This is a genomic window from Ruegeria marisflavi (assembly GCF_025673445.1).
Taxonomy (GTDB): Bacteria; Pseudomonadota; Alphaproteobacteria; order Rhodobacterales; family Rhodobacteraceae; genus Ruegeria_B; species Ruegeria_B marisflavi.
In genome coordinates, this window is sequence record NZ_JAOVQN010000024.1 from 1 (window position 1) to 57,671 (window position 57,671).

Below are 57,671 nucleotides of genomic sequence, written 5' to 3' on the forward strand. Positions count from 1 at the left end.
CATCGCCGTACTCAACGGCTATACCGCGCTCGGCATACCCATCACGAAACCCGTGGGATGACTCTGTCCGGGGAAAGCGGAGCCTCGACTATCAGCCGATTTGTGCAACAGAGCCCGAAACAACAGCTGATGCGGGTGTTCGGAGCGCCCATGCAATTGAAAATAAGTGACTGAACATGATCTCAGCGAAGTAGGGGAGGATAAAGTGAGAGGCTGGACATCGACCCAAGCGGGACTCGTTGTGGCTGCTTCCTTCCGGACCTGACCAGGTTGGCGAGGCGCTCGCCCGCGCCAACCTCTCGGGGGACGATATAGGCGCGGGGCCTGAAAATAGCAAGACGCTACAGACCCAAAAGCAGGCAGAGGTATCCCGCCTCGTCCAGCCCCAGATCGATGATGTTGCGGCTTGCCAACTCGGCCAGGTGCACGCGAGCCTGCGGGCCGGTGCGCAGAATGGCTTTCCCGCCTGGTAGGGGCGCAAACCGCCAAGGTGCTGTTTCGTCTTCGATCGGGTCGCGGGGCAGCTTGCCGGACAGATAGTCGCGCAAGATGGTATGAATGGGGAGGGTCGGGAGGTTGATCCGGGGCGCGGCGTCCAGCATGTGAAACCCGCCGCCGCCGTTGGCCCTGTAGTTGTTCAGCGCCACGATGAACCGCTGATCGGCCACCACTGGCACGCCGTTGCAGGTGAGGTCACGGATTCTGTGGGCTTTGGCATTGATCACCTTGCCATAGGTGTCAAACCGGGGTGGTACCGACAGGTCGATGGCGTAGCTGAGCCCGTAGAGTACATCGAAATTGTGGCCGGGGATGGTGGGGTCCATCAGGTGTCCGGCGGGGCCCGAAGCAGTGATCGTACAGAAGAGGCCCACCGCCATTTCGAGCCAGTCGCGCAGGATTTCGCCGTTTGCCACAATCGCCCGGAGTTCGTTTGGAAACATGTGCAGATCGGCAATGTGCCGCATCAGAAGCTTGCCTGAGGGAACGTCGGTATAGTGCTGTGGGCCTGCGCGTCCGCCTGCCTTCAGCGGCGATGCCGCCGAGAGCAGGGGAAGGGCGCTTTCGGGGCTGCCATGCAGGAACGGACGCAGAGCGGCCGCCTGAGCGGCGGCGACCTTTGCCAGCGCCAGATCGGGGGCGACGAAGGAAAAGTAACTGTGCAGGGCCTGGGCCGAGAACCCGGCCGGTGTGTTTGCCGCCGCGCGCGTCTCCGCGTGAACAGTCGAAAGCCGTTTTGCAAGACCACGGGATACTGGGACATCGGCATCCGCCGCTCTGAGGGCAGCGCACGCGCCAAGCACGTGCCAATGCCCGTCCACTTCCAGATGCATGTCAAGGTCCAGCACGCCCAGATGGGTGCCGTATCGTCCGGGCATGACGACGGGTTTGCCATGGATCAGGCCGCGCGCCGCATCCACCTGTGGCCTGGGGTCCGGTGTCGGGCAGGGCAGGTGCAGATGGGTGTGACCGGCGACGATGGCGTCGATGGCCTCGATCTCGGCCAGCGGGATGACGGCATTCTCTTGTCCCGGCGCCGAATGGATCTCTCCCAGCCCGGAATGGGCCAGGACCAGGATCACGTGACACCCTCTTGCCTTGAGGTGCCGGGCGCGGGTGCGGGCAGTTCCGCGATATCCGCGATTTCGACCCGGCCGAGCAGGTGATGGGCGTCCCATTGCACCGATTGGGGTGGCAAGACCGAGATGATCCCGATGTCCAGCGGCACGTTTGTGCCGGAAACCTTCAGATGCCGCCGGAGCAGCAGGTCGTTGACCCAAGACGCGGGGCCATCCAGCCGGTGCGCGTTGCTGCATACCACCGGGCAGGACGCCTGACGGAGCGTATGGTCGAGAACCTCTAGCCCATAGTTGAAATCGTGGTTTCCAAGGCCGATGGCGTCATATCCGAGATAGTCGAAAGCCTGCATCAGTGGGTGTGGTTGGCCGGGGTGTTCGACGCACAGATCGGCCATGGGTGTACCTTGGAGGCTGTCGCCGTTGTCGACCAGAAGGGTCAGATCCAGGCCGGGTTCGGCTCGAGCCGCGTCGATGAGGGTGGCGAGCCGGGTTAGTCCTCCGGCCGGTTCGGGCCGGTCGGCGTAGTAATCGAACCCGGTCAGTTGCATATGCAGGTCCGACGTCGCGAGGATGCGAAGCTTTCGGAACGGCCTTTCCCGGCCTTGTGAGCCTGTCGTCGTGACCTGGGCGCTGCGTGTCATCGGGTCTCCGGGGGTTGTGCCAGGCAAGATGCTCTCTCTTGGGTTGAGTTGGCCAACTAGGGCACAGAAAAACTGACGAAATACAAGGGTTTGGTTGGGGCGGTTTTGTGTCAGACCTGTATCGCAATCGCGTCATACGAAGAGTTCGCGATTGAAATGGTCCGCCGCCCATGGCAGCAGTCGGCGGTGAGGGCAAAGGGAGAGCGTGACGTGAAACGGGCGGAACAGGTGACTTTTGGCGGCAGCGGGCTGAACAGGGCCGCTCATCTTAGAGGCGACGCAGCAGTAATGGCGCAGGCGACGGCCCATCCCTCGGCCCGGTGTCTGTTGGTCTGGCGCGGCAAGCTGTTGTTGCATGCGGATGGTCTGGACCGTTTGGCCTGGGTGCCCATTGACCATCCGCTGGTCACGGACGGGCCGGGCGGGGAGTCTGACATACCGATTTTTCTGGGGCTGGACGATACGGGCGCAGCGCTGTTCGCGCATGACATTTCGGGCTGGACCGCCAAGGGCCTGGATACCAGCACCGTTGGCGCCTTTGTCGACAAGTCCGAGCAACAGCATCCAGACCTGCCGGAAGGTCAGGTGTTTGCCGAGCTGCGCCGGGTGATGACGCGGCTGAGCCCGCGCGACGCCGAACTGGCCGCCACCGCCAAGGCGGTCATCGGCTGGCATTCGACGCACAAGTTTTGTGCCCGCTGCGGCGCGGCCAGCGACATGGTCCAGAGCGGCTGGCAACGTAGTTGCCCGGCCTGCGGCGGACAGCATTTCCCGCGCACCGATCCGGTCGTTATCATGCTGATCACCCATGGCAACGACGTCCTGATGGGGCGGTCGCCGGGTTGGCCCGAAGGGATGTACTCGCTGCTGGCTGGTTTCGTCGAACCCGGCGAGACGCTGGAGGCGGCGGTGCGCCGCGAGGTTCTGGAGGAGGCGGGCATACCGGTCGGGCGGGTAGGTTATCTTGCCAGTCAACCCTGGCCGTTTCCCGCATCCCTGATGTTCGGCTGCGAAGGCGAGGCGCTGGCGCGCGACATCAAGATCGATCCTGTCGAACTGGCGGATGCGATCTGGGTGGGGCGCAGCGAGATGATGCAGGTGTTTGCCGGCGATCATCCCACCATCCTGCCAGCCCGCAAGGGCGCCATCGCGCATTTCCTGTTGCAGAACTGGCTTGCGGATACGCTGGATTAAGGGGACATTCGGGCAAGAGCAGAACAAGTCAAGGTTGTCATGCAATTCGTCAGCAAAGAAGATATCGAAGCGCCGGTCGCGAACGTGTTCGCCATTCTGTCGGAGTTCGAGAGTTACGAGCGTTCTGCCATTCGAAGGGGAATCGAGGTTCAGCGCGTTGACCCGGGGGCTGCTATTGGCGCTGGCATGGCCTGGGACGCACGGTTCAACCTGCGGGGCAGGCCGCGCGAAATGCATGTTGTACTGAAGCAGTTCGAACCGCCGCAACTGATGCGGTTCGGGGGGCACAGCAAGGGGATCACCTCGATTGTGAATATCGAGTTACTAGCGCTTTCGCCGCGCCGGACGCGGGTGAGCTTTGACATCGAACTGAGTGCCAAGACTCTGTCGGCGCGCCTGTTCCTGCAATCTCTGAAACTGGCCCGCAAGAATCTGGCGCGCCGGTTCAAGCTGCGGATGGCGGAATTCGCCAAGGACGTCGAAGACCGCTGCGCCCGCTGACGTGCGCGGGGCCGGTCACGACCGTGGGCGCGCCGCCGGATAGACGCCCAGGATTTCCACATTCGTCGTGAAGTGGTTGAGCTCGTCCATCGCCAACGCCACGTTGGGATCCTCGGGATGGCCGACGATATCGGCATAGAACTGGGTGGCCGAGAACGAACCGTCCAGCATGTAGCTTTCCAGTTTGGTCATGTTGACGCCATTTGTCGCGAATCCGCCGAGTGCCTTGTAGAGCGCGGCCGGGATGCTGCGCACTTCGAAGACGAAACTGGTGATCATGCCGAAATCGCCGCGCCGCGATTCGTCGGCCTCGCGCGACATAACCAGGAACCGGGTGGTGTTGTTGTCGGTATCCTCGACATGGCGGGCGAGCACGTTCAGCCCATAGATTTCTCCGGCCAGCTCGCTGGCCAGCGCGGCATGGCTCTTGTCGCCGCGCTCGGCCACTTCGCGGGCGGCGCGGGCGTTGTCGGGGCTGACCCGGCCGGTGATTGCGTGTTTTTTCAGAAAGCCCGCGCATTGTGGCAGCAGTACCAGATGCGAATGCGCCTCGCGGATATCTTGGAGTTTCGCGCCCGGCACCCCCAAGAGGTTGATGTGAACCCGCACGAAAGCCTCGTCGATGATATGCAGGCCGCTGTGCGGCAGCAGGCGGTGGATATCGGCGACCCGGCCGTATGTCGTGTTCTCGACCGGCAGCATCGCAAGCTCGGCCTCGCCCGAACGGACCGCCTGGATCACGTCCTCGAAGGTGCGGCAGGGCAGGGCCTCCATCTCGGGGCGGGCGTTGCGGCAGGCCTCGTGGCTGTAGGCGCCGGGCTCTCCCTGGAAGGCGATGCGATGGGTCATAGGGTCGTTTCCGTGCAACAAGTTACATTTTGGGCGTTTGGTCGCGGTGTCTATACCTTGCCTCTTGCGAGGGGAAGCCTTAGACAGCCGCCCAGACAGCTGAAATGGACTCGCGATCAATGTTCGACACGATGACAGTTACCAAGGCCGCTGCCGGCCTGTTCGGCGCTTTCCTGGCGCTTCTTCTCGCCAAGTGGGCGGCCGAAACGGTCTATCATGTTGGTGGCCACGGCGACGAGCCGGCCTATGCAATCGAAGCCGCCGAAGCCGAAGAGTCGGCCGGTGAGGCAGAAACCGTGAGCTTCGAAGAACTGCTGGCCACGGCTGATGCCGAAAAAGGCGAGAAGGTCTTCAAGAAATGTGCCGCCTGCCACAAGGTGAACGGCGAGGATGCCACTGGCCCGCACCTGAACGGTGTGGTTGGCCGCGCGGTCGCCTCGGTTGCCGGTTTCGGCTACTCGGGCGCCATGCAGAGCCATGGCGGCGACTGGACCCCGGAAGCGCTGGACGCCTTCCTGACCAAGCCGTCGGCGGCCGTTCCCGGGACTTCGATGAGCTTCTCGGGCCTGGGCAAGATCGGCGACCGGGTCAACCTGATCGCCTATCTGCAAAGCACCGGCGGCTGAGCCGGACGCATAACCCTGACAGATCAAGGGCCGCTGCCGGAGCGCAGCGGCCTTTTTCGTTTGGCGGGGCTGACTTCACGAACGGTTCACCTAATCTAAACTTGCAAGTCCCCTTGCGGGGCCATTAGCTATCGGAAACAAGATTGGCAGCCGTGCCAACCCAACCCGAAGGAAGAGCCCGATGAAATCCCCCCGCGCCGCGACGCGTGCCCGAGCATTGGATATCCGGCCAGGCGTGATGATGCTGATTGCAGGGATCGTCCTGTTGGCGCTGGCCGGTCTGGCCCGCGCCGAAGAGACGATCATCAAGAGCTATGGGTTTTCAGAGTTCGGCGATCTCAAGTATCCCGAGGGATTTGCGCATTTCGATTACGTCAATCCCGATGCGCCCAAGGGTGGCGAGCTGAGCTATGCCGCGATCGGGACATTCGATAACCTGAACCCGTTCACCCGTAAGGGGCGCGCGGCGGCGCGCTCGGCGGATCAGTACGAATCCCTGCTGACGCCGTCTTATGATGAACCGGCGTCGTATTATGGGCTGGTGGCCGAAAGCCTAGAATACCCCGAAAGTCAGGATTGGGTGATCTTCAACATCCGGCCCGAGGCGCGGTTCTCCGATGGCACACCGATCACCGCCGAGGATGTGGTGTTCAGCCACGAGATCCTGCTGGAACAGGGACTGAAATCTTATGCCGAGGCAGTCAGGAAACGCATTCCCAAGGCCGAGGCGTTGGACACGTATCGGGTGAAATTCTATTTCGCCCCCGACATCCCGCGCCGGGCGCTGATCACCCAGGTCGGCGGAACGCCGATCTTTTCCAAGGCCTGGTTCATGGCCGATCCCGAGAAACGCCGCCTGGACGAGCCGCGGCTTGAACAGGGGATCGGCTCGGCGCCCTATGTGCTGGAGAGCTTCGACATTAACAGGCGCGTCATCTATCGCCGCAATCCCGATTACTGGGGCGCGCATCTGAACGTGAATGTCGGGCGCAACAATTACGACAGTATCCGCGTCGAGTATTACACCGACACCATCGCCGCGATGGAGGGGTTCAAGGCCGGGAACTATACGCTGCGGCAAGAGAACAACTCGAAAAGCTGGGCCACCGCCTATGACTTCCCGGCCATCGAAAAGGGCCATGTGGTCAAGGCAGAGCTGTTTGATGGCGACGTGCCCAGTGCCAGCGGATTTGTGATCAACATGGACCGGCCGCAGTTTCAGGATATCCGCGTGCGAGCGGCGGTGCAGTTGGCGTTCAACTTTGAATGGACCAACGAAAGCCTGCAATATGGCCTGTTCCAGCAGCGGCATTCCTTCTGGCAGGGCACGCCGCTGGAAGCGACCGGGCTGCCCGAGGGCCGCGAGCGCGAGGTGCTGGAGGCGCTGGGGGATGCGCTGGATCCCGCGGTGTTGACCGAAGAGCCGGTAAGCGCCCACAGTTCCAGCCCAGACCGCCAGAACGACCGCAAGAACCTGCGCCGTGCAATGAAGCTGTTGGACGGGGCGGGGTGGGCCGTCGGCGGTGATGGCATCCGGCGCAATGCGGCGGGTGAAACGCTGAAGATCGAGTTCCTGTCCGACGAGCCGACGCTGGACCGGATCATTCAGCCGTTTGTCGATAACCTCAAGGTCATGGGCATCGACGCCCGTTACAACCGCGTCGATGACGCGCAATTCACGCTGCGCCGGCGCGACAGGGACTTCGACATGATCATGGGTGGCTACCCGATGTCGCTGCAACCTTCGACCGGGCTTTACCAGCAGTTCGGCGCCGAGGCGGCGGCCTATTCCGTGTTCAACCCCTCGGGCGTGCACGGGCCGGATATCGAGCCGCTGATCGACGGGATTGTCGCGGCCAAGACCACCGAAGAGTTGCAGGCCAACGTTCGGGCGCTGGACCGGGTTCTGCGGGCCAAGCGGATCATGGTGCCGACCTGGTACCTGGGCAAATACTGGGTAGCCTATTGGGACATGTATTCCTACCCCGAGAATCTGCCACCCTATGCGCTGGGCATCGAGGACCTGTGGTGGGTCGACGCCGACCGTGCGGCAGCGCTGAAATCCTCGGGCGCGTTGAGGTAAGCAGGCTTTATGGGCGCCTATATCCTCAGACGATTGCTGCTGGTGATCCCGACATTGCTTGGGATCATGCTGGTGAACTTCGTGCTGGTGCAGTTTGTGCCGGGTGGTCCGGTGGATCAGGCCATTGCGCAATTGCAGGGCGGCGGCGACGTGTTCGAAAGCTTTGCCGGGCAGGGCAACGATGCGCAGCTGAACACCCAGACCAACGCGGTCAACGACCGCTATATCGGTGCACGGGGCCTACCGCCCGAGTTCATCAAGGAGTTGGAAGAGCTATACGGTCTCGACAAGCCGGCGCATGAACGGTTCCTGCTGATGCTTTGGAACTATCTGAACCTCGATTTCGGCGAGAGTTATTTCCGCAAGATCGACGTTGTCGATCTGGTGCTGGAGAAGATGCCGGTGTCGATCACGCTGGGCCTGTGGTCGACGCTCATTGCCTATGCCATCTCGATCCCGTTGGGCATCCGCAAGGCGGTGCGCGACGGGTCACGGTTTGATACCTGGACCAGCGGGCTGATCATCGCGGCCTATGCGATCCCGGGGTTCCTGTTCGCCATTCTGCTTTTGGTGCTGTTCGCCGGGGGTAGCTATTGGCAGATCTTCCCGCTGCGCGGCCTGACATCGGACGATTTTGCCGATCTGTCGCTGATCGGCAAGGTGCTGGACTACCTCTGGCACATCGCGTTGCCGCTGACCGCCTATACCATCGGCGCCTTTACTACGCTGACGCTGCTGACCAAGAACAGCTTTCTCGACGAGATCAAGAAGCAATACGTGATCACCGCCCGCGCCAAGGGGCTGAGCGAAAGCCGGGTGCTGTATGGCCACGTATTCCGCAACGCGATGCTGATCGTGATCTCGGGCTTTCCGGCGGTGTTCCTTTCGGTGTTCCTGGGTGGTTCGCTGATCATCGAGACGATCTTTTCGCTCGACGGTCTGGGGCGGCTGGGGTTCGAGGCGACGGTGGCACGCGATTATCCGGTGATGTTCGGCACGCTCTTTGTCTTTGGCCTGATTGGCCTGTTGATTGGCATCCTTTCGGACCTGACCTATGTGCTGGTCGATCCCCGGATCGACTTTGAGCGGCGGGAGGGCTGAGCCATGCGCCTGTCGCCCCTGAACCAGCGCCGCTGGAACAACTTTTGCCGGAACCGCCGCGCCTTCTGGTCGCTGATCCTATTTTCGATCCTGTTCGGGGTCTCACTGTTTGCCGAGTTCCTGGCCAATGACAAACCGATCCTCGTCAGCTATCGCGGCGAGTTGCGGATGCCGATCTTTTCCTTCTATCCCGAAACGGCCTTTGGCGGCGATTTCGAGACCGAGGCGATCTATCGCGATCCAGAGGTGCAGTGCCTGATTGTCAGCGGCGGTACGGATGCGTGTTTCGACGATCCCGAAGGTATCATCGAAGAGATCGAGGCGGGTACCTATCAGGCCGAGGATTTCCACCAGGGCTGGGCGATATGGCCGCCGATCCCCTATTCCTATCGCACCACGGTGGACCGGCCCGGCGCGGCACCGCTGCCGCCCAACGGGCAGAACTGGCTGGGCACCGATGACACCAAGCGGGACGTGGTGGCGCGGGTGATCTACGGATTCCGCCTGTCGATCCTGTTCGCACTGATCGTTACCGCCGCCTCCAGCATCATCGGGGTGATTGCGGGGGCGATGCAGGGGTTCTTTGGCGGCAAGCTGGATCTGGTGATGCAGCGGGTGATCGAGATCTGGGGGGCCACGCCGGGACTATACGTGATCATCATCATGTTCTCGATATTCCAGCGCAGTTTCTGGATGCTGGTGATCATCTCGATCATTTTCGGCTGGACCGCGCTGGTGGGGGTTGTACGGGCCGAGTTCCTGCGCGCGCGCAACCTGGAATACGTGCGCGCGGCACGGGCCCTGGGCGTCAGTGACTGGACCATCATGTTCCGCCACATGCTGCCCAACGCGATGGTGGCCACGGTCACCATCCTGCCGTTCCTGGTCACTGGGTCGATCGGCGGGCTGGCCTCGCTCGACTTTCTGGGCTTTGGCCTTCCGTCCTCGGCCCCGTCGCTCGGTGAGTTGACTTTGCAGGCGAAACAGAACCTGCAAGCGCCCTGGCTGGCCTTTACCGCATTTTTCACCTTTGCCATCATGCTGTCGCTCTTGGTCTTCATCTTCGAAGGCGTGCGCGATGCCTTTGACCCCAGAAAGACCTTTTCATGAGCGCGCTTCTAGAGGTCAAAGGGCTGAAAGTGTCGTTCCGGCAGGATGGCCGGATCAGCCAGGCGGTGCGCGGAGTTTCGTTCTCGGTCAACCGGGGCGAGACGGTGGCGCTGGTGGGAGAAAGCGGCTCGGGCAAGTCGGTGTCGGCGCTCTCGACCGTGTCGCTGTTGGGTGACAGCGCGATTGTCGAAGGTTCCGTCACTTATGACGGGAAGGAGATGATCGGCGCCAACGAACAGCAGTTGATGGATGTGCGCGGCAACGACATCAGCTTTATCTTTCAGGAGCCGATGACCTCGCTCAACCCGCTGCACACGATCCAGAAGCAGATGGCGGAATCGCTGGCGCTGCATCAGGGGTTGGCGGGCGAGGCGGCGCGGGCGCGTATTCTGGAACTGCTGGTCAAGGTTGGTATCCGCGACCCCGAAACCCGGCTCGATGCCTATCCGCATCAGTTGAGCGGCGGTCAGCGGCAGCGGGTGATGATCGCGATGGCGCTGGCCAACAAGCCCGACATCCTTATCGCGGACGAACCGACCACGGCGCTGGATGTCACCATCCAGGCGCAGATCCTGGAACTGCTGGCGGATTTGCAGAAATCCGAGAACATGGGGATGCTGTTCATCACCCATGATCTGGGCATCGTGCGGCGGATCGCCGACCGGGTCTGTGTGATGAAAGCGGGCGAAATCGTGGAAACCGGCCCGACCGCCGAGATATTTGCGAACCCCCGGCACCCCTATACCCGCAAGCTCCTGGCGGCGGAGCCTTCGGGCAGGCCGGACCCTGTTTCGGACCGGGCCGAAGAGATCGTGCAGACCCGGAACCTGCGTGTCTGGTTCCCGATCCAGCGCGGGTTCCTGAAACGGACCGTGGGCCATGTAAAGGCGGTGAACGACGCCTCGATCTCTGTCCGTGCCGGTGAGACGCTGGGGATCGTGGGCGAAAGCGGGTCGGGCAAGACCACGCTGGCGCTGGCCATCATGCGGCTGATCGGGTCCGAGGGCGGCATCACCTTTCGCGGTGAGGATGTGCGCGGCTGGTCCACGCGCGAACTGCGCCGTCTGCGCAAGGATATGCAGATTGTTTTCCAGGATCCGTTCGGCAGCCTGAGCCCGCGCATGACCTGCGCCCAGATCATTTCCGAGGGATTGGGCATTCACAAGGTGGACCCGCAGCGCGCGCCGCGCGAACTGGTGACCGAGGTGATGCAGGAGGTAGGGCTGGATCCGGCGTCGATGGACCGCTATCCGCACGAGTTTTCCGGCGGCCAGCGCCAGCGGATCGCCATCGCGCGGGCAATGGTGCTGCGGCCCAAGCTCTTGGTGCTGGACGAACCGACCAGCGCGCTGGACATGACGGTGCAGGTGCAGATCGTGGAATTGCTGCGCGCGTTGCAGCGCAAGTACGGGCTGGCCTATCTGTTCATTAGCCATGACCTGAAAGTCGTGCGGGCGATGTCTCACAAGGTTGTCGTCATGCGACAGGGCGATGTGATCGAAACCGGCGAGACCGAGGCTTTGTTCGAGAACGCCCAGACCGAGTACACCCGCACCTTGATCGCGGCGGCGGGCTGACGGCCGAAAGGCCCGGAGGGTTTCCGGGCCTTTGCAACTGTTTCACGTCATCCGGCGGCGGCGCGTTCCTTTGCCGATTTCGGCACCGGGCCCCGCAATTCCTCATAATGGTCAAAGCCCAGTTTCACCCAGGCGGTGCCACGGGTTGAACTGGCCAGCGAGCGATGCAGCTCGTCCTCGGCCACTGCTGGCAGCAGCGCGTTGAAGACCTCCCATCCGGCGGCGCTGGGATGCGCTTCGAACCCGAGAACCTGGCCCTGAAGCGAACTGATCGTTGGCACCAGATCACCGACAAAGGTGGACGGCAGGTGGATCTCAGCGCGCAGGACAGGTTGCAGCACCACCGGTTTCGCCATCGGCAGCGCCTCGCGCACGGCCGCCTTGCCCGCCGTGCGGAAGGCATAGTCGGAACTGTCCACCGCGTGGTGCTTGCCGTCTTTCAGCGTCACCTTCACATCGACAACCTTGAACCCTTCGGGACCTTGGGCCAGCGCATCCTCGGCCCCTTGCGCCACGGAAGGGATGTAGTTCTTGGGCACCGCGCCGCCCTTGACCACCTCGTCGAACTGGAACCCGCTGCCGCGCGGCAGCGGTTCGAGCGAGATCTGGACATCGGCAAACTGGCCCGCCCCGCCCGATTGCTTGCGGTGCCGGTGATGGTGATCCACCGGTTTCTGGATGGTTTCGCGATAGGCGGTCTCGACTGGTTCGGCGATGACCTCGACCCCGAAATCCTCGGCCAGCTTGGCCGATACGCGGCGCAGATGCTGCGGCCCCTGGCAGCCCAGAATGGAATGTCCGGTCGCCTCGTCGATGCTGAGGTGCAGGCCGGGGTCGATCTCGTCCATCCGGGCCAGCGCCGATGACAGCCGGGCATCGTCGCGTTCGTGTGCGGGGGTGATGAGTTGCCGGTGGCTGGGCGGGTGGCTGCGCGCCCAATGCGGCAGCTCGGTCGCCCCGCTGCTGTCATAGATATTGCCCGGTGACAGGTGATCGGACTTCACGGCAAGACCGATCTGCCCGGCCTCCAGCGCGCCAATTTGGGTGCGCGCGTCCAGATCGGTGAGGCTGCCGACGGTTTCGCCCCCCAGGAGTTCGTGGGCCTTGACGCCGTCTCCGAGGCCGCGCAGCACCACGATCTTGCCGATATGTTTCTTGACATCGGCAAAGCCCGCGATGGCGCGGGCCTTTTCGCCGGCCTCGTCCCGCCCGGCGGCGATGTCGAACTGCGGTGCTTCATGGCGGAGCGCCTTCATCACCCGGGTCAGCCCGTTGCCGTGACTGGCCGCCCCAAGGTAGGCGGGGATCAGCTGGTGATTTTGCAGGACCTTGGCGGCCAGATCGTAGATTTCGGCGCTGGGCGGCTGCTTGTCCTCGATCAGTTGTTCGAGCAGGTGATCATCGTAGTCCGACAGCGCCTCGAGCAGTTCGGCGCGCGCCTCCTGTTCCCGTTCGACGGCCGAGCCGGGCATTTCGATCAGGGCGGAGGGCTGGCCCTCGCGGTATTGCCAGGCGCGTTCCGAGATCAGATCCACCGCGCCCACGATCTGGTCGCCCTCGCGGATGGGCACCTGGCGCAGGGTGATGTGATGGCTGCAATAGCCTTGCAAAGCGGCCACGATATCGCGAATCCGTCCATTGGGATTGTCCATCCGGTTGATGAACAGGATTGCGGGAATGCCGGCCTCTTCGACCAGTCGCAGATAGGGTGCGCAGAGCACAGCGGCATCCGGATCGGGCGGCACCACGATCACCGCAGCATCGGAAATTGCCATGGCGGGGCCGACAAAGGCCAGCGCATCGCCGCCCCCGTCCACTTCAATCGCGCACCAGGGCTCATCCAGGTAAGAAAAACCGTGCAAGTGCACGGTCCCGGATACATCGAATGTTGTGGGGCGGCTGTCGAGGCGACTGATGGCCTCGACCAGGGTGGACTTGCCCGATTGGGTGGGTCCGAGAACGGTGAAAACGCGCATTGGGGCTGTCCCTTTTCTTGCTGCAATACTGTCTGCTGCGGAATCAAGGCTATGGCGAACGATGCTACGTCCGCTTGCCTGTATCGGGTGTCGCCTGCCTCACGGCGAGATCCCTTAAGCGCATCTGCGTGACTGCATCGCCAGGGTTTCCCGCCTTGGTACGAGTGTGGGAAATCAGGGCTTTGTACGTCAAGTCCCTTGGTGAAAATGAAGGCGGGATCTTGCAAGACCCCGCCCGCTCTGACCCGGCTCCCCCTCCGGGGTCAGAGCAGTTTTCGTATAAACCGGATCGTACCGAAAACGCTTTAGATGGCCGAACTGTGTCCGGCTTTGCTGAGGTCGTAGTCGTCGAAACAGCGGGCCACCATCCGGGTGAGTGGCCTGGCTTCCGGCGGAATGAACAGACCGTCGTCAGTGACGCGCAGCAGACCTTCGAAGCTCTCATTGGCCTGATGGTACATGCGCTGCAACTCGCTGGCCGAGATATCGTGATCGCGCAGAATCTCGGCCGTATTGATGCGGAAATCGCACATCAGCGCCTCGATCAGTCTGGCGCGCAATAAGTCTTGGCCCTTGAACTGGTGGCCCCGCGAGGTCGAGAAGTTTCCGGCGCGGATGGCGCCTGTGTGGGCCGAGGTCGCCGGGGCGTTCTGGGCAAAACCTTGCGGGAACTTGGAAATCGCGCTGGCGCCGACCCCGATCAGAACGTCGGCCTGATCGTCGGTATAACCCTGGAAGTTTCGTTTCAGCTTGCCGGCATCCAGTGCCTGCGTCAGCCCGTCTTCGCGCGTGGCGAAATGGTCGATTCCGATTTCGGCATAGTTGTCCCACAGGAACAACCGGCGGGCGGTGTCGAACAGGTCGAGCCGTTCCTCGGGTGTCGGCAGCGCATCCGAGGGGATCAGTTGCTGGCGCTTGGCCATCCATGGAACATGCGCATAACCGTAGAGCGCGACCCGGTCGGGGTTGAGCGACAACAGCTTTTGCACGCTTTCGGTCATGCGGGCGCGGGTCTGGTGCGGCAGGCCGTAGAGGATATCGGCGTTCAGGCTGTAAATTCCGCGGGCGCGGATCATATCCACCGCTTTGCGGGTGATGTCATACCCCTGAATGCGCCCGATCGTCTTCTGGATCTCGCTGTCGAAATCCTGAATGCCGATGGAGGCGCGGTTCATGCCAGCCGAAGCCAGGGCATCCAGACGGGCGTCGTCGATCTCGTTGGGGTCGATTTCCACCGAGAACTCGGCGTTGGGGCCGAGCGGCACCACGTCGAAGATCGACTTTGCCAGGTCGCGCATCAGATCGGGGTTCAGCAGGGTCGGCGTGCCGCCGCCCCAATGCAGCCGGGAAAGGCGCACACCTTCGGGCAGACGGCTGGCCAGCAGGGCGAGTTCGGCCTTGAGCGTTTCCACATAGGCGATGACCGGATTGTCGGTCTGGGTACCCTGGGTCCGGCAGGCGCAGAACCAGCACAGCCTGCGGCAGAATGGCACATGCACATACAGCGAAACCTCGCTGTGCGGCGGAATTGCCCCGATCCAGTTGCCAAAATCACTTGCGCCCACGTCATTGCTGAAGTGGGGCGCGGTCGGGTAGCTCGTATATCTCGGTACTTTCGCGTCAAAAAGTCCGAGTCGGGCCAATTGAGGTTTCGCTTTCATGCAAGTACGCTTACGTGAGCCTTTCGACATGGACCTTGACCCAGATCAAGTAGGACCGGGAACACATGAGCAGCCACCCCCAGCTTTGCCATTCCGATTGCCAAGATTGTCCGATCAGGCACCGCGCAGTCTGCGCCCATTGCGACTCGTGTGAGTTGGAGGAGCTGGAAGAGATCAAGTACTACCGCAGCTTTGAGGCGGGGCAGACCGTGATCTGGTCAGGCGACCAGATGAGTTTTGTGGGTTCGGTTGTGTCTGGTATCGCCTCGCTGACCCAGACGATGGAGGACGGGCGGACCCAGATGGTGGGTCTATTGCTGCCGTCGGATTTCGTCGGGCGCCCGGGGCGCGACGGTGCCCCTTATGATGTGGTGGCGACAACCGATCTGGTCATGTGTTGTTTCCGTAAGAAACCGTTCGAAGAGTTGATGGCGCGCACCCCGCATATTGCGCATCGGCTGCTGGAAATGACGCTGGATGAGCTGGATGCGGCGCGCGAATGGATGCTGGTGCTGGGCCGCAAGACCGCGCGCGAGAAGATCGCCAGCCTGCTCTCGATCATTGCACGTCGCGATGCCTCGCTGACCAAGCGTGGCATGAGCGGGCCGATGGTGTTCGACCTGCCGCTGACCCGCGAGGCGATGGCCGATTACCTGGGCCTGACGCTGGAAACGGTAAGCCGCCAGATCTCGGCCCTGAAAAAGGACGGGGTCATCCACCTGGAAGGCAAGCGCCACGTCACCATCCCGGATATGGGCCGGTTGATGGAGGAAGCGGGCGACGATACCGATGGCGGTTTCCTGGTCTGAGGCCGGGTGTTTGCGAGGCTCTGCCTCGCGCTCCGGAGTATTTGTGGCGAAATGAAGAGGCGGGTGCAGGGGTTCAACTCTGGCGCCGCAGCCAATCGGCCACGCGGCGGGCGGCAGAGCCAGGCAGCAGCGGTCGTGGGGCCCAGAGTCGCAAGGCACGCGCCAAGGTGACCCGGGTGGCAAAAGGTGCCACCAGCTGGCCGCGCGCCAGATGTGGGGCGATCAGTACCTCGTGCCCCATCAGCACCCCGGCACCATTCACCGTTTCCTCGACCGCCAAAGCATAGAGCGAGAATTCGGGTCCGCACGGCACGAAGGTCTGGCCGGGCAGGGCGGTCGCCATCCAGTGCGACCAGTCGGCGTGCCATGTGGTGTCGATCAGACAGGGCAGTTGGCGCAGATCTTCGGGCCGGTGCAACCGATCCGCCAGTGCGGGTGCGCAGACGGGTGTGATCGTATCTGCGGCCAGTGCCTCGCCCGGCCCGTCGCCGAAGAACAAGCACAGATCGAAGGGCGTGCGTTTGAGGTCGGGCGGCTGCTCCATCGCGGTAACAGAGATCTCGATCTCGGGTGCTTCGGCCCGCAGGCCGGGCAGACGGGGCGATAGCCAGAGCTGTGCGACCGAGGGCAGGGCCGCCACATGTACCACCTGCGGTTTGGCGCCGGTGCGCAGGCCATGGCTGACCATGGCCAGCAGGTCGAAGGCGCCGGTCAGGTCTGGCAGGACATCGGCCGCGAGGGAGGTAAGGGTAACGCCCCGGGCGCTGCGCTCGAACAAAGGTGCGCCCAGCATGTCCTCGAGCTGCTTGATCTGAGCCGAGACCGCGCCGGGGCTGACGCCCAATTCCTCGGCGGCGGCGGCGAAACCACCCAGTCGCGCGGCGGCCTCGAACGCGCGCAGGGCGTTCAGCGGCAAGGGCCGGGGGCGGGGTGGGGCGACGGGCATCAGAAAGCCTCAGATTTTCTCACCCTAATTTTCCCGGAAACTGATTTGCGCGCAAGAGGGGGTTTGCAGAACCTGTCGGCAGAGATACGGAGGATGCCATGCCACAGCTTGCCGCCCGCCCCTGGGTGCCCGCCCATTGCGAAACCCGCGTTCAGCAGATCGCCGAGGCCACAGCCCGGGCCGAGAGCGCCGCCATCGACGCCCGTCTAGAGGCACTAATCGAAGAGAACTGCGCCATCCATGACGCGGAATGTTTCAACCTGAACCCGGCAACCAACGTGATGAACCCGCGTGCCGAGGCGGCGCTGGCGCGGGGATTGGGCAGCCGTCCCTCGCTGGGCTATCCCGGTGACAAATACGAGATGGGTCTGGAGGCGATCGAAGAGATCGAGGTGATCGCGGCAGAGCTGGCGGCACGGGTGTTCAACGCGCGCTATGCCGAGATCCGGGTGGGATCGGGCGCTTTGGCCAATCTTTATGGCTTCATGGCGCTGACCCGACCCGGTGACACGATCATCGCACCACCGGCCAGTATTGGCGGCCATGTCACTCATCACAATGCAGGTTGCGCGGGGCTATTTGGTCTTAAAACCATCGAGGCGCCGGTGGATGTGGATGGTTACAGCCTGGACCTGAGCGCACTGGCCGAGCAGACCGAGCGGCACCGGCCCAAGCTGATTACCGTGGGCGGCTCGCTGAACCTGTTTCCGCATCCGGTGGCGGCCGTGCGCGAGATTGCCGACCGGGTCGGTGCCAAGGTTCTGTTCGACGCGGCGCATCAATGCGGCATCATCGCAGGCGGCGTCTGGGCCAACCCGCTGGACGAGGGCGCGCATCTGATGACGATGAGCACCTACAAGAGCCTGGGCGGCCCTGCGGGCGGGCTGATCGTGACCAACGAGGCCGAGATCGCCGAACGGCTGGACGCCATCGCCTTTCCCGGCATGACCGCCAATTTCGATGCGGCGAAATCGGCGGCGCTGGCGATCTCGCTGTTGGACTGGGTCGATCACGGCGCGGCCTATGGTCAGGCGATGGTCGATCTGGCGCAGGCGCTGGCCGCCGAGTTGCAGGCGCTGGGCCTGCCGGTATTTCATGGCGCGGGCGGGGCCACCGCCTCGCACCAGTTCGCGGTTGAGGCGGCGCGGTTCGGCGGCGGTCAGGCTGCGTCGAAGGTGCTGCGCCGGGCCGGGTTCCTGGCCTGCGGCATCGGCCTGCCCGTGGCCCCGGTTGCGGGGGATATGAACGGCCTCCGGATCGGCACGCCGGAGCTGGTGCGGCGCGGGGTAACGCCCGACCACGCGGCGGAACTGGCCTGGCTGATCACGCAAGGTCTCACCGGCAACGACCCCGAGGCGGTGGCGCTGCGCACCCGCGAAATGCGAGCGCGGTTTCAGGGGATGCAATACATCAGGTCGTGACCGGTCCGGCGATCCGTGATCTACTTCCCCAAAGAAATCAGATTTTGGGAGACGCGGATCATGCAGTTCGAAAGCCTGTTCGTGATGCTTATCGTTGGTATTCTGGCCGGGTGGTTGTTCGGCCGTATCATGGCCGGGCGCGGGTTCGGCCTGATCGGCAACATCATCGTCGGTATTGTTGGTGCATTCCTTGCCGGGTTGATCTTTCCCGCCCTTGGCTTTGCTGTCGGCGGCGGCTTTATCACATCGGTAATCCATGCCACCATCGGTGCTGTGATCCTGCTGTTCCTGATCGGATTGGTCCGCAAGGCATGATGCGTCTGCCTTGAAGCGGGGAAACCGCCTTATGGAGAGACGTTTGGCGGCCGTGCTGGTCGCGGATTTTGCAGGCTACAGCTCCCATGTCGGCCGCAACGAGGAACTCGCGGTCCGCGCGGCGCGTGGGCATCTGGATGCCATCGAACTGGTCATCGGCCTGCACCGGGGGCGTGTGGTAAAAACCATGGGGGACGGATTGCTGGCCGAGTTCGCCTCGTCCCGGGACGCGGTGGGCTGCGCGGCTGCCATCCAGCACAGGATGATGGAACGCAATGCGCCTCTGGAGGCCTCTGAGCATATGCTCTTGCGGGTTGGCGTTCACTCCGGCGAGATCCTGTCGGAGAGTGGTGATATCTTTGGCGATGATGTGAACATCGCAGCCCGCATCGAGGCCCATGCGCCGACAGGCGGTGTTGCCGTCTCAGAGCGTGTCCGTGACGAAGTGGCGGGCCGGTTGGACATTACTTTTCTGGATGCCGGTTCGCCTGTGTTGAAAAACATATCGCGCAGCATCCGTCTGTTCGATTGGATGCCGTTGCGACAGGCGGATGCGCCCGCAACGCGCCCAAAAGCGGTTGCCGATAAACCCTCGCTGGCGGTTCTTCCCTTGACGAACTGGTCGGCAAGTCCCCAAACCGAGTACATCGCCGATGGATTGACCGAAGATATCATTTCCGCCCTTGCGCGGGTTCCGTGGCTTTTCGTGATCGCCCGGAACTCTTCCTTTGCCTACAAAGGTACCCCGATGGACGTGCGGCAGATCGGCAGGGACCTGGGTGTCAGATATATTCTGGAAGGCAGCATGCGCATCCAGGGCAACCGGATTCGAGTCAGTGGCCAACTTGCCGATACGGCATCCGGCGCGCAGGTCTGGTCAGAGAGGTTCGATGGAACCGACGAGGACATATTCGATTTGCAGGACAAGGTAACCGCCGCAGTGGTTGCCGCCGTGGCGCCCACCGTGCAGATGGCAGAGATGGAGCGCGCGGCGCAGAGCGCGCCGGGTAACGCCAGTGCCTATGATTACTATCTGCAAGGGCTGGCGGCGCTGAACCGGGCGCAGGTCGCAAAAGCTGCTGATCTTCTGGACGCCGCCATCGACGAGTCTCCGGGCTATGCCAAGGCCATGGCGCTTAGGGCCTGGTGCCACACGCTCAACGTGGCGTGGCGGGTCGGCTATGCGCAGGATACGGATCGCGCGCGGGGAGGAGACCTTGCCAACGCGGCGCTTGATCTTGCCCCTGGCGATCTCGAAGTGGCGGCCTATGCCGGGTACACTCTGGCTTTCTTCGGTCTTGAAATAGAGCGGGGAATGGGGCTGGTCCGGCAGGCTTGCGAAGGTTGTCCAAGCTTTGCCTGGGCCTGGACATCGATGGCGATGCTTGAAGCGTTGCAGGGTGACAGCAACAAGGTGCTGGACCTTGCGGATCGGGCGCGACAACTGAACCCCAAGGATCCCTTGTGGTTTCGTGCGCTGGTCGCCATTGCCGCCGTTCACCGCGACGCTGGGCGGTTTGACGAGGCGCTTCAGGCCGCACAAGAGGGGTTGCAGCTCAATCCCAATGTCGTGGTTCTGTATGTCCATTCGATCTGCGCGCTCTGCGAACTGGACAGGATGGACGAGGCGCGGACAATGGCGAGCAGGCTTCTGGACCTGTCCCCGGAATTCTCGGTGTCCGGGTTTCAGGACCACCACAAGTATTTCCGCGCGGCACTGCATACCGCGCAGAACACACGCTGGCTTACGGCTGTGGGGCTACCGGAGTAGCCCCTTGCCTGTTCAATGCGCCATGAAGATGGGAACGGTTGCCTTCTCCAGCATGTTGCGTGTCGCGCCGCCAAGGATCGCTTCGCGGAAACGGGAGTGGCCATAGGCCCCCATCACGATCATGTCGGCATCGGTATCCGAGGCATGCCGGTTGAGGATGTCCGACACCCGGGTCATCGTCTTGCTCAGAACGTCGATTTCGACCTTTACACCATGGCGGGACAGCATCTGGCTAAGCAATCCGCCGGGATCCGACCGGTCCGGGCCGTGTTGCGGCGGGTCGATCACCACGATGCGAACCAGTTCCGCCGCCCTCAGGAACGGCATCGCGAGACGGATCGCCCGCATGGCTTCGACGCTTTCGTTCCAGCCGATCAGGACCGTGCGCGGTTGCTTGATCGGTGCCCGATCATCGGGAACCACCAGAACCGGGGCATGGCCTTCGAACATGGCGGCTTCGATGATCGGTTCTGCTTCTGCCCCCCGGTTTTCCCCATAGGGACGCGGTAGCACGACTAGGTCAGAGAAACGGGCGCGGTGAGCGACATGCCGTCCCAGATCGGCGATCTGGGCAACACCGCTTTCCGCCGACCAGCGCACGCCGGCCTTGGACAAGTGATCCTTGGCCAAAGTCAGCACTTCCTCGGCTTCCGCATTCGCCCGGCTCAGGGTTTCTTGCAGGATCAAGGCATTCGCCCCGGCGTAATAATACCCGGTCTGGCTGCGATCGACGCCAAGGCACAGAGCCTCTGCATGGGCATCCTGAGCATCCGCCAGAGCAACCAGCTGATCCAGCGTCGTTTTCGACTGTTTGGGATCCGTCAGGACCGTCAACAAGGATTTGTAGGTCATCTCAACCTCGTGTGAGCATCAAGCCCCGACCAGCGGGGGCGTTACTATTGGCTAATGCCTGTCACACATTTCACGTGTATGTCTTGATGCAGATCAAAGCAGATTTATGCGCAATTCTCCAATTAAGCGCCCAGTCTAATCCGTCTGGCGTGACATTAGAATCGCGCGGGACAAGGCAAAGGGACGCAAAATGTCGAATTATATCAAGCTCATCGCGCTTGGTCTCATCGCGCTGTTCGCCGCGATGGGGATAAATTATGCGCGCGACGTGGCTTACATGATGCATGCAGTCATCGTATTGCTTGTATCGGGTGGGCTTTTCATCTGGACTCTTCGCAACACCGGCGAGCCCGACATCCTGACCGACCGTTCGGGCGAGTACATGGATGACGTGGTCCGTTATGGTGTCATCGCAACCGCATTCTGGGGCGTTGTCGGCTTTCTGGCCGGGACGTTCATTGCCTTTCAGCTTGCCTTTCCGGAGCTGAACTTTGAATGGGCCCAGGGTTACGCAAATTTCGGTCGTCTGCGTCCGCTGCACACCTCGGCGGTGATTTTCGCCTTTGGTGGTAACGCCCTGATCGCAACCTCGTTCTATGTGGTTCAACGCACCAGCGCCGCGCGGCTCTGGGGCGGTAACCTGGCCTGGTTCGTGTTCTGGGGCTATCAGCTGTTCATCGTGCTGGCAGCTACCGGCTATCTGCTGGGCGGCACCCAGTCCAAGGAATACGCTGAACCCGAATGGTACGTTGACCTGTGGCTGACGGTTGTCTGGGTCGCCTATCTGGCCGTGTTCCTGGGCACGATCGTCAAGCGCAAGGAACCCCATATCTATGTGGCCAACTGGTTCTATCTGAGCTTTATCGTCACCGTCGCCATGTTGCATGTGGTCAATAACCTGACCATCCCCGTCAGCATCTGGGGCAGCAAATCGGTTATCGTCTGGCCGGGCGTTCAGGACGCCATGGTACAGTGGTGGTACGGCCACAACGCCGTGGGCTTCTTCCTGACGGCCGGTTTCCTGGGCATGATGTACTACTTCATCCCGAAGCAGGCCGAACGTCCGGTATTCAGCTACAAGCTGTCGATCATCCACTTCTGGGCGCTGATCTTCATCTATATCTGGGCTGGTCCGCACCACCTGCACTATACCGCGCTGCCTGACTGGGCCTCGACGCTGGGCATGGTGTTTTCGGTCGTGCTGTGGATGCCGTCCTGGGGTGGCATGATCAACGGTTTGATGACACTCTCGGGCGCCTGGGACAAGCTGCGTACCGATCCGATCATCCGGATGATGGTAATCTCTGTCGGCTTCTACGGCATGTCTACCTTCGAAGGCCCGATGATGTCGATCCGCGCGGTCAACTCGCTGAGCCACTACACTGACTGGACTATCGGCCACGTGCACTCGGGTGCGCTGGGCTGGAACGGTATGATCACCTTCGGTGCCCTCTACTTCCTAGTGCCGGTGCTGTGGAAGCGGGATCGTCTGTACTCGCTGAAACTGGTCAACTCGCACTTCTGGCTCGCGACCATCGGCATCGTGCTCTACGCCGCCTCGATGTGGGTGACCGGGATCATGGAAGGCTTGATGTGGCGCGAAGTGGATGCCAACGGCTTCCTGGTGAACTCGTTCGCCGATACCGTGGCCGCCAAGTTCCCGATGTATGTGGTGCGTGGCCTGGGCGGGGTTCTGTACCTCACCGGTGCAATTATCATGTGCTACAACCTGTGGATGACCGTTCGGAAAGCGCCGGCCAAAGAGGCCAGCCTTTCCGTCGCGGTCCCGGCTGAATAAGGAGGGCCGGTGCAATGGCTATTCTCGAAAAACACAAGATCCTCGAGACCAACGCGACCCTCCTGCTGATCTTCAGCTTTCTGGTCGTGACTATTGGTGGCATCGTGCAGATCGCACCGCTGTTCTATCTGGAGAACACAATCGAGAAGGTGGAGGGCATGCGGCCCTACACCCCTCTCGAAATGGCGGGGCGTGAAATCTACATTCGTGAAGGCTGCTATGTTTGCCACAGCCAGATGATCCGCCCGATGCGGGACGAGGTCGAACGCTATGGCCACTACTCGCTGGCGGCGGAGTCGATGTACGACCACCCGTTCCAGTGGGGGTCCAAGCGGACCGGGCCCGACCTCGCCCGCGTGGGCGGCCGTTATTCGGATGACTGGCACGTGGATCACATGCGGAACCCGCAGTCGGTTGTACCGGAATCGGTGATGCCCAAATATGGTTACCTCGAACGCACCATGATCGACGGTAGATATATCGGTGACATCATGGCCACCAACGCTATCGTCGGCGTGCCTTACACGGAAGAGATGATCGAGGCCGCGCAAGCCGACTTTGCCGCTCAGGCCGATCCCGACAGCGACTATGATGGGCTGCTGGAGCGCTATGGCGACAAGGTCAATGTACGCAACTTCGACGGTCAACCGGGTGTCTCCGAAGCCGATGCGCTGATCGCCTACCTGCAAATGCTGGGCACGTTGGTCGATTTCTCGACCTTCACGCCGGACGCGAGCCGCTGAGGAGGGGGATATGGAAGAATATACCCTTCTACGGCAATTCGCAGACAGCTGGATGCTGTTGGCCCTGTTCGCCTTCTTTATCGGAGTGGTCATCTGGGTGTTCCGCCCCGGGTCGGGCAAGACCTATGGCGACACGGCAAACATCCCCTTCCGGCACCAGGATAAACCCGCCACACACAAGGAGGCGCGGCAATGAGCAAGAAACCCGAAATGAAAAAGGGCGATCCGGAAACCACTGGCCACAGCTGGGACGGGATCGAAGAGTTCAACAACCCACTGCCGCGCTGGTGGTTGTGGACCTTCTATCTCTGCATCGTGTGGGCCGTCGGCTATACCATCGCCTATCCCGCCTGGCCCATGATCAATTCGGCCACGGCCGGGGTAATGGGCTGGTCTACCCGGGCCAATGTTGCGGCGGCAATCACCGAGGTCGAAGAGGCGAACGCGCCGATCAATGCAAAGCTGGAAGCGACCGAGCTGACTGCTATCTCCTCGGACGCTGAGCTGAACTCCTATGCCGTTTCGGCAGGGAGCGCCGTGTTTAAGACCTGGTGCGCCCAGTGCCACGGTTCAGGTGCCGCCGGTGCGGTGGGCTATCCCAACCTGTTGGACGACGACTGGCTCTGGGGGGGCTCGATCGAGGATATCCACCAGACCGTTACCGCAGGTATTCGCAACACGGAAAACGACGATGCGCGGTACTCCGAGATGCCCGCCTTTGGCCGCGACGAGTTGCTGGAAGCCGCCGAGATCGACCAGGTGGTCAACTATGTGATGTCGCTGTCGGGTGAGCCGCAGGATGCATCGCAGGTGGCCGCCGGCGCGTTGGTCTTTGCGGACAACTGCTCGTCCTGCCATGCCGAGGACGCCACTGGCGACCGCACGCAAGGTGCGCCCAATCTGTCGGATGCCATATGGCTCTTTGGTGGCGACTATGCCGCGATTTCCGAGTCGGTGAACAACGCCCGGTTTGGCGTGATGCCTGCCTGGAGCACCCGCCTCACCGAAGCGCAGATCCGCGCGGTCTCGGCCTATGTCCATCAGTTGGGCGGCGGCGAGTGATCGCCTGAGTGAGGAAAAGAGCGGCGAGTACGAAGTTTGGCTCGCCGCTCTTAAAAACCTTCGGCCGCATCGTCGGCTCGAAGGCTAGGTGCCGGCCCTCCGATCTGTTCGCGCGTTTCCTGGAGGGCCGGTGCCGGTGTTGTGGCAGACCCTTATGCCGAATGGATCTTGGGGCCGCCAATACGGTCAACCTAGCAAATCAAAGATCCCATCGCCAATCCGAAGGTTGATTTCATCTTGCCCTGCGCCGTCGACAAGCGCCCAGATGATTTGACCTGTCGGGCGATAGACAACAAATAACTCTTCGATGGTATCGTCGCCGGCCCTTTCCCCAGTTGTGGATTCGGTGTGCGCGAACTGCACCTGTAATTGATTTGCCAGCGCAGATCCGATCCCGAAGATCAGGACATCTCCCTCAGTCGAGTTGAAATCCTGCACCCAGTCCGACCCATGGCCTTCGACCCCGGAATGAAAGAACTTGTCTGCGCCGCGGCCGCCGTTGATCCGGTCATGGCCAAAGCCGCCGTTGACAAAATCGTTACCAGCACCGCCAAAAATCAAGTCGGAAAAAGCCGAGCCGGTAATAACGTCGTCGCCCGACTGGCCATGCAACTCGTCGGCGCCAAAACCGCCGATGATCGTGTCATTTCCGTCCATCCCGTAAATCTGGTCGTTGCCGTAGCCACCCTGGGCCTGATCGTTGCCCGCACCGGCAAAGATGATGTCACGAAGGTCTGTGGCCGATCCGCCTCCGATCAGAATATCGTCCCCCTCGCCGCCGTGCAGTGTGTCGGATCCGTCGCCACTGTTCAGCGTGTCATTTCCGCCGAACCCTTGAAGGAGATCATTGCCGGCAAGCGACAGGTAGTCGTTCGGCGCCACTTGATCGATTCCACTCGATCCTTCGAGTGTCCAGTCATTCAGCCCCAAGGCAGTGGAAAGCTCGATTTCGTTCAGATCGCCGCGCGAGCCAGCCGATGTTCGTTCGGCCAGATCGTAGATCGGCAGTGCATCAAATAACAGGCCGGTCAGTGTCATCACGGATTCGATTTGTATAGGTTTGGTCAGATCCGGGATCGACCCACGCGTAAGCTCGATACCCGTGATTGTTCCAGTCAGGAAATTGGAGCCGCTCGTCGGTGTTCTCAGGCCGATGCCGGAGATGTTTGCTCCCCGCAAAAATGAACTGCCGATTGTCAAAGTTCCCGACAGGGAACCAAACGAGCCGTATGTCACGCCGCTGCCTAGTACCTCAAACAGCTCGGATATTTGGTCTGTCAGTTGTCCGGTAAATCTCAAGTCTGCCATGTGGTAGTGCCTGCCTCAAAACCGTATTTGTTCCTGTGGTTCGCATGTCGGGCCTGTCTGCACGGAAAATGTGGCCGAATTTTGCGGGTGCGGGGAACTGGTCCGAGAAACCAAGCGTCGGGGCCATTTGCAGCAACCGCAAAGGCGTGGGCGGAAAGTTGTCCCCTACATGTGCTTTTTGACCCATATCAAAGTGGTGGCGTTGACGATCTGGAAGAAGTCAGCATGAAGAATGCCCAAAAAACGGAGTGAGTCCGTGAGTGATTCAAACCCAGCCCCCAGCCTTTATGCCGCGCGAGAGCCGATCTTTCCCCGACGGGTTTCCGGAAAGTTCCGTAATCTCAAGTGGATCATCTTGGCGGTGACGCTGGGGATATATTATCTGACGCCCTGGATTCGCTGGGATCGTGGTCCTAGCCTACCGGATCAAGCCGTGTTGCTCGATATGGCCAACCGACGATTCTACTTCTTCTGGATCGAGATCTGGCCGCATGAATTTTACTTTGTTGCCGGCCTGCTGATCATGGCCGGTTTAGGCCTGTTCCTGTTTACTTCGGCGCTGGGCCGGGTCTGGTGTGGCTATGCCTGTCCGCAGACGGTCTGGACCGACCTGTTCATCCTGGTCGAACGCTGGATCGAAGGCGACCGCAACGCGCGCCTGAGATTGCACCGGCAACAAAAGCTCGATTTTCGCAAGGCACGGCTGCGGCTGACCAAATGGACCGTCTGGTTGATGATCGGTCTTGCCACTGGCGGGGCCTGGATTTTCTACTTTGCCGATGCGCCGACATTGCTGCGCGATCTTGTAACGCTCAATGCCCATCCGATCGCCTATACGACGATGGCGGTGCTGAGTTTCACTACTTTCTTTTTCGGTGGCTTCGCGCGGGAACAGATCTGTATCTATGCCTGCCCCTGGCCGCGCATTCAGGCCGCGATGATGGACGAGGATACGCTGGTTGTGGGCTACCGCGAGTGGCGGGGCGAGCCGCGCGGAAAGGGCAAAAGGACCGAGGATTCCGAGCTGGGCGACTGCATCGATTGCATGGCTTGTGTCAACGTTTGCCCTGTGGGCATCGACATTCGCGATGGTCAGCAGTTGGAATGCATCACTTGTGCGCTGTGCATCGATGCCTGCGACGACATGATGGAAAAGATCGGTAAGCCACGCGGGCTGATCGACTATATGGCGCTGAAGGACGAGCAGGCCGAGCGCGCCGGAAACCCGCCCAAGAGTGTCTGGAAGCATGTCCTGCGGCCGCGGACGATCATGTATACCAGCCTGTGGTCGCTGGTCGGCTTTGCGCTGCTGTTTGCGCTGTTCATACGGTCTGACATCGACTTGACGGTGGCGCCGGTGCGCAACCCGACATTTGTCACCCTGTCCGATGGGTCGATCCGCAACACCTATGACGTGCGACTACGCAACAAGCATGGCGAAGATCGGCGGTTCCGCCTGTCCGTGGCCGGTGATCCGACGATGCGGATCGAGCTCGAGGGTACGCCGTATGAATCCGTGATCGTTCCGGCTGACACGGCCCAGTTGCAGCGTGTATACATCGTTGCACCAAAGGATGCCGCGCCGTCGAACGCCGCCAGCACCGATGCGCGGATCTGGGTCGAGGACCTTGGCAATGGCGAGCGCGCCTACAAGGATACGACGTTCAATGGACGGGGGAACTGAGCATGAGCGAACGCAAGTTCACCGGAAAGCACGCCGCAGCTATCTTCATCGGCGCATTTGGCGTGATCATTGGGGTCAACATTCTGCTGGCCGTCAGCGCCATCAAGACCTTTCCGGGACTGGAGGTAAAGAACTCTTACGTCGCCAGCCAGGAATTCAACACCCGACTGCATGCGCAAGAGTCCTTGGGTTGGTCCGTGCGTGCCGATGCCTTGGGTGGTCTTGTCACCCTGTCGATCACCGATCAGGCGGGACAGCCGGTCGAGGTGGCCGAACTGAAGGCGGTGCTGGGCCGTGCGACCCACGTCAAGGAAGATATCGAACCCGCCTTCACCTTTGACGGCACGGCCTATGTGGCCAAGGCGGAATTGGGTGACGGCAACTGGAACATCCGCATGGTAGCGCGCGCCGAAGATGGTACCGAGTTCACCCAGCGCGTCGTTTTGCATGTGAAAGGGTGATGGCGTGACAACGCAACTTCGCCCTTCGCTTGCGGCCTGCCCGGCCTGCGTGGCAGCTCCGGTGGAACCGGCCAAACCGGTACCCAAGGATGTCCAGATCGCATTGTCCCTGCCGGGCATCCATTGTTCGAACTGTATCTCGACGGTTGAGCGCGCCTTGCAGGCGCATCCGGGGGTCGAGGATGCGCGGGTGAACCTGACGCTGAAACGCGCCCTGATCAAGGCCGAGCCTGATTTGCGTGCCGCCGATCTGATTCCGGTCCTCGAACGCGCGGGATATGAGGCGCACGAGCTGGACCCCGGCGCATTGAGCGCCACCCAGACGGACCGGGCCGGTCGTGACCTGCTGATGCGTCTGGCGGTAGCCGGGTTCGCGTCGATGAACGTCATGCTGCTTTCGGTCTCGGTCTGGTCGGGGGCGTCAGATGCGACACGCGACATGTTCCACTGGATTTCGGCAGCCATCGCGATGCCGGCCATCGCCTTTTCGGCGCAACCTTTCTTTGTCAGCGCTTGGAGCGCGTTGAAGGTCAAGCGCCTGAATATGGATGTGCCGATCGTGCTGGCCATCGTGCTGGCGCTGGTGACATCCCTATGGGAAACCTCGCTGTCGGGCGAACACGCCTATTTCGATGCAGCGCTGACACTTACATTCTTTCTGCTGGCTGGCCGCTATCTTGATTATCGGACAAGGGCGGTCGCGCGATCAGCGGCTGAGGAACTGGCTGCGCTCGAGGTGCCCCGCGCGATCCGGCTGGAGGATGGCCGTGAGCAAGAGGTTCCGGTCGCGCAACTGGCGGTTGGCGATCTGATCCTAGTGCGCCCGGGCGGGCGGATGCCGGTCGACGGTGAGATCTTCGAAGGGCGCTCGGAACTCGACCGGTCGCTGCTGACCGGCGAGACGCTACCAGCTTTTGCCGAGCCAGGCCTTGCCGTCAGCGCCGGAGAAGTCAACCTGACCGGGCCGCTGGTGATCCGTGCCAGTGCCGTGGGGCAGGAGACGTCTCTGCACCGCATGGCGGATCTGGTCGCCATCGCCGAAAGCGGGCGGTCGCGTTATACTTCTCTGGCCGACAGCGCGGCGAAACTCTATGCGCCGGGGGTTCACATCTTGTCGGCGCTTAGTTTTCTGGGCTGGCTTGTGTATTCTGGCGATGTGCGCACCGCGCTGAACATTGCCGCGGCCGTTCTGATCATCACCTGCCCCTGTGCGCTGGGCCTTGCGGTACCGGCGGTGACCACTGCGGCGTCGGGGCGGTTGTTCAAGAAGGGCATGCTGATCAAGCATGCCACCGCGCTGGAACGACTGGCCGAGGTCGATACCGTTGTGTTCGACAAGACCGGCACGCTGACCGCGGGTACACCAGAACTGGTTAACCTCGGTGACATCTCGCGCGACGATCTGTCTGTGGCGCTGGCACTGGCGCAGGCATCCTCGCACCCGCTTTCGGTATCGCTGACCCGCGCGGCGCGCGCTGTCGACGCCGAACCAGCTGTGGTCGATGACGTAGCCGAGGTGCCGGGCTATGGCACCGAAGGTGTCTGGCAGGGCAAGCGCGTGCGCCTTGGCCGCGCGGCCTGGGTCGGTGCAACGCATGGCGGGCAGACATCGGCCTGGCTGGCCGTGGGCGACCGGGCACCTGTTAGCTTTCTGTTCACAGACGCGCTGCGCCATGGGGCCGAGGAAACGGTTGCAGCGCTGAAGGCCTCGGGCAAGCAGGTCATGCTGATCTCGGGCGATACCACCGGCGCGGTCGAGGCGCTGGCAAACCGCCTGGGGATCGCCAACTGGATGGCCGAGGCACTGCCACAGGACAAGGTGGCGCGGGTGCAGGCATTGGCCGGGCAGGGCAAGCGAATCCTGATGGTAGGCGACGGGCTGAACGATACTGCCGCCCTGGCAGCCGCCCATGTCTCGATCTCGCCCGCCTCGGCGCTGGATGCGGCGCGTGTGGCGTCCGATATCGTGCTGCTGGGAACTGACCTGAGCCCGATTGCCGGGGCCTGCGACACGGCCAAGAAGGCGACCCGCCGGATCCGCGAGAATTTCCAGATCGCGACCGTCTACAATGTCATCGCGGTACCCCTGGCGGTTGCCGGCCTGTGTTCACCGCTGATTGCGGCCTTGGCTATGTCGAGTTCGTCCATTACCGTTTCGCTGAACGCGCTGCGCCTGAGGTGAGCTTATGGAAGTCCTTTCCTATCTGATTCCAATCTCTCTGATCTTGGGCGCGGTCGGGTTGCTAGCCTTTGTCTATACCGTGCGGTCCAACCAGTATGACGACCCGGAAGGCGACGCTCGCCGCATCCTGTCGAGCGACTGGGACGACCGGCCAAAGCCTTGACGCCTTGCCGGTTTTAACCAAGCTGACGGGCACAGGGGGAGAGTTCGAATGGAGATATTCGCGAGTGGCAGTCGGCCGACTCGGCGCGCGAACGAGGAATGGTTCACCGGTACGGTCTGGCAAGACCCGGTGATCGAAGCACCGGAACCGGCGCGCGTACGCGCCTTGCGCGTGGGGTTCGAGCCGGGGGCGAGAACCGCTTGGCATACCCATCCACTGGGCCAGACGCTGCATGTGCTGTCCGGCGTGGGATTGGTCGGCACCCGGACTGCCGCGCCACGTCTGATCCGCGCGGGCGACACGGTCTGGATCCCGCCGGGCGAGGAACACTGGCACGGTGCCGCACCATACACAGGCATGGTTCACCTGGCCATTCAGGAGGCGCAGGACGGGCAGGTCGCCAATTGGCTGGAAAAGGTTGCTGATGCCGACTATCTGACCGTCCCGGCCTGAACCGGCGACCGGGAAATTGAACCGGCCTTGAATTCGGCACCCGGTCCGGCTATGTGCCCTTAATCCGCAAGCAGAGAGAAGTCAGGCAGATGGCCACCAGCAACCCGATCCAGTTCATCCAGCAGGTCCGTGCAGAAGTATCCAAAGTCGTCTGGCCGACCCGTCGCGAGGTTCTGCTGACGACGGTCATGGTCTTTATCATGGCAGCCCTGACAGCCGTTTTCTTTGCCTTGGTCGATCTGTCGATCCGGGGCGGTTTGCAGTTGCTTTTGGGGATGTTCAACTGACCCGCCGCGGGTCGGGCAGACAATCCGGCCTTGCACATCGGCGGTTCAGGGGCTAGTTCACGCGGAACCTTTGGGATGGGCGTGCGGCGATTCGAGCTGCGCGCCGCTTTTTGTTCCAGAGAGCGCGGCTTTGCCGCCGCACAAATCGACACATTCGCCAGGGCGCCTCGAGTGACCTGGCAAGAAAAGACAAGGACGACAGGTTCATGGCGAAACGGTGGTACTCGGTCAGCGTTCTTTCGAACTTCGAAAAGAAGGTCGCAGAGCAGATCCGTTCCTCGGTCGCCGAGAGTGGCCTTGAGGACCAGATCGACGAAGTGCTGGTGCCGACTGAAGAGGTCATCGAAGTGCGCCGGGGCAAGAAGGTCACGACCGAGCGCCGCTTTATGCCCGGGTACGTTCTGGTGCACATGGAAATGTCCGATCGAGGCTATCACCTGATCAACTCGATCAACCGGGTCACCGGTTTCCTGGGGCCGCAGGGCCGCCCGATGCCGATGCGCGATGCTGAGGTCAACCAGATCCTCAACCGCGTGCAGGAAGGCGAAGAGGCGCCGCGCACCCTTATCTCGTTCGAAATTGGTGAGCGGGTCAAGGTCAACGATGGCCCGTTCGAAGGCTTCGACGGCATGGTCGAGGGCGTGGACGACGACAGCCAGAAACTGCGCGTGTCGGTGTCGATCTTTGGCCGGGAAACTCCGGTCGAGCTGGATTTCACCCAGGTCGCCAAACAGGCCTGAGGTGAATGCACTGTGGGAGGTTCAGGGTGACGCGTCATCCTGTGCCGGACCACACAACATGAGAACCCGAGGGGCGCGCCCCGAAGGTGTTGAAAAAGGAGAAGGCCAATGGCCAAGAAACTGATCGGCACGCTGAAGCTTCAGGTGCCCGCAGGCAAGGCGAACCCGTCGCCGCCAGTTGGTCCGGCGCTGGGTCAGCGCGGCATCAACATCATGGAATTCTGCAAGGCGTTCAACGCCAAGACCGCAGACATGGAAGTGGGCGCACCTTGCCCGACCGTGATTTCCTATTACCAGGACAAATCCTTCACCATGGAAATCAAGACGCCGCCCGCGTCCTATTTCCTGAAGAAGGCCGCCAAGATCCAGTCGGGTTCCAAGACCCCCTCGCGCGCGACCGCCGGCACCGTCACCGTTGCCCAGGTCCGCGAAATCGCCGAGGCAAAGATGAAGGATCTGAACGCCAACGATATCGAAGGCGCAATGCAGATCATCCTGGGCTCGGCCCGATCCATGGGCATCGAGGTGAAGTAAGATGGCAAAGCTTGGAAAACGCACCCGCGCAGCCCGCGAAGCTTTTGCCGGCAAGGAAAACCTGTCGGTCGAAGAAGCTGTTGCCCTGATCAAGTCGTCGGCCTCGGCCAAGTTCGACGAGACCGTCGAGATCGCGATGAACCTGGGCGTTGATCCGCGTCACGCCGACCAGATGGTCCGTGGTGTTGTCGGCCTACCGAACGGCACCGGCAAGACTGTGCGCGTCGCCGTCTTTGCCCGTGGCCCCAAGGCTGAAGAGGCACAGGCCGCCGGCGCGGATATCGTCGGTGCCGAGGACCTGATGGAAACCATCCAGTCCGGCAAGATCGAGTTCGATCGCTGCATCGCGACCCCGGACATGATGCCGGTTGTTGGTCGCCTGGGTAAAATCCTCGGCCCGCGCAACCTGATGCCGAACCCCAAGGTCGGCACCGTGACCATGGACGTCGCCCAAGCCGTGCAGAATGCCAAGGGCGGTGAAGTCCAGTTCAAGGTCGAAAAGGCCGGTGTCATCCATGCCGGCGTCGGCAAGGTGTCGTTCGACGAGGCCAAGCTGGCCGAAAACGTCCGCGCCTTCGTGGATGCTGTCGCCAAGGCCAAACCGGCAGGCGCCAAGGGCACCTACCTGAAAAAGATCGCGCTCAGCTCGACCATGGGTCCGGGCGTGTCGATTGACGTGGCCAGCGCCTCGGGCAACTAAGAAACAAGGGGCGCGACCCTGGTCGCGGCCCAGAGTTGAAACCCGGTATCGCCATTGGCGGTGCCGGGTTTTTCCTTTTTTTGGGGTGGTGGATCACCATTTTTGACCTTGTCGGCGGGGTCAACGCCGTTTTGACTTGACTACGGCCTTCGGTGTACGGTCGCCGCGAAAAACGTCCAGCAATGATAGAGGCGGGCAGCAATGACAAAAAAGTGTGAGGCATGACCTCGCAATGGCGCGTGGGCGCCATCCTTAACGAGCCGCTCGTCGATACGTTGCGGTTTGCTGCGTGGTACCTCGAGGCCGGCGCGTCAGGTCTTACTTTGCTGTTCGACAACCCGGATGATCCGGCGCAGGAGGTGCTTGCCCGCCATCCGTCGTTGACCTGTATCCCGTGTACCACCGAATTCTGGTCCGATCTGGGGCTGACGCCCGACACACGTTTTACCAAGCGGCAGAACATGGCGCTGAGCTGGGTCTATCGGTCGATGCCGGACGGATGGCTGCTGAACGTCGATGCTGACGAGTTCCTGTATGTCAATAACGGGACAATATCCGGCTTTCTGGCTGCCATGCCCGCGGCAACAGAGGCGGTCCGGGTGGAAACCGCGGAAATTGTTGCGGCCCCGGCGGGACTGTCGGGCAATGTCTATCGCTTGCCGATGGAGCGGGATGTTGCCCGCCGGGTCTATGGTGACAGCGCGGCATTGTTCGGCCCCCGCAGAAAGGGGCTGATCGGCCACCCGCAAGGGAAGTCTTTTGTCCGCTGCGGTCTGCCGGGCGTCAGCCTGCGTCAGCATTGGGCGCAGCGCGCCGACGGCAGCGAAATCGCCGAGCGATACGTGCCGGTTCGCGAGGGCGCTGCGCTGCTTCATCACATCGGGCTTGACTATGACGTCTGGCGGGCCAAGCTTGAATGGCGGCTGGTCTCCAGCGGGTTTACCGTGCCCCTGACCGAGCGGATCCGCGGCATGCTCGACTTGCCCGACGCCGAGGAGCAACTGCGGGCCCTGCATTCCGATCTGCACGGCGTCGATGCCGAACGACTGGACCGGTTGCGTGCGGAAGGCGTGAGCCTTGAGCTCGCTATTGATCTCGACGGAACTGCGGCCCGTCGTTTCGAAGTGGGGCATCCAGCGGCCTGATCGCGTCGATCGGTCGTTTTACCTCTTGGAAACCCCGCCGCTCTGCCCTAAGTAAGGCTTCGATGTAAAGCGTGCGATTCGTCGTGCGCTTTATTTCGTTTCGTCCAAGACGGTGGGTGGCCACATTCGTAGCCTTAATTTCCTGCCTGAGACGGGAAGGACCAAAGAGATCGAGGGCTCGACCCTCGGGCGATTATTTGGCTCAGCCCCGTAATGCGGACATGAACGCCGGGTGCGAGCCCGGCAAATATGAGCCGGGACGCCTCAACGTCCCAAACTTGGAGAGAACTGTGGATAGAGCCCAGAAAGAGAAAGTGGTCGAGGAACTCGGCCAGATCTTCGAAAGCTCTGGCGTCGTGGTGGTTGCTCACTACGCCGGTCTGACAGTTGCCGAGATGCAGGACCTGCGCGCGCGTGCACGCGAAGCGGGTGGGTCTGTGCGTGTTGCCAAGAACAGGCTCGCCAAAATCGCCCTTGAGGGAAAGCCGTGTGCAAGCATGGCCGACCTGCTGACGGGTATGACCGTTCTGACCTATTCCGAGGACCCCGTGGCAGCAGCCAAGGTGGCCGAGGGCTTCGCCAAGGATAACAAGAAGTTTGAGATCCTCGGCGGTGCGATGGGCGGAGCGGCTCTGGACCGTGCTGGCGTCGAAGCCGTGTCGAAAATGCCGTCGCGCGAAGAGCTTATCGCTCAGATCGTGTCGTGCATTGGCGCACCCGCTTCGAACATCGCTGGCGCGATTGGCGCACCTGCAAGCAACATCGCTGGCATCCTTTCCACCATCATCGAGAAGGCGGAAGCTGCGTAAGCGGTTGGCACTGAATGATCTGCGTGGGGCATGTGCCCCGACGTTGGAACACACACACTGTAAACGGAAAGAGCTGATAAAATGGCTGATCTGAAAGCACTCGCAGAAAGCATCGTGGGTCTGACCCTGCTGGAAGCACAGGAACTGAAAAACATCCTGAAGGACGAATACGGCATCGAGCCCGCAGCTGGCGGCGCTGTGATGGTTGCAGCAGCTGGCGACGCCGGCGGCGCAGCTGCCGAAGAAGAAAAGACCGAATTCGACGTCGTTCTGAAGAACGCCGGCGCTTCGAAAATCAACGTGATCAAAGAAGTTCGCGGCATCACCGGTCTGGGCCTGAAAGAAGCCAAGGACCTGGTCGAAGCCGGCGGCAAGATCAAGGAAGGCATTGCAAAGGCAGAAGCAGAAGAGATCAAGGCAAAGCTGGAAGCAGCTGGCGCCGAGGTCGAACTGGCCTAAGCACTGTTACAGGTGCGTCGCAGACGCATCGTAGTATTGGCTGGGCCCGGAAAACTCCGGGTCCAGCCGAACCTGTCTTAGAAAGGGCCTCTGGCAGAGGGGCGTTTTCTAAGACGCGGTTCGAGCATCGGGAGGCCGCCACTCGGGACGGTGGCCATGAATTGATCCGAACGTGTCGTCTCGAATGGTCAAGGCGCCGGGGCCCGGCGGCGCCCTTGACCGGTGAGAAAATAAAAAGGTGACATCTGACATGGCTCAATCGTTCCTTGGCCAGAAACGTCTTCGCAAGTACTACGGCAAGATCCGCGAAGTGCTGGAAATGCCGAACCTCATCGAGGTCCAGAAATCCTCCTATGACCTGTTCCTGAACTCCGGTGATGGCGCCAAGCCCGCCGATGGCGAAGGCATCATGGGCGTGTTCCAGTCGGTCTTTCCGATCAAGGACTTTAACGAGACCAGTGTTCTGGAATTTGTGAAGTACGAGCTGGAAAAGCCGAAGTACGACGTCGAGGAGTGCATGCAGCGCGACATGACCTATAGCGCGCCGCTGAAGGTCACCCTGCGCCTGATCGTGTTCGATGTCGACGAGGACACCGGCGGCAAGAGCGTGAAGGACATCAAGGAGCAGGACGTGTTCATGGGCGACATGCCGCTCATGACGCCCAACGGCACGTTCATCGTGAACGGGACCGAGCGGGTGATCGTGTCCCAGATGCACCGTTCGCCGGGCGTGTTCTTTGACCATGACAAGGGCAAGACCCATTCCTCGGGAAAACTGCTGTTCGCCTGCCGCATCATCCCGTATCGCGGCTCGTGGCTGGACTTCGAGTTTGACGCCAAGGACATCGTATTCGCCCGTATTGACCGTCGCCGCAAGCTGCCGGTGACGACGTTGCTCTATGCCTTGGGCCTAGACCAAGAAGGCATCATGGATGCCTATTACAAGACCATCTCCTTCAAGCTGGAGAAGAAAAAAGGTTGGGTCACGCCCTTCTTCCCCGATCGTGTCCGCGGCACCCGGCCGACCTATGACTTGGTCGATGCCGGAACGGGCGAGGTGATTGCCGAGGCTGGCAAGAAAATCACCCCGCGCGCGGTGAAGAAGCTGATCGAGGAAGGCACCGTCAAGAGCCTGCTGGTTCCGTTCGGGCACATTGTCGGCAAGTTCGTTGCCAAGGATATCATTAACGAGGAAACCGGCGCGATCTATGTCGAGGCTGGCGACGAGCTGACCCTGGAATACGACAAGGACGGCGACCTCGTTGGTGGTACCGTCAAGGAACTGCTGGATGCGGGTATCACCGATATTCCGGTTCTGGACATCGACAACATCAACGTAGGCCCCTATATCCGCAACACAATGGCGCAGGACAAGAACATGAACCGGGAAACCGCGCTCATGGACATCTATCGCGTCATGCGTCCGGGTGAGCCGCCCACCGTCGAGGCCGCCTCGGCCATGTTTGACACCCTGTTCTTTGATAGCGAGCGCTATGACCTGTCGGCCGTTGGCCGGGTCAAGATGAACATGCGTCTCGACCTTGATGCCGCCGACACCCAGCGCACCCTGCGCCGCGAAGACATCATTGCCTGCATCGGTGCGCTCGTCGAACTGCGCGACGGCAAAGGCGACATCGACGATATCGACCACCTGGGCAACCGCCGCGTGCGATCCGTCGGCGAGTTGATGGAAAACCAATACCGCGTCGGTCTTTTGCGCATGGAGCGCGCGATCAAGGAACGTATGTCCTCGGTCGAGATCGACACGGTCATGCCGCAGGATCTGATCAACGCGAAACCGGCCGCCGCCGCCGTTCGTGAATTCTTCGGCTCGTCGCAGCTTAGCCAGTTCATGGACCAGACCAACCCGCTGTCCGAGGTGACGCACAAGCGTCGTCTTTCGGCGCTTGGGCCGGGCGGTCTGACCCGCGAGCGTGCCGGTTTCGAAGTGCGCGACGTTCACCCGACCCACTATGGTCGGATGTGCCCCATTGAGACACCCGAAGGTCCGAACATCGGTCTGATCAACTCGCTGGCCACCTTTGCCCGTGTCAACAAGTACGGTTTCATTGAAACCCCGTATCGTGTTGTCAACGACGGACAGGTTACCGACGAGGTGCACTATATGTCCGCGACCGAGGAAATGCGTCACACTGTGGCGCAGGCCAACGCGACGCTAGACGAGAACGGCAGGTTCGTGAACGAACTGGTCAACACCCGTCAGGCCGGCGACTATACACTGGCCCCGGTTGAAAACGTGGACCTGATCGACGTGTCGCCGAAACAGCTGGTTTCGGTTGCTGCCTCGCTGATCCCGTTCCTTGAAAACGACGACGCCAACCGTGCTCTGATGGGTTCGAACATGCAGCGTCAGGCGGTTCCGCTCCTGCGGGCCGAGGCACCGTTGATTGGCACCGGAATCGAGGCCAAAGTCGCCATCGACTCGGGCGCGGCCATCCAGGCCAAGCGTGCTGGCATCATCGACCAGGTCGATGCGCAGCGGATCGTGATCCGGGCCACCGAAGATTTGGAACTGGGCGACGCGGGTGTCGATATCTACCGCATGCGCAAGTTCCAGCGCTCGAACCAGAACACCTGTATCAACCAGCGTCCGCTGGTTAAGGTGGGCGACATGGTTTCCAAGGGCGAGGTAATTGCAGACGGCCCCTCGACCGATATGGGCGAACTGGCACTCGGCAAGAACGTGGTCGTGGCCTTTATGCCGTGGAACGGCTACAACTACGAGGACTCGATCCTGATTTCCGAGCGCATCGCGCGTGATGACGTCTTTACCTCGATTCACATCGAGGAATTCGAGGTCGCTGCCCGTGACACTAAGCTGGGGCCGGAAGAGATCACCCGCGATATCCCGAACGTCGGTGAAGAAGCGCTGCGCAACCTCGACGAGGCGGGCATTGTCTATATCGGTGCCGAAGTACAGCCGGGCGACATTCTGGTGGGCAAGATCACCCCCAAGGGCGAAAGCCCGATGACCCCGGAAGAAAAGCTTCTGCGCGCCATCTTCGGCGAGAAGGCATCGGATGTGCGCGACACCTCGCTGCGGGTGAAGCCGGGCGATTACGGCACCGTGGTTGAGGTTCGGGTCTTCAACCGCCACGGTGTCGACAAGGACGAACGTGCGCTGCAGATCGAGCGCGAGGAAGTCGAGCGTCTGGCCCGTGACCGGGACGACGAGCTGGCGATCCTGGACCGCAACATCTATGCGCGTCTGAAATCGCTGATCATGGGCAAGGTCGCGGTCAAGGGTCCCAAGGGCATCAAGCCGGGTTCCGAGATCACCGAGGATCTTCTGGAAACCCTGACCCGTGGTCAGTGGTGGCAGCTGGCCCTGGAGAACGAGGAAGACGCCAAGATCGTCGAGGCACTGAACGAGCAGTACGAGCTGCAAAAGCGTGCTCTGGATGCCCGGTTCGAGGATAAGGTCGAAAAGGTCCGCCGCGGCGACGACCTGCCACCGGGTGTAATGAAGATGGTCAAGGTCTTCATCGCGGTGAAGCGCAAGCTGCAACCGGGCGACAAGATGGCCGGCCGTCACGGCAACAAGGGTGTGATTTCGAAAGTGGTACCGATGGAGGACATGCCGTTCCTCGCGGATGGTACTCCGGTCGACTTCTGTCTCAACCCGCTGGGTGTGCCGTCGCGGATGAACGTCGGTCAGATTCTGGAAACCCATATGGGCTGGGCCGCACGCGGCCTTGGTCTGCGGATCGATGATGCGCTGCAAGAGTATCGCCGGTCGGGTGACCTGACCCCGGTGCGCGACGCGATGCGCCACGCCTATGGCGAGGACGTGTACGAAGAGGGCATCTCGGGACTGGACACCGACGCGCTGGTCGAAGCCGCAGGCAACGTCACACGCGGTGTGCCGATCGCGACGCCGGTGTTCGACGGCGCGAAAGAGGCTGACGTTAACGACGCGCTGACACGCGCCGGGTTCGACACCAGCGGACAGAGCATCCTGTTCGACGGCCGCACCGGCGAACAGTTCGCGCGCCCCGTGACCGTGGGCATCAAGTACCTGCTCAAGCTGCACCACCTGGTCGACGACAAGATCCACGCGCGTTCGACCGGGCCGTACAGCCTGGTTACCCAGCAGCCGTTGGGCGGCAAGGCGCAGTTCGGTGGTCAGCGCTTCGGGGAGATGGAAGTCTGGGCTCTGGAAGCCTATGGCGCCGCCTATACCCTGCAAGAGATGCTGACGGTGAAGTCGGATGACGTGGCAGGCCGGACCAAGGTCTATGAATCGATCGTCAAGGGCGAGGACAATTTCGAAGCGGGCATTCCCGAGAGCTTTAACGTTCTGGTGAAAGAAGTCCGTGGCCTCGGCCTGAACATGGAACTCCTGGATGCGGAGGTGGACGAGTAAGGGCCGCGCGCCCTTACCCCATCATCCCTTCCGCACGAATTTGAGGAAAACAAATGAACCAGGAACTGACGAACAACCCGTTCAACCCGCTGACGCCGCCGAAGGTCTTTGACGAGATCAAGGTTTCGCTGGCCAGCCCCGAGCGTATCCTTTCGTGGTCCTATGGCGAGATCAAGAAGCCCGAGACCATCAACTATCGCACGTTCAAGCCCGAGCGTGACGGTCTGTTCTGCGCCCGTATCTTTGGCCCGATCAAGGATTACGAATGCCTTTGCGGCAAATACAAGCGCATGAAGTATCGCGGCGTTGTCTGCGAAAAATGCGGTGTGGAAGTCACCCTGCAAAAGGTCCGGCGCGAGCGCATGGGCCATATCGAACTGGCCGCGCCCGTTGCGCATATCTGGTTCCTGAAGTCGCTGCCCAGCCGGATCGGCCTGATGCTGGACATGACCCTGCGGGATCTGGAACGCATCCTCTACTTTGAAAACTACGTGGTCACCGAGCCGGGCCTGACCGATCTCACCTACGGTCAGCTGATGACCGAAGAAGAGTACATGGATGCCCAGGACCAGTTCGGCATGGACGCCTTCACCGCCAATATCGGCGCTGAGGCGATCCGCGAGATGCTGTCCCAGATCGACCTGGAGGCCGAAGCCGAACAGCTGCGCGCCGATTTGGCCGAAGCCACCGGCGAGCTGAAGCCCAAGAAAATCATCAAGCGGCTGAAAGTCGTCGAAAGCTTCCTCGAGTCTGGCAACCGTCCCGAGTGGATGGTGATGACCGTGATCCCGGTCATTCCGCCGGAACTGCGCCCGCTGGTGCCGCTGGACGGCGGCCGCTTTGCGACCTCGGACCTGAACGACCTGTATCGCCGGGTGATCAACCGGAACAACCGTCTGAAGCGCCTGATTGAGCTGCGCGCGCCCGACATCATCGTCCGCAACGAAAAGCGTATGCTGCAAGAGTCGGTCGATGCCCTGTTCGACAACGGTCGCCGTGGCCGCGTGATCACCGGCGCCAACAAGCGTCCGCTGAAATCGCTGTCGGACATGCTCAAGGGCAAGCAGGGCCGGTTCCGTCAGAACCTTCTGGGTAAGCGGGTCGATTTCTCGGGCCGTTCGGTCATCGTGACGGGCCCGGAACTCAAGCTGCACCAGTGCGGCCTGCCCAAGAAGATGGCGCTGGAACTGTTCAAGCCGTTCATCTATTCGCGGCTCGAGGCCAAGGGCCTCAGCAGCACCGTGAAACAGGCCAAGAAACTGGTCGAAAAAGAGCGTCCCGAGGTCTGGGATATCCTGGACGAGGTGATCCGCGAGCACCCGGTTCTGCTCAATCGCGCGCCGACACTGCACCGTCTGGGCATCCAGGCGTTCGAGCCGATCCTGATCGAAGGCAAGGCCATTCAGCTGCATCCGCTGGTCTGCTCGGCATTTAACGCCGACTTTGACGGCGACCAGATGGCTGTTCACGTGCCGCTGAGCCTTGAGGCCCAGTTGGAAGCCCGCGTCCTGATGATGTCGACCAACAACGTTCTGTCGCCCGCCAACGGCGCGCCGATCATCGTGCCGTCGCAGGACATGATTCTGGGTCTTTACTATCTGACCCTGGAACGCGAAGGCATGCCGGGTGAAGGTAAGGTCTTTGGCTCGATTGACGAGGTGCAGCACGCACTCGACGCAAAAGAGGTGCATCTGCACACTAAGATCACCGCGCGTATCAAGCAGATCGACGACGAGGGCAACGAAGTTTATGAGCGGGTCGAGACCACGCCGGGCCGTGTGCGCCTGGGCGCGCTCTTGCCGTTGAACAACAAGGCTCCGTTTGAATTGGTCAACCGTCTGCTGCGCAAGAAGGAAGTGCAGCAGGTAATTGACACCGTGTACCGCTACTGTGGTCAGAAGGAATCGGTGATCTTCTGCGACCAGATCATGACCATGGGCTTCCGTGAGGCGTTCAAGGCCGGCATCTCCTTCGGCAAGGACGACATGGTGATCCCCGATGACAAGTGGGGTATCGTCGAGGACACCCGCGAGCAGGTGAAGGACTTTGAACAGCAGTACATGGACGGCCTGATTACCCAGGGCGAAAAGTACAACAAGGTCGTCGATGCTTGGTCCAAGTGTAACGACCGCGTCACCGAGGCGATGATGAACACCATCTCGTCGGTCAAGAAGGACGAGAACGGCGCCGACCAGGAACCGAACTCGGTCTACATGATGGCCCACTCGGGCGCGCGGGGCTCGGTGACCCAGATGAAGCAGTTGGGCGGCATGCGCGGCCTGATGGCCAAGCCGAACGGGGACATCATCGAGACGCCGATCATCTCGAACTTCAAGGAAGGCCTGACCGTTCTTGAATACTTCAACTCGACCCACGGCGCGCGCAAAGGTCTGTCGGACACCGCCCTGAAGACGGCGAACTCGGGTTACCTGACCCGTCGTCTGGTGGACGTGGCGCAGGACTGCATCGTGCGTGAGCCCGATTGCGGCACTGATCGCGGCATCACCGCCGAGGCCGCTGTCAACGACGGTGAAATCGTCGCCTCGCTGGCCGAGCGTATCCTGGGCCGTGTCGCGGCCGACGATATCCTGCGCCCGGGTACGGATGAGGTGATTGTGGCCGCTGGCCAGCTCATCGACGAACGGATGGCGGATGCCATCCACGAAGCCGGTGTGCAGACCTCCCGTGTCCGGTCGCCGCTGACCTGCGAAAGCGAAGAGGGCGTTTGCGCCCAGTGTTACGGTCGTGACCTGGCGCGCGGCACCCGTGTGAACATCGGCGAGGCTGTCGGCATCATCGCCGCGCAGTCGATCGGTGAGCCGGGGACACAGCTGACGATGCGGACCTTCCACATCGGCGGCGTTGCCCAGGGTGGTCAACAATCGTTCCAGGAAGCCAACCAGGACGGCACCATCACGTTCGAAAATCCGCAGCTTTTGCTCAATGCCGCAGGCGAAAGTCTGGTCATGGGCCGCAACATGAAGTTGCTGATCAAGGACGCGCAGGGCGAGGAACGCGCCAGCTTCAAGCTGGGTTATGGTTCCAAGCTGTTCGTCAAGGACGGTGCTACGGTCAAGCGTGGCGACAAGCTGTTCGAGTGGGACCCCTACACCCTGCCGATCATCGCCGAGAAAGCCGGTACCGCGAAATATGTCGACCTCGTTTCGGGCCTTGCGGTGCGCGACGAGACCGACGAAGCCACCGGCATGACCCAGAAGATCGTAATCGACTGGCGCGCGGCTCCGCGCGGCAGCGAGCTGAAGCCCGAGATCATACTGGTCGGTGAGGACGGAGAGCCGGTGCGCAACGATGCCGGCAACCCGGTGCACTACCCGATGTCGGTAGACGCGATCCTGTCGGTCGAAGACAGCCAGACCGTCGAGGCCGGTGACGTCATCGCCCGTATCCCGCGCGAAGGCGCCAAGACCAAGGACATCACCGGGGGTCTGCCTCGCGTGGCTGAACTGTTCGAGGCCCGTCGTCCCAAGGATCACGCGATCATTGCCGAAGCCGATGGCTATGTGCGGTTCGGACGCGACTACAAGAACAAGCGTCGCATCACCATCGAACCGTCGGACGATCGTCTGGAGCCCGTCGAATACATGGTGCCCAAGGGCAAGCACATCCCGGTGCAGGAAGGCGACTTCGTGCAGAAGGGTGACTACATCATGGACGGCAACCCGGCCCCGCACGACATCCTGTCGATTCTGGGTGTCGAGGCTCTGGCCAACTACATGGTGAAAGAGGTGCAGGAGGTCTATCGTCTGCAAGGCGTGAAGATCAACGACAAGCACATCGAAGTCATCGTGCGTCAGATGTTGCAAAAGTGGGAGATCACCGACAGCGGCGATACGACCCTGCTGAAGGGCGAACATGTCGACAAGCAGGAGTTCGACGCGGCAAACGAGAAGACGATCGCCCGCGGTGGTCGTGCGGCCTCGGGCGAACCGATCCTGCTCGGGATCACCAAGGCTTCGTTGCAGACCCGTTCGTTCATCTCGGCGGCCTCCTTCCAAGAAACCACCCGTGTTCTGACCGAAGCTTCGGTTCAGGGCAAGATGGACAAGCTCGTCGGTCTCAAGGAAAACGTCATCGTCGGCCGCCTGATCCCGGCGGGTACCGGTGGTGCGACTCAGCGGGTCCGTCATATCGCGACGCAGCGCGACAACGTGGTGATCACGGCCCGTCGCGAAGAGGCTGAGGCCGCCGCGGCTCTGGCCGCTCCGATCATGGATGCCGAAATCGTAGACGACGATTTTGACTCGCTGGTCGACACTCCGGAAAGCCGCAACTAACCAAGGCGAACCGGAAACGGAAAAAAGAGACCCCCGCGCTTGCGTGACGCATTCCGTGCGGTGGGACACAAAATCGCACACTTCGCAGTAAACGAAGATGCTTAAGATATGGCCGCTCCCACACGGGATGCGGCCATATTTAGTGAGGAACGCCGAACACCTTCGCGCATAAAGTGTTTCAAGGCTTTCCTTTTTGGGATTTGCCACACTCGATCAAACCTTTCCAAAATGCTGGTAAGTCCGCCTGAATATCCCGTTTTCAGGAATTCCAGGCGACTTGCGGCCACATGGCTCAAAGCGGCAGAGTAAACTGTGAATTTAACACTGCAAAAGTGGCATAGTTGGAATCATACGCCAGTCAGCCGTAGCCTGTGAACGAACCCATCCTCCTTGGTTTGATCGTAGATCCCCATGTCGGGGTGGGCTTTGGGCTGCCAAACCCGTCCAAATTCAAGTGCACAGGAAACAGGAACCGCCGGAAAGACCATTACTTCGACATCCATGCCGTGCTCATTCTTGATTTCGTCAAGGGTTGAGCGAACGATTGTCCTGAAACGGCTCAAGTCGTCTTTGTGTCGGATAACCCCGTGCCGTTGCGGATTGCTCCGTATCTCCCAGATGGAGACGTCGTCACCAACTGCAGCAGTGATCCGATCATCCGTAATGTGTGAAGTGATTGATAGCTTCAAGGCGACCCGCTTGGGCCCCTGGATGCCTTTCGAGGAAGAAAACTCAACCTCCTGCCCTTCTTCAGGCCAACCCCACTGGGCAGGTTCACGGTGCCGTTCATAAATTTCAGCCTCTGAAATATCAGAAATGAGGCGCCCCAACTCCATCAGGAGAGGGATAGGAGCCAGGCCAAATACTGACAGATGACGAATATCGCCACTTTCGAACCGACCTCGGATTTTCTTTTCAAAGTCATCTCGCAGAACCGCAGGCTGAACGGACCAATAGGTTGGGTCACTGTCTTTGAAGTGCATCCCTCTAACCTTGATTTCGGCAGGCCGGCGCTCGGCGGGCGTCCTATCGGGCATGATGGCGTCCACGCAATCGTCGAAAGGCACAGCTGTCTCATTTGGGCCAATCGGCGCTGAAAATTGCAAAATGTGTGAACGACTATCAGGCCCGGAGGATAGAACAGTATCAACCCATTCTTCGTGTTCGCGCTTCATTTCCAGGAGCAGTTCTTCAGGGTAATCGGGCCAGGTCTTTTCTCCGTCGATCACGCGGTGATGCTCATCGCACATCAACATGATATTGTCGGCACAGTCTGAAAGGAGATACGACCTTTCTGGATCTCCTCTCTTTCCTCCCGGCGAAGATGCGACAATATGGGCGAGATAGGCCTTGTTGAAATCATACTCCCCGGAAAGAAGGTCATAGTCGAGTGGCTTGCGACAGTTCCTGAACTGGCACCTTCCAGCGGCGCGGCCCCAAACCAACAGCTTGGTCACTTCTCGCAGGGGCTGTCCTCGATTGCTCATTTCATTCTTGCTCGCTCTTTTATTGAACCCGGCGGAAGGGCCGGTTTTTGTGAATGCGTCGTTGAATCCCAATTGGAGTCAACGGTCTGCGCTTCTTGGTAAGGCGCTCCAGCCACCGCTGCGCATCGTCTTGAGGTAGGCGATGAACCAAGCCAGAAAGCAGAGCAGCGCAACACCCTGAGGTCACTTCGCCGCTTCCACATGGACAGTGCGCATCTTCGGATGCAGGAAGGCACTCATTGTTGATCCGCCACGACAATATGTTCTTCACCGTGACTACGTCTGACCGGCAGCCGATAAACTCGGCGACGGCCTGAGCGAACCCCTCTTCTCCATGAGCCCAATCATCAAATGGCCAGTGCCCCTTGCGGCGTTTTAGCAGCTGGCTGAGAAAGAAATTCCGGAATGGACCATTGAAATAGCCGGCGATTGAAATGTCCTTCGCAGAGGCTTTCCATGTTTCGAAGACGGTAATGCAGCACTCTCCGTTGGCGCTGCAATGGTAGTCGTCTTTTCTGGGAATAGACCGATCCAGAACTACTACAACAGGTTCTGTTTTCGGGTAGTCAGCCTCTACGGTCACACGCACTTTGTGCTGTGCGAAGGCCCCCATATCTCTGTGCTCGGGCAAATGAGGCAACAAAGCATAGGTTCCTTCTACGACAACAGCCTCACCTTGTTCTGAGACTCCCAGGTAGGGCTGATCGACGTAGAGTGCGTCCTTGATATCGCGGACGAGGTGCCAGACCTCGTCACTCAATGTCGAGCCAAGGCTTTGTGGCATTACCTTCAGCCTCAACTTTCTGAGCTTCAGCTACAGCTGCCGTTGTGCCAGCAGCGATCATGGCTGCAGCAAGGCCAAGTTTCGGAGACACTTTACGAATGGTCGCCTCAGTCATAGCCGCTTTGAAGGGCTCCGGGAATTCGTTGAAACGGCTGACGGTGAGATAAGACAGGAAATCCTGACGCGCCCTGCTGACCCATTTCTCAAAGTTTCGCCGTTTTTCAGAGACTTCACCCCACTTGTCGGCGAAATTCTCGCGGGGATATGATGGGTTGGAAATGACAGCTGGATCCCCCAGTTCTGCAATCCGCCTCTCCATCTTCGGAAGGATGTTCTTCAGAGTATCCGAAATTGTGCGTTCACCTTGATACGCCTCAGCCGCGATCGTCGTGATGATGATCGAGATCGGCTTGTGTTTGTCCCCATCGAACATCACGTCTCGGTGCCTCTTCAAGAGCTTGATGGCGTCTTGCAGGGGTGTCCGCACTTCATAGCTGGGTATTTCTTCGACCTTGGCATAGGCGCGCCCTTCGGCGTTCATCCGCAACCTGGCTTCCTCCAGGACTGTTTCTTGGCGAACACGGAACCATCCCGCATAGCCTTTGGGGTTGCTGATCAGCCATTCTGCACCGCGGAAATGATATCCAGGATGCTTTTTGTCGGTGATACCAATAGCCGTTTCAGAGAGGCGCTGAACAAGCCCGACATCAGGGCTGTAGCCCCTCATCTGCGTCGTGAAATCGTCCCGCGCGGGAATGCCGGGCAGGATATCCATGTGGAAATTCGCAGAATCCTGGTATTCGAGCGTCCAGCACCGGCGAGCATCATCGGGTTCGCTGCTCATGTTTTGAGCTTTCGCATACCCATGAATTTCGACGCCTACCGCTTGCTTGAGCTCCTCTTGGGACATTTTGCTTTTGGAGCCATGCTTGAGTGAGCAGACGACATCTACATCATAGGCATCTCCATCCCCCACAGGGCGAATGACGGTGCCGAGCGCAAACGAACCCTGAGAGGAAATCACCGGTCCAAGCCCATGGATGGTTGAAGCGGGCCGATCAAGCCATTCGCCAATTGACCTGTAACGGGTCCTGGCCTTTTCATCATAGCTCGGAGGAATCGAGATTTCGTCGACCAGAGCTCGCAAAGCTTCTTCTTTCGTCGTGATTTTCTTGCCAGCAGGCGCGTTCATTCGGCTGTCCCTATCTTGTTTTCACACACTCCATTATGGGGGAACAGAGTAAGAACAATACAAGATGATGCGCAAGAGATTCTGCGAGAAATGTGTTTTACAACCTAAGCCTGCTTTTCAGACAATACCTTCTTGGACTTCCCCGTCTTCCTTGATCGCTCAAAACGAGCGCCCAGTTTTGTGCCCATGTAGAGCCAGGGACGATAAAGAACGCGGTAGAGGTCAGGGGGTGTTTCAGAGCCGTCCTTCTTTTTGGTGAACGCATCCATTCCGTGCCTCATGGCTGGCGTCTTCTTCGCAGGCATCCGCTTCGGTTTTGGTGGGAGGTCGATGAATTCATCTGTCCCAGGTATCGGCATCCCCCGCTGTATCATCACTGGCGGGTCGATCAGGTCGTCAATCTCTGCATAAGGGCACGCATAGCTGCGCTCCTCGAAGAAGTTGTAGTGGACCCGGTAGATATTGAGAATTGAAACCAGGATTTTCGGTTTGAAGATTGCCCCCTGAATATAGCTTCCACCGACGCGCGCGCCACCGCTATCAGCCCGGTCCGCAACGCTGAGGCGCGTGCGCAGTGAATTCATAAAGCTGCTAACTGGCTGCAAGGTTGCCTTGTAAACCAGGGGAGAAAGCTCTGCCCTCAGGTCAACATCGAGCTGCTCCTGGTCGTATGGAATCCGTTTGAGGGATTGGCGGAATGGGCGGGGCACGATCGGAAATCCAACCACCTTGCTGATCTCGCCGCTTGCTTCAGTTGGCGACTTCACCCACAGGCTTGGAAAGCTCTTGGTTTTGTAGTTGGATATCTGAAACGGCGAAGATGTGCCCCGAAGGGCTGTTGAGAGACCGCTGGCGATATACGCTTCTGTGATCGCTTGCTCGTCCATGTCCGGACTAAACCGGCCGTCATATAACCCTTGGTCGCGGAACTTCTTTCGGGCTCGTCGATAGCCGTTGACCAGCCTTTGCCTTTCCGGTTTTGTCGCCTTCTTGTTGAATGACATGGCAAGCCAGGTGAAGCGGTTCTCGCGGATCTCTTGGTCGAATATGTGAGGCAGTAGAGGTGGAAGTGTTGCCTCCTGTTCCGTTGTCAGGACTATTGAGCCATAAGGCAGCATCTCCTTCAGCAGGGCAAAGTGTGCACCCTTGGTGTAGGTGTCCCTGGTGGTCACGCCCTTAAACGATCCCCGTTCGTCTGTGTCATTGAAGGGGAAGCCAAACCAACCTTCGGAGATCTCGCGGATCTTGGTGATCATGCCGTTGGTGCGGTCTATAATCTCTTTGCGTTCGTCCTGCTGATCCTTGGTCTTCTTTGGCATCCGCCGCTTGGCACGTATCTGGAACGCTCGAATCTCGTTCACGCAGGCCCCAAAAAACTGGCTTTCGTGAAACCGGCCGGTTGGGCGTTGCCAGGAAAACTTCGGTGCCGATGCGACCTTACTCCCAGGGTATTCTTGCGAGAGGTTTTGAGGCTGCCCGTCTTCATTCAGATAAGTCGAATTGAAAACGTCAAGGGGTGCAACCCTGGGATCGAAATCAACATCGAGCCGATACACGTAACCACTACGTGCATCAGCGGTGACCGCGCAGTTCAATTGAGTATTCCGCCGGTCTGCCGCAGTTTCCCAGTTAACTGTCAGAACCATGTCATCATGGCTAAGGCGGTGCTCGATCAACTCTCCGCTCTTTTCGACCTTCGCCTTCCAGCGGCGCAGCATCTCGCGTTCGTAGGCCAGGTAGACCTCCTCGAACCAAGCGATACGATCGTAGATGCGGGACATGCCGATGCTTTTGCCGGTCGCAATGCTGAGGGTTCTTTGAATATCAATGATACCTGCGCTGTTCAGGATTGCAGCGAGGATGCGAAGGTTGTCCGCCGTATTCTTTTGCCCGGCATGGGGCAAGGATACAGAAAAGCGCGCGCCTTTTTTGCCTTTGCACGGTTTGTGCACCACTCGAATGGATTTTGGAGCGGCTTTTTTCTTCGTAGGCTTGCCATCCCGATCCTTGGTTCTTTCGTGAGTGCCATTCAGTGCAAACTCGTCAGGCTTGTCGAGAAGGCGAATCCCGCAAGCGCCGCATGCTGGTCCATCGAGGACGCCATTGTAGTTCCGCAACCGGTCGATCTCTTCCTCCAGGTGGACCGGAGAAAGGATTGAGAACCCTGATTTGCATGGTGCGCCATCCCGTGTCTGACCGAGGCACTGAATGGTCCGCTGATCCGACCACTCGTGGGGATTGTGCTCAAACTGGAAAGAGCTGGAAACGCGAAGATGTTTCCCCTTGGATCCAGCCAATTTGTAGGCGCCAGGTCCATTGGTCTCAAAGAGCTTCAGCTGTTCTGGAGTAAGATCTGGCCGCTTTGATCGCCAGAGTTCCCGCCGCTCCGCGCGCTCCGTCATTGGCTGACCGAAGTTGGAGCAGTCCGGATTACTGCAGGTGTTGAGCATGTGCTCGCCTGAGCCCGGGTAAAGCTGCGAGAGTTTGAAGTTGAATGTAGCCAAGCCTGCCATCGGAACCTCAGACCTGCGCGGTTCCGCCTCGAGTCGTTTTTCCGACCAGAAAGCAGAAATCTCGCGCAATTTGGAGTGGTCACGGAAGAAAATCCGTGGATTCCGCACCAATGCGAACATCAAGCTTGTGACCGATAGATATTGGCTCTATTTTGAAAATCAGAAGCGAAAATGTTTGGTTTGATCAAACTTTCTTCGCACGGAGTGACCGTTTGCGGTGCCCGAGAAAATTTTCTCGGGATTTCGCCTTTCGACATTGGCATCTGCACGTCATTTTTTTCGTTCAAAAACAAAACCCTGCCGCGACGCGCGCGACAGAGTTTGTTGTTAGCGTGTCCCACCACACGGAATGCGTCAGCGCTTGCGCGGGGGTTCTTCTTTTGCCTGGATCACATTGCGGCGAAGCGTTCAGGCAAGAGAATGATATCGGTATCCTCGGGCATGGCACCGGCCGCCGTCAGCATTGCGTGGATCTGACCCCGGTGATGGGTCTGGTGGTTGAAGAAACCGAGTACCAGTGTCCTGCGTGGCGTGACCTGCTCGCCATTCAGAATGACAGAAGTCCATTTAAGACTGCCTTCAAACCAATCGGGTGAAACCCTGTGCGCCCAATCGAGGATGCTCTGATCCAGGGCAGCGCGCTCGTCCGGGAACTGACTCCAATCCTTGACGGAATTGACCGAGTCCTTGCCGCCGACCGTCGGCGGCGGTGTCTGGGCGAACCGGCTCAGCCATAGCTGATCGGCCCAATAGAGATGTGACAGGGTTCTGCGGATCGACCCGAAAAACGCCCCCCTGTCCTGTTCAAGTGCGGTTTCGTCCAGGTCGCCGGCCGCCGCCAGCAGGCTTTGGTTTTGCCACATGTTGTATCTGGCCATGGTCAATACATAATGCTTGTCGGGCATGACGGCTCCTTTGTTGCGATTGTCCGGGGGAGGGCGGCCTGAGGATGCGCTGTTCAGCGCTTAGGCCGGATTGAGCGATGCCATGATGGCATCGCACCGGCGCAGCCTAGCAGGCTCTGCCTCGGCAGCACAGCCATTGAGGCGGCCAGCGAAATCTGACAACCTCGCCCTATGGCCCACGCGAACAAGGTTCTCCGATCCGTCAACCTGGATGGCGAAACCATCTGCGTCGACGTTTTTGTTCGACCGGACGGATCCTTTGGGTTCGACGAGTTCCGCCGCGACCCCGAAGATGGGCGCGGCTGGTACAGCATCGGCCACCACGGGATGCGCAGCTATTCCAGCGAGGAGGCGGCTTTGCGTGCCGCTGTCGATACGGTCGGTTGGCTGGGCGACGCGCTCGACACCTGAAACCGCCCGAATCCTGTGGCTCTGTCAGAGGGAAGCGGGTAACGCTAGGCCATGGTTCGCAGTCCATTCAGTTCCATCGGTTTGATCCTGCTTCTTTGGTGCGCTGGTCTGGGCGCGGCGGGACAGTTTGCCAAGATTGCCGTTCCCTTTGACCTGATCGGGGCGCGTTATCCAGACAGCGGCGCGGGGCTTGGTCTGTTGCTTTCGATGATCAGCTTTGCCGGGATCGTGCTGGGGCTGACCGCGGGTATTTTTGTCGCCCGGTACGGGTTCCGGCGGCTGCTGGTGATCGGGTTGATGGTGGGTGCTGGGTGTTCGATCTGGCAATCGACGTTGCCCGGGTTTCCCGTGATGCTGGCCAGCCGAGTTGTCGAGGGCCTGTCGCACCTGGTGATCGTTGTTGCTGCGCCGACCCTGATTGCCCAGGTTTCCAGCGACCGCTTGCGTGGGTCGGCGATGACGCTCTGGAGCACATTCTTTGCCGTGGCGTTCTCGATCGTGGCCTGGCTTGGTCTGCCGCTGGCACAGGTCTTTGGTGTCCAGCTGCTGTTTCTGATTCATGGTGGCGTCATGGCGGCCCTTGCCGCACTGGTCTGGTGGTGGTTTCTGGATGAGGACAATTCACCGGCCGTTCCCGGCGATCACCTGGGTCTTGTCGAGATACTCCAACAGCATCGGGCAGCCTACAGGTCGGCCTTCATCGCCGCTCCGGCCATGGGCTGGCTGTTCTACACGCTGACATTTGTGTCGCTGGTGGCGATCCTGCCGGGTTTGCTTCCGCATGGACAGCGTGCGGCGGTGGTCGGGCTTATGCCGGTGGCCAGCATTGGTGTGTCCCTTTTGATCGTGACGCCATTGCTGCGATACTGGCCCGCGGTGCGTATCGTGATGGCCGGGTTTGCGCTGTCTGCTCTGGTGCTTTGCGGCCACTGGCTGGGTTTTCCGCCCGCCGCGACCTGCATCGCACTGTTTGCCGCGCTGGGGCTGGTGCAGGGGGCGAGTTTCGCCTCGATCCCGCAGTTGAACGCAACGGCCCGCGACAGGGCGCTGGCAAATGGGGCGATGGCCCAGATGGGCAACCTGGGAAACACTCTGGGCACCCCGGTTCTGATGCTTGTTCTGCAACGCGGGGGAACGGGCGGAATGCTGGCGGTGGTGATCCTGTTCTATGTCGTCGGCATTCTCTTGCATATGTGGATGCAGCGGCGGCGCGACCTGAGTTGAAGTCTGTCGCGCTATCTTGCCATTTTCCGCATGGCAGGCCAGAACGGGTCTGTTAGCTTGTGAACGAACGCTCGGGCGGCGCCGACGATGGTTCCCTGCGAAGAGGTCGGAACATGTCACCCAATACTCGCGGGGCGTTGTTGATGATGGGCAGCATGGCCGCCTTTACCGTCAACGACGCAATTGTCAAACTGCTGGGCGGCAGCCTTCCATTGTTCCAGATCATCACCCTGCGCGGGGCCTTGACCTCTGTCTGGGTTTTCCTTCTGGCTCGGCATCTGGGGGCGCTGCACCTGAGGTTCGACCACCGCGACCGAGTGCTTGTGGCGATGCGGTGCGTGTCCGAAATCGGGGCCACCTTCTTCTTTCTGACCGCGCTGATGAACATGCCGCTGGCGAATGTCACTGCCGTCTTGCAGGCTTTGCCGCTCACCGTCACCCTGGGGGCGGCCCTGATTTTTGGCGAACCTGTGGGCTGGCGGCGCATGCTGGCCATCGGTATCGGGTTTTGCGGGATGCTGCTGATCGTTCGGCCGGGACCGGACGGGTTCACGACACACGCCATCTATGCGCTGCTGGCCGTCACCTGCGTGACCGCGCGCGACCTGATCACGCGTCGGATGTCATCTCATGTTCCGTCCATGGTTGTCACACTGGCGACGGCCCTCACGGTTACCGGTCTTGGTCTTGTGGGATCCCTGACCGTTTCCTGGGTGCCGCTCGACCTGCAATCAGGTCTTTTGGTATTTGGCGCGTCGGTCTTTGTCCTGATCGGATACCTGTGCAGCGTCATGGTGATGCGCGTGGGCGAGGTGGGGTTCATCGCGCCGTTCCGCTACACCAGCCTGGTCTGGGCCTTGGGGCTGGGTTGGCTCATCTTTGGCAATTGGCCCGATCCCGTCACCATGTTGGGCGCGGGACTGGTTGTCGCCACCGGTCTGTTCACCCTGTTCCGCGAACGCTCACGCCGCAGGGGAAGCTGAGAAGATCTCCTTCACCCGCGCATTGTCGACGTTGAACCGGGCCTTGAAATAGGCCTCGGACTCCGGATCCAGCGGCGTATACTCGAATTGTTTGGCCCCCGGTTTGGCACGCGAGTCGTTGAAGTCGTTATGCCCGCGCAACATCATGTCCTCGCCCGGCACGGTGATGGTCGGCATCGAGGTCCACAGCTTGTGGTGCCCGTGATGCATGATCCCTTCGGTATGGCCCGGGGCGACGATTACGCCCAGTGCAATGGCGCTGTAGGCGAATTGAAACGGGGAAACTTCGATCCCGCGCGCGCCGCAGCGGAACACGTAGCCGGTGTTGAAATCTACCGCCACCGCCGGGTGTCTTTGCCAGAACGCGCGGGTATCCTCGGCCACCTGCCGGTAGCGTTCGATAAAATCACGCGCCATGCCGTCGTCATCGTCGAGCCGGAACTGCAGGCAAGGTGTGTCGATATCCTGCCGGGCCTCGTCCAGCGCGCGCGCCATGGCCGTGCGGTGACGCAGCGGAGGAAAGGCGCGAATGCGGATCTGGGGAACGTCGCGGGTCAGATCCTGCAAACGGACCAGATAGCGATCCGGGAAACACTCGCCGATGGCGATGACAAAATCGAAGTCGGGGTCGGTCTGCCCGGCGATGGTCGGCAGGGTGATCGCCTCGAACTGGCGGAACCTGTCGTCCATGCGTTCCGGGGCATAGAGATAGGCGCGGCGTTCGTCCAAGGTTTCATGCATGATCTTGAAACCACCGTGACCAAGATAGCTAAACCGGCAAAGACCCAGAACCTGCATTGTCATCTCTCCGAAAACACCTGTTTGACGCGCTCTTCCCGCACCGCGAAGCGGGCGGCAAACTCGGCTTTCTGCGCTTCGGTCAATGGCTCCACGGGGACCGGTTTCACCTTTTTCTGGCGCGAGTCGTTATAGCCGTTGTGGGTTCGGACCCACATCGGGGCATCGCTCAGGCTGACCACTGGCATGAACCGGCCAATCTTTTCATGGGCAAAGTTCATGATCGTCAGATGGCATCTGCCCGCCACATACATGCCCAGCGACGCGACATAGAGCGACCGGACGGTTTCGGTGGCCAAAATACCTTGGGTGCCCAGCTCGGCCACGTAGCCGCGGTTGAAATCCACCGCCACCGTGCGGTTGTCGCGGATCAGTCCGGGACAGTCACGCACAGTCTGGCGCAACCGTTCGATGAAATCGACCGAGATCGCATCGTCGTCATCGTGTCGGAATTGCAGGCACGGTTCGGAGGGATTCGTGCGGGCCGCGTTCAGGAGCTCCTTCATCACCTCGCGCTGGGGACGGGGTGGTTCCGAAACGATGCGAACCTGCGGCATATCGGCAGTCAGGTCATTCAACCTGTCGCGGTGCAACTTGGGCAGGCTATCGCCAATCACGATGATCATTTCGAAATTCTGATCGGTCTGTTCGCGCAGACAGGGCAGGGCGACGGTTTCCATCAACTGGAACCGCTCTTCCATCCGATCCTCGGCATAAAGATAGGCAATGCGTTCGTCTATGGTTGCATGCTCGACCTGAAACCCTCCAAAAGCCGGGTACGAGAACCGGCACAGGCCGATGGCTTGCATGTCCTTGCTGTCCATGAATAAACCTGTAAATACGAGTTGCCATGACATTGGCAGCCCTCTACCCGCTTGGCAACATTGGCCGGGGCTGTTGACACTGCTGCCGACTCCCCCTATTACGCGCAACATCTCGGAAACCGGGGACATCCCATATCCGATTTCAAATAGACGTGGTCAAGGTCCGGACAATTTCGTCGTCCCGATCCTCTGAGAACCAACCGCGACGTTCACCTCGGAATGGGAACGCTCGCGGGTTTTGTGTTTGCGTTAGCGCAAGCGCGCAAAGAATGAAGCCGCACGCAGCGCGCGTGCATGACATGTGTGTTGCAAAACGGGGAAGAAACCGGAATGCCAACGATTCAACAGCTGATCCGCAAACCGCGGCAGCCGAAAGTAAAACGCTCGAAGTCCCAGCACCTGGAGCAGTGCCCGCAAAAACGCGGCGTCTGCACCCGCGTGTACACCACCACTCCGAAGAAGCCGAACTCCGCTATGCGGAAAGTTGCCAAGGTTCGCCTGACCAACGGTTTCGAAGTGATCTCCTACATCCCCGGTGAAAGCCACAACCTGCAAGAGCACTCGGTTGTTCTGATCCGTGGCGGCCGTGTAAAAGACCTTCCCGGCGTGCGTTACCACATCCTGCGCGGTGTTCTGGATACCCAGGGCGTCAAAAACCGTAAGCAACGCCGTTCGAAGTACGGCGCGAAGCGTCCGAAGTAAGAAGGAGAGACGAGCATGTCGCGCCGTCACGCTGCAGAGAAACGCGAAGTTCTGCCCGACGCCAAATATGGCGACCGCGTTCTGACCAAGTTCATGAACAACCTGATGATCGACGGCAAGAAGTCGGTCGCAGAAACCATCGTCTACAACGCGCTGACGCGCGTCGAGACCAAGATCAAGCGCGCCCCGGTGGAAGTGTTCCACGAAGCGCTCGACAACGTGAAGCCCTCGGTCGAGGTTCGTTCGCGTCGTGTCGGCGGTGCCACTTATCAGGTGCCGTGCGAAGTGCGCCCCGAGCGTCGTGAAGCCCTGGCGATCCGCTGGCTGATCACCGCCGCCCGCAAGCGCAACGAAAACACCATGGAAGAACGCCTCGCCGGCGAGCTGCTGGACGCTGTCCAGTCGCGCGGGACTGCCGTGAAGAAGCGCGAAGACACCCACAAGATGGCCGAAGCCAACAAGGCCTTCGCCCATTATCGCTGGTAATAGGAGCGAGCAGACATGGCACGCGAATATCCCCTCACGCGATACCGCAACTTCGGTATCATGGCCCACATCGACGCGGGCAAGACCACCACGACCGAGCGTATCCTTTACTACACCGGCAAGTCGCACAAGATCGGTGAAGTCCATGATGGCGCCGCCACCATGGACTGGATGGAGCAGGAACAGGAACGCGGGATCACCATCACCTCGGCCGCCACGACCACGTTCTGGCAGCGCCAGGAAGATCCGACCGCCGAAGGTACCTCGGACACCAAGTACCGCTTCAACATCATCGACACTCCCGGCCACGTTGACTTCACCATCGAAGTCGAGCGTTCGCTGGCGGTTCTCGACGGTGCCGTCTGTCTGCTGGACGCCAACGCCGGCGTCGAGCCGCAGACCGAAACCGTGTGGCGTCAGGCTGACCGCTACAAGGTTCCGCGCATCGTGTTCGTCAACAAGATGGACAAGATCGGCGCTGACTTCTTCAACTGTGTGAAGATGATCAAGGACCGCACCGGCGCGATCCCCGCACCGATCGCCCTGCCGATCGGCGCCGAGGACAAGCTGGAAGGCATCGTCGACCTGATCAAGATGGAAGAGTGGGTCTGGAAGGGTGAAGACCTCGGCGCAAGCTGGGTTCGTCAGCCGATCCGCGAAGACCTTCAGGACGTTGCCGAAGAATGGCGCAACAACCTGATCGAGCTTGCCGTCGAACAGGACGACGAGGCGATGGAAGCCTATCTCGAAGGCAACGAGCCCGACGAAGCCACCCTGCGCAAGCTGATCCGCAAGGGCACCCTGTCGCTCAGCTTCGTCCCGGTTGCTGCCGGTTCGGCGTTCAAGAACAAGGGCGTTCAGCCGCTGCTGAACGCGGTCATCGACTTCCTGCCGTCGCCGCTCGACGTGCCGGCCTATATGGGCTTTGCCCCGGGTGACGAAAACGAAGAGCGTAACATCGCCCGTTCTGCCGATGACGCGCAGCCCTTCGCGGCACTGGCGTTCAAGATCATGAACGACCCGTTTGTCGGCTCGCTGACCTTTACCCGTATCTACTCGGGCGTCCTCAAGAAGGGCGACCAGATGATCAACTCGACCAAAGGCAAGCGCGAGCGCGTTGGCCGGATGATGATGATGCACGC

General features: G+C 60.6%; 50 protein-coding genes and 1 other RNA gene (1 of these 51 running past the window's edge). 35 read left to right on the forward strand and 16 right to left on the reverse strand.

Translation table 11 applies throughout. The annotated features are described in order from the left end of the window. Positions 1 to 203 precede the first annotated feature (203 nt). From ffs to OEZ49_RS19120, 3 genes are all read right to left on the reverse strand, one after another. An RNA gene (ffs, locus tag OEZ49_RS19110) (signal recognition particle sRNA small type) lies at positions 204 to 302 on the reverse strand. 39 nt (positions 303 to 341) lie between these two features. Then, positions 342 to 1,580, reverse strand: a complete 1,239-nt coding sequence (locus OEZ49_RS19115) for a 5'-nucleotidase C-terminal domain-containing protein (RefSeq protein WP_263389793.1) — start codon at positions 1,578 to 1,580, stop codon at positions 342 to 344. After that, on the reverse strand, positions 1,577 to 2,218 hold the full coding sequence (locus OEZ49_RS19120) for a metallophosphoesterase (protein WP_263389794.1): 642 nt from the start codon (positions 2,216 to 2,218) through the stop codon (positions 1,577 to 1,579). The genes OEZ49_RS19115 and OEZ49_RS19120 overlap by 4 nt, the downstream gene beginning before the upstream one ends. A gap of 210 nt (positions 2,219 to 2,428) precedes the next feature. Between OEZ49_RS19120 and nudC the strand changes: the two genes are divergently transcribed. After that, positions 2,429 to 3,412, forward strand: a complete 984-nt coding sequence (gene nudC / locus OEZ49_RS19125; RefSeq protein WP_263389795.1) for an NAD(+) diphosphatase — start codon at positions 2,429 to 2,431, stop codon at positions 3,410 to 3,412. A gap of 39 nt (positions 3,413 to 3,451) precedes the next feature. Then, a complete protein-coding gene (locus OEZ49_RS19130; RefSeq protein WP_263389796.1) occupies positions 3,452 to 3,913 on the forward strand; it encodes an SRPBCC family protein in 462 nt (153 codons plus the stop codon). 15 nt (positions 3,914 to 3,928) lie between these two features. Here the strand turns inward: OEZ49_RS19130 and OEZ49_RS19135 are convergent, their stop codons facing one another. Then, positions 3,929 to 4,762 (reverse strand): prephenate dehydratase, encoded by an 834-nt coding sequence (locus OEZ49_RS19135; protein ID WP_164131663.1) that lies wholly within the window; start codon positions 4,760 to 4,762, stop codon positions 3,929 to 3,931. A 119-nt stretch (positions 4,763 to 4,881) separates the two neighbouring features. On the opposite strand from OEZ49_RS19135, the gene OEZ49_RS19140 reads away from it, so the two are divergent. The 5 genes from OEZ49_RS19140 (at position 4,882) to OEZ49_RS19160 (ending at position 11,259) form a co-directional block, all read left to right on the forward strand. After that, entirely contained in the window at positions 4,882 to 5,388 is a 507-nt protein-coding gene (locus tag OEZ49_RS19140; protein WP_263389830.1) for a c-type cytochrome, read from the forward strand. 181 nt (positions 5,389 to 5,569) lie between these two features. Beyond that, on the forward strand, positions 5,570 to 7,471 hold the full coding sequence (locus OEZ49_RS19145) for an extracellular solute-binding protein (protein ID WP_263389797.1): 1,902 nt from the start codon (positions 5,570 to 5,572) through the stop codon (positions 7,469 to 7,471). A gap of 9 nt (positions 7,472 to 7,480) precedes the next feature. After that, positions 7,481 to 8,572, forward strand: a complete 1,092-nt coding sequence (locus OEZ49_RS19150; RefSeq protein WP_164131665.1) for a microcin C ABC transporter permease YejB — start codon at positions 7,481 to 7,483, stop codon at positions 8,570 to 8,572. Between the two features lie 3 nt (positions 8,573 to 8,575). Beyond that, positions 8,576 to 9,682, forward strand: a complete 1,107-nt coding sequence (locus OEZ49_RS19155) for an ABC transporter permease (RefSeq protein WP_164131666.1) — start codon at positions 8,576 to 8,578, stop codon at positions 9,680 to 9,682. After that, entirely contained in the window at positions 9,679 to 11,259 is a 1,581-nt protein-coding gene (locus OEZ49_RS19160; protein ID WP_263389798.1) for an ABC transporter ATP-binding protein, read from the forward strand. The genes OEZ49_RS19155 and OEZ49_RS19160 overlap by 4 nt, the downstream gene beginning before the upstream one ends. A 47-nt stretch (positions 11,260 to 11,306) precedes the next feature. Here OEZ49_RS19160 and OEZ49_RS19165 read toward each other — a convergent pair whose 3' ends face one another. Both OEZ49_RS19165 and hemN read right to left on the reverse strand, forming a co-directional pair. Continuing rightward, positions 11,307 to 13,235, reverse strand: a complete 1,929-nt coding sequence (locus OEZ49_RS19165) for an elongation factor G (RefSeq protein WP_263389799.1) — start codon at positions 13,233 to 13,235, stop codon at positions 11,307 to 11,309. Positions 13,236 to 13,540: 305 nt separating this feature from the next. Continuing rightward, on the reverse strand, positions 13,541 to 14,896 hold the full coding sequence (gene hemN, locus OEZ49_RS19170) for an oxygen-independent coproporphyrinogen III oxidase (RefSeq protein WP_263389800.1): 1,356 nt from the start codon (positions 14,894 to 14,896) through the stop codon (positions 13,541 to 13,543). Between the two features lie 65 nt (positions 14,897 to 14,961). On the opposite strand from hemN, the gene fnrL reads away from it, so the two are divergent. After that, the gene (fnrL, locus tag OEZ49_RS19175; protein WP_263389801.1) at positions 14,962 to 15,705 is read left to right on the forward strand and encodes a transcriptional regulator FnrL; all 744 of its coding nucleotides are present in this window, start codon (positions 14,962 to 14,964) and stop codon (positions 15,703 to 15,705) included. A 73-nt stretch (positions 15,706 to 15,778) separates the two neighbouring features. On the opposite strand, the gene OEZ49_RS19180 is transcribed toward fnrL, so the two are convergent. After that, positions 15,779 to 16,651 carry a LysR family transcriptional regulator gene (locus OEZ49_RS19180; protein ID WP_263389802.1) on the reverse strand — a complete coding sequence of 291 codons (873 nt, stop codon included), beginning with the start codon at positions 16,649 to 16,651 and terminating at the stop codon, positions 15,779 to 15,781. A gap of 98 nt (positions 16,652 to 16,749) precedes the next feature. Here OEZ49_RS19180 and OEZ49_RS19185 point away from each other — a divergent pair, with 98 nt between their 5' ends. The 3 genes from OEZ49_RS19185 to OEZ49_RS19195 are packed head-to-tail and all read left to right on the forward strand — an operon-like array spanning position 16,750 to position 20,158. Continuing rightward, the gene (locus OEZ49_RS19185; RefSeq protein ID WP_263389803.1) at positions 16,750 to 18,072 is read left to right on the forward strand and encodes a serine hydroxymethyltransferase; all 1,323 of its coding nucleotides are present in this window, start codon (positions 16,750 to 16,752) and stop codon (positions 18,070 to 18,072) included. Between the two features lie 60 nt (positions 18,073 to 18,132). Next, the gene (locus OEZ49_RS19190) at positions 18,133 to 18,387 is read left to right on the forward strand and encodes a GlsB/YeaQ/YmgE family stress response membrane protein (protein ID WP_263389804.1); all 255 of its coding nucleotides are present in this window, start codon (positions 18,133 to 18,135) and stop codon (positions 18,385 to 18,387) included. A 31-nt stretch (positions 18,388 to 18,418) separates the two neighbouring features. After that, complete coding sequence (locus OEZ49_RS19195) at positions 18,419 to 20,158, forward strand: adenylate/guanylate cyclase domain-containing protein (protein ID WP_263389805.1); 1,740 nt, start codon at positions 18,419 to 18,421, stop codon at positions 20,156 to 20,158. Positions 20,159 to 20,170: 12 nt separating this feature from the next. Here the strand turns inward: OEZ49_RS19195 and OEZ49_RS19200 are convergent, their stop codons facing one another. Beyond that, positions 20,171 to 21,010, reverse strand: a complete 840-nt coding sequence (locus OEZ49_RS19200; protein WP_164131675.1) for a universal stress protein — start codon at positions 21,008 to 21,010, stop codon at positions 20,171 to 20,173. Between the two features lie 190 nt (positions 21,011 to 21,200). Between OEZ49_RS19200 and ccoN the strand changes: the two genes are divergently transcribed. From ccoN to ccoP, 4 genes are read left to right on the forward strand one after another with little or no spacing between them, the layout of a single operon-like run. Then, positions 21,201 to 22,808, forward strand: a complete 1,608-nt coding sequence (gene ccoN, locus OEZ49_RS19205; RefSeq protein ID WP_263389806.1) for a cytochrome-c oxidase, cbb3-type subunit I — start codon at positions 21,201 to 21,203, stop codon at positions 22,806 to 22,808. A gap of 14 nt (positions 22,809 to 22,822) precedes the next feature. Continuing rightward, complete coding sequence (gene ccoO / locus OEZ49_RS19210; RefSeq protein ID WP_263389807.1) at positions 22,823 to 23,551, forward strand: cytochrome-c oxidase, cbb3-type subunit II; 729 nt, start codon at positions 22,823 to 22,825, stop codon at positions 23,549 to 23,551. A 10-nt stretch (positions 23,552 to 23,561) separates the two neighbouring features. Then, positions 23,562 to 23,747 (forward strand): cbb3-type cytochrome c oxidase subunit 3, encoded by a 186-nt coding sequence (locus OEZ49_RS19215; protein WP_164131678.1) that lies wholly within the window; start codon positions 23,562 to 23,564, stop codon positions 23,745 to 23,747. Then, positions 23,744 to 24,613 (forward strand): cytochrome-c oxidase, cbb3-type subunit III, encoded by an 870-nt coding sequence (ccoP, locus tag OEZ49_RS19220; protein ID WP_263389808.1) that lies wholly within the window; start codon positions 23,744 to 23,746, stop codon positions 24,611 to 24,613. The genes OEZ49_RS19215 and ccoP overlap by 4 nt, the downstream gene beginning before the upstream one ends. Positions 24,614 to 24,799: 186 nt before the next feature. Here the strand turns inward: ccoP and OEZ49_RS19225 are convergent, their stop codons facing one another. Next, a complete protein-coding gene (locus OEZ49_RS19225; RefSeq protein WP_263389809.1) occupies positions 24,800 to 25,921 on the reverse strand; it encodes a calcium-binding protein in 1,122 nt (373 codons plus the stop codon). A 256-nt stretch (positions 25,922 to 26,177) separates the two neighbouring features. Here OEZ49_RS19225 and ccoG point away from each other — a divergent pair, with 256 nt between their 5' ends. The 14 genes from ccoG (at position 26,178) to rpoC (ending at position 44,220) form a co-directional block, all read left to right on the forward strand. Next, the gene (gene ccoG / locus OEZ49_RS19230) at positions 26,178 to 27,605 is read left to right on the forward strand and encodes a cytochrome c oxidase accessory protein CcoG (protein WP_263389810.1); all 1,428 of its coding nucleotides are present in this window, start codon (positions 26,178 to 26,180) and stop codon (positions 27,603 to 27,605) included. 2 nt (positions 27,606 to 27,607) lie between these two features. Next, positions 27,608 to 28,066 carry a FixH family protein gene (locus tag OEZ49_RS19235; RefSeq protein ID WP_263389811.1) on the forward strand — a complete coding sequence of 153 codons (459 nt, stop codon included), beginning with the start codon at positions 27,608 to 27,610 and terminating at the stop codon, positions 28,064 to 28,066. Positions 28,067 to 28,070: 4 nt separating this feature from the next. Beyond that, positions 28,071 to 30,248: a heavy metal translocating P-type ATPase gene (locus OEZ49_RS19240; RefSeq protein ID WP_263389812.1), complete on the forward strand. Its 2,178-nt coding sequence runs from the start codon at positions 28,071 to 28,073 to the stop codon at positions 30,246 to 30,248. Positions 30,249 to 30,252: 4 nt separating this feature from the next. Next, positions 30,253 to 30,411, forward strand: a complete 159-nt coding sequence (ccoS, locus tag OEZ49_RS19245) for a cbb3-type cytochrome oxidase assembly protein CcoS (protein ID WP_263389813.1) — start codon at positions 30,253 to 30,255, stop codon at positions 30,409 to 30,411. Positions 30,412 to 30,459: 48 nt separating this feature from the next. Next, positions 30,460 to 30,864 carry a (R)-mandelonitrile lyase gene (locus OEZ49_RS19250; protein ID WP_263389814.1) on the forward strand — a complete coding sequence of 135 codons (405 nt, stop codon included), beginning with the start codon at positions 30,460 to 30,462 and terminating at the stop codon, positions 30,862 to 30,864. A gap of 89 nt (positions 30,865 to 30,953) precedes the next feature. Then, the gene (gene secE, locus OEZ49_RS19255) at positions 30,954 to 31,151 is read left to right on the forward strand and encodes a preprotein translocase subunit SecE (RefSeq protein ID WP_164131685.1); all 198 of its coding nucleotides are present in this window, start codon (positions 30,954 to 30,956) and stop codon (positions 31,149 to 31,151) included. Positions 31,152 to 31,357: 206 nt separating this feature from the next. Then, positions 31,358 to 31,891: a transcription termination/antitermination protein NusG gene (gene nusG, locus OEZ49_RS19260; protein ID WP_263389815.1), complete on the forward strand. Its 534-nt coding sequence runs from the start codon at positions 31,358 to 31,360 to the stop codon at positions 31,889 to 31,891. A 108-nt stretch (positions 31,892 to 31,999) separates the two neighbouring features. After that, entirely contained in the window at positions 32,000 to 32,425 is a 426-nt protein-coding gene (gene rplK / locus OEZ49_RS19265; RefSeq protein ID WP_164131687.1) for a 50S ribosomal protein L11, read from the forward strand. Position 32,426: 1 nt separating this feature from the next. Continuing rightward, positions 32,427 to 33,125, forward strand: coding sequence for a 50S ribosomal protein L1 (rplA, locus tag OEZ49_RS19270; RefSeq protein ID WP_263389816.1), 699 nt, complete (start codon positions 32,427 to 32,429; stop codon positions 33,123 to 33,125). A 221-nt stretch (positions 33,126 to 33,346) separates the two neighbouring features. Then, positions 33,347 to 34,270: a glycosyltransferase family 2 protein gene (locus OEZ49_RS19275; RefSeq protein WP_263389817.1), complete on the forward strand. Its 924-nt coding sequence runs from the start codon at positions 33,347 to 33,349 to the stop codon at positions 34,268 to 34,270. Between the two features lie 290 nt (positions 34,271 to 34,560). Beyond that, on the forward strand, positions 34,561 to 35,079 hold the full coding sequence (rplJ, locus tag OEZ49_RS19280; RefSeq protein ID WP_093034935.1) for a 50S ribosomal protein L10: 519 nt from the start codon (positions 34,561 to 34,563) through the stop codon (positions 35,077 to 35,079). A gap of 81 nt (positions 35,080 to 35,160) precedes the next feature. Continuing rightward, positions 35,161 to 35,538: a 50S ribosomal protein L7/L12 gene (gene rplL, locus OEZ49_RS19285; RefSeq protein WP_164131690.1), complete on the forward strand. Its 378-nt coding sequence runs from the start codon at positions 35,161 to 35,163 to the stop codon at positions 35,536 to 35,538. A 250-nt stretch (positions 35,539 to 35,788) separates the two neighbouring features. Continuing rightward, the gene (gene rpoB, locus OEZ49_RS19290; protein ID WP_263389818.1) at positions 35,789 to 39,925 is read left to right on the forward strand and encodes a DNA-directed RNA polymerase subunit beta; all 4,137 of its coding nucleotides are present in this window, start codon (positions 35,789 to 35,791) and stop codon (positions 39,923 to 39,925) included. Between the two features lie 53 nt (positions 39,926 to 39,978). After that, entirely contained in the window at positions 39,979 to 44,220 is a 4,242-nt protein-coding gene (gene rpoC / locus OEZ49_RS19295) for a DNA-directed RNA polymerase subunit beta' (protein WP_263389819.1), read from the forward strand. 347 nt (positions 44,221 to 44,567) lie between these two features. On the opposite strand, the gene OEZ49_RS19300 is transcribed toward rpoC, so the two are convergent. The 5 genes from OEZ49_RS19300 to OEZ49_RS19320 form a co-directional block, all read right to left on the reverse strand. Then, positions 44,568 to 45,677 carry an SAVED domain-containing protein gene (locus OEZ49_RS19300; RefSeq protein ID WP_263389820.1) on the reverse strand — a complete coding sequence of 370 codons (1,110 nt, stop codon included), beginning with the start codon at positions 45,675 to 45,677 and terminating at the stop codon, positions 44,568 to 44,570. Between the two features lie 49 nt (positions 45,678 to 45,726). Continuing rightward, on the reverse strand, positions 45,727 to 46,491 hold the full coding sequence (locus OEZ49_RS19305; RefSeq protein WP_263389821.1) for a hypothetical protein: 765 nt from the start codon (positions 46,489 to 46,491) through the stop codon (positions 45,727 to 45,729). Continuing rightward, positions 46,460 to 47,683 (reverse strand): nucleotidyltransferase domain-containing protein, encoded by a 1,224-nt coding sequence (locus OEZ49_RS19310; RefSeq protein ID WP_263389822.1) that lies wholly within the window; start codon positions 47,681 to 47,683, stop codon positions 46,460 to 46,462. The genes OEZ49_RS19305 and OEZ49_RS19310 overlap by 32 nt, the downstream gene beginning before the upstream one ends. A gap of 104 nt (positions 47,684 to 47,787) precedes the next feature. After that, entirely contained in the window at positions 47,788 to 50,319 is a 2,532-nt protein-coding gene (locus OEZ49_RS19315) for a hypothetical protein (RefSeq protein ID WP_263389823.1), read from the reverse strand. Between the two features lie 266 nt (positions 50,320 to 50,585). Continuing rightward, a complete protein-coding gene (locus OEZ49_RS19320) occupies positions 50,586 to 51,101 on the reverse strand; it encodes a DinB family protein (protein ID WP_263389824.1) in 516 nt (171 codons plus the stop codon). A 171-nt stretch (positions 51,102 to 51,272) separates the two neighbouring features. Between OEZ49_RS19320 and OEZ49_RS19325 the strand changes: the two genes are divergently transcribed. From OEZ49_RS19325 to OEZ49_RS19335, 3 genes are all read left to right on the forward strand, one after another. After that, positions 51,273 to 51,512 (forward strand): hypothetical protein, encoded by a 240-nt coding sequence (locus OEZ49_RS19325; protein WP_263389825.1) that lies wholly within the window; start codon positions 51,273 to 51,275, stop codon positions 51,510 to 51,512. A gap of 51 nt (positions 51,513 to 51,563) precedes the next feature. Beyond that, positions 51,564 to 52,736, forward strand: coding sequence for an MFS transporter (locus OEZ49_RS19330; protein WP_263389826.1), 1,173 nt, complete (start codon positions 51,564 to 51,566; stop codon positions 52,734 to 52,736). Between the two features lie 113 nt (positions 52,737 to 52,849). After that, complete coding sequence (locus OEZ49_RS19335) at positions 52,850 to 53,719, forward strand: DMT family transporter (RefSeq protein ID WP_263389827.1); 870 nt, start codon at positions 52,850 to 52,852, stop codon at positions 53,717 to 53,719. On the opposite strand, the gene OEZ49_RS19340 is transcribed toward OEZ49_RS19335, so the two are convergent. Then, complete coding sequence (locus OEZ49_RS19340) at positions 53,699 to 54,523, reverse strand: putative rhamnosyl transferase (RefSeq protein ID WP_263389828.1); 825 nt, start codon at positions 54,521 to 54,523, stop codon at positions 53,699 to 53,701. The two genes, OEZ49_RS19335 and OEZ49_RS19340, sit on opposite strands and share 21 nt — an antisense overlap. After that, positions 54,520 to 55,326, reverse strand: a complete 807-nt coding sequence (locus OEZ49_RS19345; protein ID WP_263389831.1) for a putative rhamnosyl transferase — start codon at positions 55,324 to 55,326, stop codon at positions 54,520 to 54,522. Before OEZ49_RS19345 ends, OEZ49_RS19340 begins: the two co-directional genes overlap by 4 nt. Positions 55,327 to 55,671: 345 nt before the next feature. Between OEZ49_RS19345 and rpsL the strand changes: the two genes are divergently transcribed. The 3 genes in view from rpsL to fusA are tightly spaced (at most 15 nt apart) and all read left to right on the forward strand, a layout consistent with a single transcriptional unit that may run on beyond the window. After that, positions 55,672 to 56,043 carry a 30S ribosomal protein S12 gene (rpsL, locus tag OEZ49_RS19350; RefSeq protein WP_093034637.1) on the forward strand — a complete coding sequence of 124 codons (372 nt, stop codon included), beginning with the start codon at positions 55,672 to 55,674 and terminating at the stop codon, positions 56,041 to 56,043. A gap of 15 nt (positions 56,044 to 56,058) precedes the next feature. Further along, positions 56,059 to 56,529 (forward strand): 30S ribosomal protein S7, encoded by a 471-nt coding sequence (gene rpsG / locus OEZ49_RS19355; RefSeq protein WP_093034634.1) that lies wholly within the window; start codon positions 56,059 to 56,061, stop codon positions 56,527 to 56,529. 15 nt (positions 56,530 to 56,544) lie between these two features. Beyond that, positions 56,545 to 57,671, forward strand: the 5' portion of a protein-coding gene (fusA, locus tag OEZ49_RS19360) for an elongation factor G (RefSeq protein ID WP_263389829.1). 997 nt of this gene lie beyond the right edge of the window; the window shows 1,127 of its 2,124 coding nt (coding positions 1-1,127); the start codon lies at positions 56,545 to 56,547; its stop codon lies off the right edge, out of view.

Coding starts and splice junctions, on each gene's coding strand:
- OEZ49_RS19120 (WP_263389794.1), bottom strand. CDS start 2,218: ATGACACGCAGCGCCCAGGTCACGACGACAGGCTCACAAGGCCGGGAA.
- OEZ49_RS19130 (WP_263389796.1), top strand. CDS start 3,452: ATGCAATTCGTCAGCAAAGAAGATATCGAAGCGCCGGTCGCGAACGTG.
- OEZ49_RS19135 (WP_164131663.1), bottom strand. CDS start 4,762: ATGACCCATCGCATCGCCTTCCAGGGAGAGCCCGGCGCCTACAGCCAC.
- OEZ49_RS19140 (WP_263389830.1), top strand. CDS start 4,882: ATGTTCGACACGATGACAGTTACCAAGGCCGCTGCCGGCCTGTTCGGC.
- OEZ49_RS19145 (WP_263389797.1), top strand. CDS start 5,570: ATGAAATCCCCCCGCGCCGCGACGCGTGCCCGAGCATTGGATATCCGG.
- OEZ49_RS19150 (WP_164131665.1), top strand. CDS start 7,481: ATGGGCGCCTATATCCTCAGACGATTGCTGCTGGTGATCCCGACATTG.
- OEZ49_RS19155 (WP_164131666.1), top strand. CDS start 8,576: ATGCGCCTGTCGCCCCTGAACCAGCGCCGCTGGAACAACTTTTGCCGG.
- OEZ49_RS19160 (WP_263389798.1), top strand. CDS start 9,679: ATGAGCGCGCTTCTAGAGGTCAAAGGGCTGAAAGTGTCGTTCCGGCAG.
- OEZ49_RS19165 (WP_263389799.1), bottom strand. CDS start 13,235: ATGCGCGTTTTCACCGTTCTCGGACCCACCCAATCGGGCAAGTCCACC.
- hemN (WP_263389800.1), bottom strand. CDS start 14,896: ATGAAAGCGAAACCTCAATTGGCCCGACTCGGACTTTTTGACGCGAAA.
- fnrL (WP_263389801.1), top strand. CDS start 14,962: ATGAGCAGCCACCCCCAGCTTTGCCATTCCGATTGCCAAGATTGTCCG.
- OEZ49_RS19180 (WP_263389802.1), bottom strand. CDS start 16,651: ATGCCCGTCGCCCCACCCCGCCCCCGGCCCTTGCCGCTGAACGCCCTG.
- OEZ49_RS19185 (WP_263389803.1), top strand. CDS start 16,750: ATGCCACAGCTTGCCGCCCGCCCCTGGGTGCCCGCCCATTGCGAAACC.
- OEZ49_RS19190 (WP_263389804.1), top strand. CDS start 18,133: ATGCAGTTCGAAAGCCTGTTCGTGATGCTTATCGTTGGTATTCTGGCC.
- OEZ49_RS19195 (WP_263389805.1), top strand. CDS start 18,419: ATGGAGAGACGTTTGGCGGCCGTGCTGGTCGCGGATTTTGCAGGCTAC.
- OEZ49_RS19200 (WP_164131675.1), bottom strand. CDS start 21,010: ATGACCTACAAATCCTTGTTGACGGTCCTGACGGATCCCAAACAGTCG.
- ccoN (WP_263389806.1), top strand. CDS start 21,201: ATGTCGAATTATATCAAGCTCATCGCGCTTGGTCTCATCGCGCTGTTC.
- ccoO (WP_263389807.1), top strand. CDS start 22,823: ATGGCTATTCTCGAAAAACACAAGATCCTCGAGACCAACGCGACCCTC.
- OEZ49_RS19215 (WP_164131678.1), top strand. CDS start 23,562: ATGGAAGAATATACCCTTCTACGGCAATTCGCAGACAGCTGGATGCTG.
- ccoP (WP_263389808.1), top strand. CDS start 23,744: ATGAGCAAGAAACCCGAAATGAAAAAGGGCGATCCGGAAACCACTGGC.
- OEZ49_RS19225 (WP_263389809.1), bottom strand. CDS start 25,921: ATGGCAGACTTGAGATTTACCGGACAACTGACAGACCAAATATCCGAG.
- OEZ49_RS19235 (WP_263389811.1), top strand. CDS start 27,608: ATGAGCGAACGCAAGTTCACCGGAAAGCACGCCGCAGCTATCTTCATC.
- ccoS (WP_263389813.1), top strand. CDS start 30,253: ATGGAAGTCCTTTCCTATCTGATTCCAATCTCTCTGATCTTGGGCGCG.
- OEZ49_RS19250 (WP_263389814.1), top strand. CDS start 30,460: ATGGAGATATTCGCGAGTGGCAGTCGGCCGACTCGGCGCGCGAACGAG.
- secE (WP_164131685.1), top strand. CDS start 30,954: ATGGCCACCAGCAACCCGATCCAGTTCATCCAGCAGGTCCGTGCAGAA.
- nusG (WP_263389815.1), top strand. CDS start 31,358: ATGGCGAAACGGTGGTACTCGGTCAGCGTTCTTTCGAACTTCGAAAAG.
- rplK (WP_164131687.1), top strand. CDS start 32,000: ATGGCCAAGAAACTGATCGGCACGCTGAAGCTTCAGGTGCCCGCAGGC.
- rplA (WP_263389816.1), top strand. CDS start 32,427: ATGGCAAAGCTTGGAAAACGCACCCGCGCAGCCCGCGAAGCTTTTGCC.
- OEZ49_RS19275 (WP_263389817.1), top strand. CDS start 33,347: ATGACCTCGCAATGGCGCGTGGGCGCCATCCTTAACGAGCCGCTCGTC.
- rplL (WP_164131690.1), top strand. CDS start 35,161: ATGGCTGATCTGAAAGCACTCGCAGAAAGCATCGTGGGTCTGACCCTG.
- rpoB (WP_263389818.1), top strand. CDS start 35,789: ATGGCTCAATCGTTCCTTGGCCAGAAACGTCTTCGCAAGTACTACGGC.
- rpoC (WP_263389819.1), top strand. CDS start 39,979: ATGAACCAGGAACTGACGAACAACCCGTTCAACCCGCTGACGCCGCCG.
- OEZ49_RS19305 (WP_263389821.1), bottom strand. CDS start 46,491: ATGCCACAAAGCCTTGGCTCGACATTGAGTGACGAGGTCTGGCACCTC.
- OEZ49_RS19310 (WP_263389822.1), bottom strand. CDS start 47,683: ATGAACGCGCCTGCTGGCAAGAAAATCACGACGAAAGAAGAAGCTTTG.
- OEZ49_RS19320 (WP_263389824.1), bottom strand. CDS start 51,101: ATGCCCGACAAGCATTATGTATTGACCATGGCCAGATACAACATGTGG.
- OEZ49_RS19325 (WP_263389825.1), top strand. CDS start 51,273: ATGGCCCACGCGAACAAGGTTCTCCGATCCGTCAACCTGGATGGCGAA.
- OEZ49_RS19330 (WP_263389826.1), top strand. CDS start 51,564: ATGGTTCGCAGTCCATTCAGTTCCATCGGTTTGATCCTGCTTCTTTGG.
- OEZ49_RS19335 (WP_263389827.1), top strand. CDS start 52,850: ATGTCACCCAATACTCGCGGGGCGTTGTTGATGATGGGCAGCATGGCC.
- OEZ49_RS19340 (WP_263389828.1), bottom strand. CDS start 54,523: ATGACAATGCAGGTTCTGGGTCTTTGCCGGTTTAGCTATCTTGGTCAC.
- OEZ49_RS19345 (WP_263389831.1), bottom strand. CDS start 55,326: ATGCAAGCCATCGGCCTGTGCCGGTTCTCGTACCCGGCTTTTGGAGGG.
- rpsL (WP_093034637.1), top strand. CDS start 55,672: ATGCCAACGATTCAACAGCTGATCCGCAAACCGCGGCAGCCGAAAGTA.
- rpsG (WP_093034634.1), top strand. CDS start 56,059: ATGTCGCGCCGTCACGCTGCAGAGAAACGCGAAGTTCTGCCCGACGCC.